56 protein-coding genes (2 of these 56 running past the window's edge) are annotated in these 56,115 nt (G+C 59.3%); 20 read left to right on the forward strand and 36 right to left on the reverse strand.

The genetic code is table 11. The features are described 5' to 3' along the window. From ACPYOJ_RS03990 to ACPYOJ_RS04005, 4 genes are all read right to left on the reverse strand, one after another. Positions 1–489, reverse strand: the 5' portion of a protein-coding gene (locus tag ACPYOJ_RS03990; protein WP_481415093.1) for a flagellin N-terminal helical domain-containing protein. 465 nt of this gene lie to the left of the window's left edge; 489 of the gene's 954 nt are visible here — the first part of the coding sequence; the start codon lies at positions 487–489; its stop codon lies off the left edge, out of view. A 317-nt stretch (positions 490–806) separates the two neighbouring features. Beyond that, a complete protein-coding gene (locus ACPYOJ_RS03995; protein WP_481415094.1) occupies positions 807–2,063 on the reverse strand; it encodes a flagellin N-terminal helical domain-containing protein in 1,257 nt (418 codons plus the stop codon). Positions 2,064–2,300: 237 nt separating this feature from the next. Next, positions 2,301–3,560: a flagellin N-terminal helical domain-containing protein gene (locus ACPYOJ_RS04000; protein ID WP_481415095.1), complete on the reverse strand. Its 1,260-nt coding sequence runs from the start codon at positions 3,558–3,560 to the stop codon at positions 2,301–2,303. 273 nt (positions 3,561–3,833) lie between these two features. After that, positions 3,834–5,093: a flagellin N-terminal helical domain-containing protein gene (locus ACPYOJ_RS04005; RefSeq protein WP_481415096.1), complete on the reverse strand. Its 1,260-nt coding sequence runs from the start codon at positions 5,091–5,093 to the stop codon at positions 3,834–3,836. Between the two features lie 358 nt (positions 5,094–5,451). Here ACPYOJ_RS04005 and ACPYOJ_RS04010 point away from each other — a divergent pair, with 358 nt between their 5' ends. After that, on the forward strand, positions 5,452–7,374 hold the full coding sequence (locus ACPYOJ_RS04010) for an O-linked N-acetylglucosamine transferase, SPINDLY family protein (protein ID WP_481415097.1): 1,923 nt from the start codon (positions 5,452–5,454) through the stop codon (positions 7,372–7,374). 84 nt (positions 7,375–7,458) lie between these two features. Here the strand turns inward: ACPYOJ_RS04010 and fliP are convergent, their stop codons facing one another. From fliP to flgF, 13 genes are all read right to left on the reverse strand, one after another. Continuing rightward, entirely contained in the window at positions 7,459–8,196 is a 738-nt protein-coding gene (gene fliP, locus ACPYOJ_RS04015) for a flagellar type III secretion system pore protein FliP (RefSeq protein WP_481415098.1), read from the reverse strand. Beyond that, positions 8,193–8,711, reverse strand: coding sequence for a flagellar basal body-associated FliL family protein (locus ACPYOJ_RS04020; RefSeq protein ID WP_481415099.1), 519 nt, complete (start codon positions 8,709–8,711; stop codon positions 8,193–8,195). The genes fliP and ACPYOJ_RS04020 overlap by 4 nt, the downstream gene beginning before the upstream one ends. Before the next feature lie 12 nt (positions 8,712–8,723). Beyond that, positions 8,724–9,440 carry a flagellar basal body L-ring protein FlgH gene (gene flgH, locus ACPYOJ_RS04025; protein ID WP_481415100.1) on the reverse strand — a complete coding sequence of 239 codons (717 nt, stop codon included), beginning with the start codon at positions 9,438–9,440 and terminating at the stop codon, positions 8,724–8,726. Next, positions 9,437–9,979, reverse strand: coding sequence for a MotE family protein (locus ACPYOJ_RS04030; RefSeq protein ID WP_481415101.1), 543 nt, complete (start codon positions 9,977–9,979; stop codon positions 9,437–9,439). The genes flgH and ACPYOJ_RS04030 overlap by 4 nt, the downstream gene beginning before the upstream one ends. After that, on the reverse strand, positions 9,976–11,097 hold the full coding sequence (locus ACPYOJ_RS04035) for a flagellar basal body P-ring protein FlgI (protein ID WP_481415102.1): 1,122 nt from the start codon (positions 11,095–11,097) through the stop codon (positions 9,976–9,978). Before ACPYOJ_RS04035 ends, ACPYOJ_RS04030 begins: the two co-directional genes overlap by 4 nt. Continuing rightward, a complete protein-coding gene (gene flgA, locus ACPYOJ_RS04040; RefSeq protein WP_481415103.1) occupies positions 11,094–11,579 on the reverse strand; it encodes a flagellar basal body P-ring formation chaperone FlgA in 486 nt (161 codons plus the stop codon). The genes ACPYOJ_RS04035 and flgA overlap by 4 nt, the downstream gene beginning before the upstream one ends. A 16-nt stretch (positions 11,580–11,595) precedes the next feature. Beyond that, positions 11,596–12,384: a flagellar basal-body rod protein FlgG gene (gene flgG, locus ACPYOJ_RS04045; RefSeq protein ID WP_481415104.1), complete on the reverse strand. Its 789-nt coding sequence runs from the start codon at positions 12,382–12,384 to the stop codon at positions 11,596–11,598. Positions 12,385–12,404: 20 nt separating this feature from the next. After that, on the reverse strand, positions 12,405–12,734 hold the full coding sequence (gene fliE / locus ACPYOJ_RS04050; protein WP_168828396.1) for a flagellar hook-basal body complex protein FliE: 330 nt from the start codon (positions 12,732–12,734) through the stop codon (positions 12,405–12,407). Beyond that, complete coding sequence (gene flgC / locus ACPYOJ_RS04055; RefSeq protein WP_481415105.1) at positions 12,734–13,150, reverse strand: flagellar basal body rod protein FlgC; 417 nt, start codon at positions 13,148–13,150, stop codon at positions 12,734–12,736. Before flgC ends, fliE begins: the two co-directional genes overlap by 1 nt. A 3-nt stretch (positions 13,151–13,153) precedes the next feature. Beyond that, positions 13,154–13,546, reverse strand: a complete 393-nt coding sequence (gene flgB / locus ACPYOJ_RS04060) for a flagellar basal body rod protein FlgB (protein ID WP_168828394.1) — start codon at positions 13,544–13,546, stop codon at positions 13,154–13,156. 163 nt (positions 13,547–13,709) lie between these two features. Next, entirely contained in the window at positions 13,710–14,267 is a 558-nt protein-coding gene (locus ACPYOJ_RS04065) for a flagellar protein (RefSeq protein WP_481415106.1), read from the reverse strand. Between the two features lies 1 nt (position 14,268). Continuing rightward, entirely contained in the window at positions 14,269–15,675 is a 1,407-nt protein-coding gene (fliI, locus tag ACPYOJ_RS04070; RefSeq protein WP_481415107.1) for a flagellar protein export ATPase FliI, read from the reverse strand. A gap of 15 nt (positions 15,676–15,690) precedes the next feature. Continuing rightward, on the reverse strand, positions 15,691–16,425 hold the full coding sequence (flgF, locus tag ACPYOJ_RS04075; protein WP_168828391.1) for a flagellar basal-body rod protein FlgF: 735 nt from the start codon (positions 16,423–16,425) through the stop codon (positions 15,691–15,693). A gap of 250 nt (positions 16,426–16,675) precedes the next feature. Here flgF and motA point away from each other — a divergent pair, with 250 nt between their 5' ends. From motA to ACPYOJ_RS04105, 6 genes are all read left to right on the forward strand, one after another. Then, positions 16,676–17,548 carry a flagellar motor stator protein MotA gene (motA, locus tag ACPYOJ_RS04080; RefSeq protein ID WP_168828390.1) on the forward strand — a complete coding sequence of 291 codons (873 nt, stop codon included), beginning with the start codon at positions 16,676–16,678 and terminating at the stop codon, positions 17,546–17,548. A 6-nt stretch (positions 17,549–17,554) separates the two neighbouring features. After that, positions 17,555–18,496, forward strand: a complete 942-nt coding sequence (locus tag ACPYOJ_RS04085) for a FliM/FliN family flagellar motor switch protein (RefSeq protein ID WP_481415108.1) — start codon at positions 17,555–17,557, stop codon at positions 18,494–18,496. Between the two features lie 64 nt (positions 18,497–18,560). Continuing rightward, positions 18,561–19,115 carry a flagellar motor switch protein FliN gene (fliN, locus tag ACPYOJ_RS04090; protein ID WP_481415109.1) on the forward strand — a complete coding sequence of 185 codons (555 nt, stop codon included), beginning with the start codon at positions 18,561–18,563 and terminating at the stop codon, positions 19,113–19,115. 28 nt (positions 19,116–19,143) lie between these two features. Further along, positions 19,144–20,184: a flagellar motor switch protein FliG gene (fliG, locus tag ACPYOJ_RS04095; protein ID WP_481415110.1), complete on the forward strand. Its 1,041-nt coding sequence runs from the start codon at positions 19,144–19,146 to the stop codon at positions 20,182–20,184. Positions 20,185–20,327: 143 nt separating this feature from the next. Continuing rightward, positions 20,328–21,407 carry a flagellar biosynthesis protein FlhB gene (gene flhB, locus ACPYOJ_RS04100; RefSeq protein ID WP_168828387.1) on the forward strand — a complete coding sequence of 360 codons (1,080 nt, stop codon included), beginning with the start codon at positions 20,328–20,330 and terminating at the stop codon, positions 21,405–21,407. Positions 21,408–21,412: 5 nt separating this feature from the next. Beyond that, entirely contained in the window at positions 21,413–21,853 is a 441-nt protein-coding gene (locus ACPYOJ_RS04105; protein WP_168828386.1) for a hypothetical protein, read from the forward strand. A 64-nt stretch (positions 21,854–21,917) separates the two neighbouring features. Here the strand turns inward: ACPYOJ_RS04105 and visR are convergent, their stop codons facing one another. The 13 genes from visR to ACPYOJ_RS04170 form a co-directional block, all read right to left on the reverse strand. After that, positions 21,918–22,667 (reverse strand): transcriptional regulator VisR, encoded by a 750-nt coding sequence (visR, locus tag ACPYOJ_RS04110; RefSeq protein ID WP_168828385.1) that lies wholly within the window; start codon positions 22,665–22,667, stop codon positions 21,918–21,920. A gap of 9 nt (positions 22,668–22,676) precedes the next feature. Beyond that, positions 22,677–23,423, reverse strand: a complete 747-nt coding sequence (gene visN / locus ACPYOJ_RS04115) for a transcriptional regulator VisN (protein WP_481415111.1) — start codon at positions 23,421–23,423, stop codon at positions 22,677–22,679. Between the two features lie 330 nt (positions 23,424–23,753). Further along, complete coding sequence (fliF, locus tag ACPYOJ_RS04120; RefSeq protein WP_481415112.1) at positions 23,754–25,445, reverse strand: flagellar basal-body MS-ring/collar protein FliF; 1,692 nt, start codon at positions 25,443–25,445, stop codon at positions 23,754–23,756. A gap of 109 nt (positions 25,446–25,554) precedes the next feature. Next, positions 25,555–25,944 (reverse strand): chemotaxis protein CheT, encoded by a 390-nt coding sequence (gene cheT / locus ACPYOJ_RS04125; protein ID WP_168828382.1) that lies wholly within the window; start codon positions 25,942–25,944, stop codon positions 25,555–25,557. Between the two features lie 10 nt (positions 25,945–25,954). Next, positions 25,955–26,509 carry a chemoreceptor glutamine deamidase CheD gene (gene cheD, locus ACPYOJ_RS04130; RefSeq protein ID WP_168828381.1) on the reverse strand — a complete coding sequence of 185 codons (555 nt, stop codon included), beginning with the start codon at positions 26,507–26,509 and terminating at the stop codon, positions 25,955–25,957. Further along, complete coding sequence (locus ACPYOJ_RS04135) at positions 26,506–26,895, reverse strand: response regulator (RefSeq protein ID WP_168828380.1); 390 nt, start codon at positions 26,893–26,895, stop codon at positions 26,506–26,508. The genes cheD and ACPYOJ_RS04135 overlap by 4 nt, the downstream gene beginning before the upstream one ends. After that, positions 26,895–27,938, reverse strand: a complete 1,044-nt coding sequence (gene cheB / locus ACPYOJ_RS04140) for a protein-glutamate O-methylesterase CheB (protein ID WP_481415113.1) — start codon at positions 27,936–27,938, stop codon at positions 26,895–26,897. Before cheB ends, ACPYOJ_RS04135 begins: the two co-directional genes overlap by 1 nt. Beyond that, positions 27,935–28,846, reverse strand: coding sequence for a protein-glutamate O-methyltransferase CheR (gene cheR, locus ACPYOJ_RS04145; protein WP_481415114.1), 912 nt, complete (start codon positions 28,844–28,846; stop codon positions 27,935–27,937). Before cheR ends, cheB begins: the two co-directional genes overlap by 4 nt. Continuing rightward, positions 28,843–29,310, reverse strand: a complete 468-nt coding sequence (locus ACPYOJ_RS04150; protein ID WP_481415115.1) for a chemotaxis protein CheW — start codon at positions 29,308–29,310, stop codon at positions 28,843–28,845. The genes cheR and ACPYOJ_RS04150 overlap by 4 nt, the downstream gene beginning before the upstream one ends. 4 nt (positions 29,311–29,314) lie before the next feature. Further along, the gene (locus ACPYOJ_RS04155) at positions 29,315–31,600 is read right to left on the reverse strand and encodes a chemotaxis protein CheA (RefSeq protein ID WP_481415116.1); all 2,286 of its coding nucleotides are present in this window, start codon (positions 31,598–31,600) and stop codon (positions 29,315–29,317) included. A gap of 17 nt (positions 31,601–31,617) precedes the next feature. Continuing rightward, positions 31,618–31,983: a chemotaxis response regulator CheY1 gene (cheY1, locus tag ACPYOJ_RS04160; protein WP_003570362.1), complete on the reverse strand. Its 366-nt coding sequence runs from the start codon at positions 31,981–31,983 to the stop codon at positions 31,618–31,620. Then, positions 31,980–32,276, reverse strand: coding sequence for an STAS domain-containing protein (locus ACPYOJ_RS04165; RefSeq protein WP_481415117.1), 297 nt, complete (start codon positions 32,274–32,276; stop codon positions 31,980–31,982). Before ACPYOJ_RS04165 ends, cheY1 begins: the two co-directional genes overlap by 4 nt. A gap of 63 nt (positions 32,277–32,339) precedes the next feature. Then, positions 32,340–33,971, reverse strand: a complete 1,632-nt coding sequence (locus ACPYOJ_RS04170; protein ID WP_481415118.1) for a methyl-accepting chemotaxis protein — start codon at positions 33,969–33,971, stop codon at positions 32,340–32,342. A gap of 646 nt (positions 33,972–34,617) precedes the next feature. Here ACPYOJ_RS04170 and ACPYOJ_RS04175 point away from each other — a divergent pair. Beyond that, positions 34,618–36,045, forward strand: a complete 1,428-nt coding sequence (locus ACPYOJ_RS04175) for an ArnT family glycosyltransferase (protein ID WP_481415119.1) — start codon at positions 34,618–34,620, stop codon at positions 36,043–36,045. Positions 36,046–36,051: 6 nt separating this feature from the next. Here ACPYOJ_RS04175 and ACPYOJ_RS04180 read toward each other — a convergent pair whose 3' ends face one another. Next, on the reverse strand, positions 36,052–36,345 hold the full coding sequence (locus ACPYOJ_RS04180; protein WP_481415120.1) for a helix-turn-helix domain-containing protein: 294 nt from the start codon (positions 36,343–36,345) through the stop codon (positions 36,052–36,054). 34 nt (positions 36,346–36,379) lie between these two features. Here ACPYOJ_RS04180 and ybaL point away from each other — a divergent pair, with 34 nt between their 5' ends. The 4 genes from ybaL (at position 36,380) to ACPYOJ_RS04200 (ending at position 42,082) form a co-directional block, all read left to right on the forward strand. Further along, on the forward strand, positions 36,380–38,194 hold the full coding sequence (gene ybaL, locus ACPYOJ_RS04185) for a YbaL family putative K(+) efflux transporter (protein ID WP_481415121.1): 1,815 nt from the start codon (positions 36,380–36,382) through the stop codon (positions 38,192–38,194). A 51-nt stretch (positions 38,195–38,245) separates the two neighbouring features. Further along, positions 38,246–38,629, forward strand: a complete 384-nt coding sequence (locus ACPYOJ_RS04190) for a hypothetical protein (protein ID WP_481415122.1) — start codon at positions 38,246–38,248, stop codon at positions 38,627–38,629. An 88-nt stretch (positions 38,630–38,717) separates the two neighbouring features. After that, positions 38,718–41,276 (forward strand): protein translocase subunit SecD, encoded by a 2,559-nt coding sequence (secD, locus tag ACPYOJ_RS04195; protein WP_481415123.1) that lies wholly within the window; start codon positions 38,718–38,720, stop codon positions 41,274–41,276. A 149-nt stretch (positions 41,277–41,425) separates the two neighbouring features. After that, the gene (locus ACPYOJ_RS04200; RefSeq protein ID WP_481415124.1) at positions 41,426–42,082 is read left to right on the forward strand and encodes a sensor histidine kinase; all 657 of its coding nucleotides are present in this window, start codon (positions 41,426–41,428) and stop codon (positions 42,080–42,082) included. Between the two features lie 5 nt (positions 42,083–42,087). On the opposite strand, the gene ACPYOJ_RS04205 is transcribed toward ACPYOJ_RS04200, so the two are convergent. From ACPYOJ_RS04205 to ACPYOJ_RS04215, 3 genes are all read right to left on the reverse strand, one after another. Then, positions 42,088–42,525 (reverse strand): response regulator, encoded by a 438-nt coding sequence (locus ACPYOJ_RS04205; RefSeq protein ID WP_481415125.1) that lies wholly within the window; start codon positions 42,523–42,525, stop codon positions 42,088–42,090. Between the two features lie 15 nt (positions 42,526–42,540). Beyond that, entirely contained in the window at positions 42,541–43,245 is a 705-nt protein-coding gene (locus ACPYOJ_RS04210) for a helix-turn-helix transcriptional regulator (RefSeq protein ID WP_168828366.1), read from the reverse strand. 408 nt (positions 43,246–43,653) lie between these two features. After that, positions 43,654–44,085: a response regulator gene (locus tag ACPYOJ_RS04215; RefSeq protein ID WP_481415126.1), complete on the reverse strand. Its 432-nt coding sequence runs from the start codon at positions 44,083–44,085 to the stop codon at positions 43,654–43,656. Between the two features lie 186 nt (positions 44,086–44,271). On the opposite strand from ACPYOJ_RS04215, the gene ACPYOJ_RS04220 reads away from it, so the two are divergent. The 7 genes from ACPYOJ_RS04220 to ACPYOJ_RS04250 all read left to right on the forward strand — a co-directional run bounded on the left by ACPYOJ_RS04220 (position 44,272) and on the right by ACPYOJ_RS04250 (position 54,107). Beyond that, on the forward strand, positions 44,272–46,422 hold the full coding sequence (locus tag ACPYOJ_RS04220; RefSeq protein ID WP_481415127.1) for a sensor histidine kinase: 2,151 nt from the start codon (positions 44,272–44,274) through the stop codon (positions 46,420–46,422). After that, positions 46,409–46,834: a response regulator gene (locus ACPYOJ_RS04225; RefSeq protein WP_481415128.1), complete on the forward strand. Its 426-nt coding sequence runs from the start codon at positions 46,409–46,411 to the stop codon at positions 46,832–46,834. The genes ACPYOJ_RS04220 and ACPYOJ_RS04225 overlap by 14 nt, the downstream gene beginning before the upstream one ends. Positions 46,835–46,837: 3 nt before the next feature. Continuing rightward, positions 46,838–48,451, forward strand: a complete 1,614-nt coding sequence (locus tag ACPYOJ_RS04230) for a response regulator (RefSeq protein ID WP_481415129.1) — start codon at positions 46,838–46,840, stop codon at positions 48,449–48,451. 62 nt (positions 48,452–48,513) lie between these two features. Then, positions 48,514–50,073, forward strand: coding sequence for a VOC family protein (locus tag ACPYOJ_RS04235; RefSeq protein WP_481415130.1), 1,560 nt, complete (start codon positions 48,514–48,516; stop codon positions 50,071–50,073). A gap of 496 nt (positions 50,074–50,569) precedes the next feature. Continuing rightward, the gene (locus ACPYOJ_RS04240; RefSeq protein ID WP_481415131.1) at positions 50,570–51,508 is read left to right on the forward strand and encodes a glycosyltransferase family 2 protein; all 939 of its coding nucleotides are present in this window, start codon (positions 50,570–50,572) and stop codon (positions 51,506–51,508) included. 53 nt (positions 51,509–51,561) lie between these two features. Continuing rightward, positions 51,562–53,052 carry a lipopolysaccharide biosynthesis protein gene (locus ACPYOJ_RS04245; RefSeq protein ID WP_168828360.1) on the forward strand — a complete coding sequence of 497 codons (1,491 nt, stop codon included), beginning with the start codon at positions 51,562–51,564 and terminating at the stop codon, positions 53,050–53,052. 32 nt (positions 53,053–53,084) lie between these two features. Then, positions 53,085–54,107 carry a polysaccharide pyruvyl transferase family protein gene (locus ACPYOJ_RS04250; protein WP_481415132.1) on the forward strand — a complete coding sequence of 341 codons (1,023 nt, stop codon included), beginning with the start codon at positions 53,085–53,087 and terminating at the stop codon, positions 54,105–54,107. Between the two features lie 4 nt (positions 54,108–54,111). Here the strand turns inward: ACPYOJ_RS04250 and ACPYOJ_RS04255 are convergent, their stop codons facing one another. Both ACPYOJ_RS04255 and ACPYOJ_RS04260 read right to left on the reverse strand, forming a co-directional pair. Continuing rightward, positions 54,112–55,008 (reverse strand): DMT family transporter, encoded by an 897-nt coding sequence (locus tag ACPYOJ_RS04255; protein ID WP_481415133.1) that lies wholly within the window; start codon positions 55,006–55,008, stop codon positions 54,112–54,114. Between the two features lie 126 nt (positions 55,009–55,134). After that, complete coding sequence (locus ACPYOJ_RS04260; RefSeq protein ID WP_481415134.1) at positions 55,135–55,560, reverse strand: OsmC family protein; 426 nt, start codon at positions 55,558–55,560, stop codon at positions 55,135–55,137. A 115-nt stretch (positions 55,561–55,675) separates the two neighbouring features. Here ACPYOJ_RS04260 and ACPYOJ_RS04265 point away from each other — a divergent pair, with 115 nt between their 5' ends. Further along, positions 55,676–56,115, forward strand: partial view of a TIGR03862 family flavoprotein gene (locus ACPYOJ_RS04265; protein ID WP_481415135.1) — the 5' end (the start) only. Its footprint extends 772 nt past the window's final position; the window shows 440 of its 1,212 coding nt (coding positions 1–440); it begins with the start codon at positions 55,676–55,678; the stop codon falls past the right edge of the window.

A 56,115-nucleotide genomic window follows, 5' to 3' on the forward strand; every position in this document is an offset into this window, starting at 1 on the left:
GTTCTGCGGGTAGAATTCACCATTCGGGCCGCGCACGAATCCGCCGGTAACGGACCGCTGCGTCGGCGCGGTCGCGTCGCGGTTCAGCAGCCAGTTCTCGCCGTTGAAATTCACGGAATTTACGACGGTATTCAGCTGCGCTTTGTACTGATCCAGGGTGATGTTGAGCTTACCCCGGTCGTTGGCCGGGTCGGTCGCCGAAACAATCGTAGAGCGCATCTTCGAAACCACATCGATGAGAGAGGTCAGCGCGGTATACGTCGTGTCGACCTTGGCGCCGCCGACACCGAGGGCGTCGTCGATCGTCTTCATCGCGTTGTCGTCGGATCGCAGAGTCGTCGCAGCCGCCCAGGAGGTCGCATTATCCGCGGCCGTCTCAACACGCATCATCGACGATATCTGCCGCTGAATGGAGTCAGCCTCCTTGTTAACGCCGCGAAGAACGGTGAGCACGTTCAACGCGCCTACGTCTGTTATGGTGTAGGCCATCGATAAATCCTCGAAATGAAGGAAAAGGGACAGGCCGGTTTCCCGGCAGCGACCTAGCTGGCTTCATGCCTCCGGCTGGTCCCTCCAACCGGTGCGTCGCAATCAAATCAACTCTTCGCTGAAATTAACCTGACATTTACCTCGGCGGCAAGTGCCCGCGAACCGTCGACGCAAGCTTTAGGCAAGCTCTTGATTTCGCGAAAGAGAAGTCGCCGTGAGCGGGCAATTCCTGGTCGTAAATACGCAAGAGCCGCGCCCGGGAGGCGCGGCTCTGATTCTCCGTTCGCAGAGCCGGTGCGCTGCCGGCGTTGCTGTTTTTATTTGAAGAGCGACAGGATGTTCTGCGACGAGGAGTTGGCGATCGACAGCGACTGAACAGCGAGCTGCTGCTGCGTCTGCAGTGCCGTCAGCTTGCTGGATTCCGCTTCCATGTCGGCGTCTACGAGCTTGCCGACACCCTTGTCGATCGAGTCCATCAGCTTCGACACGAAATCGGTCTGCATGTCGATGCGCGAGTTCATCGAGCCGAGCGACGCTGCCGCGCTGGTCATCTGCTTGAGGGTGGTGTCGACGAACTGGATCATGAAGTCTAGGGCATCTTTCTCGTCGAAGCCTCCGCCCATATTGCCAGACACCGTCGTGAGGTCGGTGATATCGAGATCGGCCACCGAGAAGCCGGCATTGCTCGTTCCGCCGGTCGCCGCATTGCCGGTATCGACATAGTAGGGTGTGCCGGCACCGTCGTCATAGGAAACTTCCTGCCCTGCCGTCGGTTGAGTCGCTGTGAGCAATACCCACTTGTCCTGGCCGTTAAGCTGCAGGTACTGGGGCACACCGCCGGCATCGAGGGCAACCGTCTGACCGCTGGCGTTCGTCGAGAACGTCAGGGCGGGGCTAGCGTTTAGCAGAGTATTGGTCGAATAGGCCTTGACGATTTGAGTCGTTGCCACGCCGTTGACGTTGACGTTCACTGATACGCCATCAGTACCGCTGAACACGGCCTCGGTGTCGAGAATGCCCTTGCCGTAGCTGCCCACTGCTCCCGTGTCGAACAGGACCGTGGTGCTGTCGAGGATATAGTTGACCTTCGTAACTGCGACGTTGCCGGAGGCATCGCGCACGAAGGAGGCGACGACGTTCTTGGTCACTGAGCCGCCGCTGATGTCGGCCTGGAGCCAGTTTTCGCCGGAGAACGAGGCAGCGTCACTGATGCTCTTCAGCTGATCCTGAAGCTGCTTGATTTCGGTCTGGATCTTTCCCTTGTCAACGCCGTCTTCGGTGGCGGCGACCAGCTTGTTCTTGATCTCGGTGACCACGTCGATAGCGGCGTTCATGCCGGAATAGGCGGTATCAACTTTGGCGGAACCGAGGCCGAGAGCGTCGGAAACCGCGGAAAGCGCGCCATTGTCGGAGCGCATGGTCGTTGCGATCGACCAGTAGGCGGCATTGTCGGCAGCGTCGCTGACGCGCAGACCGGAGGAAACACGGTTCTGCGTATCCTCCAGGCTGGCGTTAACGCCGCGCAGCGTCTGGAGTGCGGCCATTGCGGACGTATTCGTCAAAATGCTCGTCATGGAAAGGGTGCCCCTGTTGGCTGCTTAAAAAAGGGACATTCCGGATTTCACCGGCAACGGTGCCAGCTTCATGCCTGTTAACCCGCGCTTAAAGTCGGTTAACTCACCGTTTCTATGCAGCCAAGAAACAGCAATATGGTTAACGCAGGGTTAACGCCGAATAGCGAAAATGACGCCGGCCGGAGAAAAGCCGGCCAGCGCCTGTTTTCGTCAGCCAATCCGACGAGCCTGACGCTCTTAACGGAAGAGCGACAGGATGTTCTGCGACGAGGAGTTGGCGATCGACAGCGACTGGACAGCCAGCTGCTGCTGCGTCTGCAGCGCCGACAGCTTGCTGGATTCCTCTTCCATGTCGGCGTCTACGAGCTTGCCGACGCCGGAGTCGATGGAGTCCATGAGCTTCGAGACGAAGTCGGTCTGCATGTCGATGCGCGAGTTCATCGAGCCGAGCGACGCGGCCGCACTGGTCATCTGCTTGAGCATGGAGTCGACGTGCTGGATCATGAAGTCCAGGGCATCCGAGTTGCTGAAGCTGCCGCCCATATTGCCTTGTACCGTGGCGAGGTCGGTGATGTCGAGATCGTATACCGAGAAGCCGGCCTGTGCGGCCGTTACGCCGGTCGCCACTTTGCTGGTATCGACATAGTAGGAGGTACCGGCACCGTCGTCATAAGCAACGTCCTGCCCTGCCGTCGGCTGAGTCGCGGTCAGCTCTACCCACTTGTCCTGGCCGTTAAGCTGCAGATACTGAGGCACACCGCCGGCATCGAGGGCAACCGTCTGACCGCTTGCGTTCGTTTGGAACGTCAGGGCGGGGGTCGCGCTCAGCAGAGTGTCGGTCGAATAGGCCTTGATCGCTTGAGTCGTTGCCACGCCATTGATGTTGACGGTTACGGATACACCATCCGTACCGGTGAACAGGGCCTCGTTGTCGAGAATGCCCTTGCCATAGCCGCCTGTCGCGCCGGTGTCGAACAGGATCGTGGTGCTGTCGAGGGTATAGTCGACCTTCTTGACCGAGACGTTGCCGGAGGCATCGCGTACGAAGGAAGCGACGACGTTCTTCGTCACCGCGCCGCCGCTGATATCGGCTTCGAGCCAGTTTTCGCCGGAGAACGAGGCAGCATCGCCGATGCTCTTCAACTGATCCTGCAGCTGCTTGATTTCGCCCTGGACCTTCGCCTTGTCGACGCCGTCTTCGGTGGCGGCGACCAGCTTCTGCTTGATCTGGGTGACGACGTCGATGGCGGCGTTCATGCCGGAATAAGCGGTATCGACCTTGGCGGAACCGAGGCCGAGAGCGTCAGAAACGGCGGAAAGCGCGCTGTTGTCGGAGCGCATGGTCGTTGCGATCGACCAGTAGGCGGCGTTGTCGGCAGCGGAACCGACGCGCAGACCGGACGAAACGTGAGCCTGCGTATTCGAAAGGCTCTTATTGATGCCCTGCAACGTCTGCAGAGCGGCCATGGCCGCGCCATTGGTGAGAATGCTCGTCATGATACTAGTGTCCCTTATTGAAAACGAATGGGAGGGGACATTCCGGACCTTTACCGGGAACGGCTATCAGCATCATGCCTGCTAACCGGTTAGTTAGGTTAACCGCCGTTTCGATGGTCCTAGAAGACACCAATATGGTTAAGGAACACTGAACGCTGGATTGAAAAAGTGTAAACAAAACCGTAACTTACACGGCCAACATTAACCTACTCTTAAACAATTCGCGGCCGGGAACGACCCGGCCGCGAGTTCATTCGAAATCCTGCGTCGCTCTTAGCGGAAGAGCGACAGGATGTTCTGCGACGAGGAGTTGGCGATCGACAGCGACTGGATGGCGAGCTGCTGCTGCGTCTGTAGGGCTGTCAGCTTGCTGGATTCCTCTTCCATGTTGGCGTCTACGAGCTTGCCAACGCCGGAGTCGATCGAGTCCATGAGCTTCGAGACGAAGTCGGTCTGCGTGTCGATGCGCGAGTTCAGCGAACCGAGCGACGCTGCCGCACTGGTCATCTGCTTGAGAGCCGAGTCGACAGACTGGATCATAAAGTCCAGAGCATCCGACGCGGTAAAGCTGCCGCCCATATTGGTTGCCACAGTCTGGAGATCGGTGATGTCAAGATTTGACACCGAGAAGCCGGCCGCCTGGTTCGTTACTGCGGTCGCCGCATTGCCGGTATCGATATAGTAGGACGTGCCGGCACCGTCGTCATAGGCCACTTCCTGCCCTGCCGTCGGCTGAGCCGCAGTCAGCTGTACCCACTTGTCCTGACCGCTGAGCTGCAGATACTGAGGCGTACCGCCCGCATCGAGGGCCACCGTCTGACCGCTGGCGTTCGTCGAGAACGTCAGACTGGGGGTCGCATTCAGCAGATTGTCGGTCGAGTAGCCCTTGACCGTCTGGGTCGACGCAACACCATTGATGTTGACGGAGACCGTTACACCGTCGGTGCCGGTGAACCGGACGTTATTGTCGAGAAGGCCGTTGCCGTAGCCGCCGGTTGCGCCGGTGTCGAACAGAACCGAGGTGCTGTCGAGGGCATAGTCGACCTTCTTGACCGAGACGTTGCCCGAGCCATCGCGCACGAAGGAGGCGACGACGTTCTTCGTCACTGAGCCGCCGCTGATGTCGGCCTGGAGCCAGTTTTCGCCGGAGAACGAGGCAGCATCGCCGATGCTCTTCAGCTGGTCCTGCAACTGCTTGATTTCGCCCTGGACCTTCGCCTTATCGACGCCGTCTTCGGTAGCGGCGACCAGCTTCTGCTTGATCTGGGTGACGACGTCGATGGCGGCGTTCATGCCGGAATAGGCGGTATCAACCTTGGCGGAACCCAGGCCGAGCGCGTCGGAAACGGCGGAAAGCGCGCTGTTGTCGGAGCGCATGGTCGTTGCGATCGACCAGTAGGCGGCGTTGTCGGAAGCGGAACCGACGCGCAGACCGGACGAAACGTGAGCCTGCGTATTCGAAAGGCTCTTGTTGATTCCCTGCAACGTCTGCAGAGCGGCCATTGCGGACGTGTTCGTTACAATACTTGTCATAGTTGTCCCCTGAAACTCGGTACAAAAAAGGAGGACATACCGGACTTTTAATACCGGTAATGACGGACCAGCCTCATGCCACTCGGTTCATCAATCTTAAAACCAAACCCGTCATGTCAGGCCAATCTCGTCGCTATTGCTTGCTAATTCCTTAAGCCCAGAAAAGGCTGAACCGCCCCGCCATTATATGGTTAAGCCGAAGTTAGGTCGTGCGCAAAAAGTGTGCCACGGGAGTGACAGTTCGCCTGGCCGCATCCACCTGTTTCGAGCAAGATTCAACTGTTACTGCGGCAAACTGCCAGCCAGCACAGGGTCGAACGACCGACATGGCTTCCGAGCTTTGAGGGAGTAGCAAGAATTGAAAGCAGCCGTAACCTTCTCAGCCGCGTCGCAGGCGCTTCAAAAGGGACAGTACACGAAGTCCCTCGAGATGCTTAACCAACTCATCGACGTCCAGAAAGATGCGAAAACATACGCGCTTCTTGCCAAAACGCTCGAGACGCTCGGAATGAAGGCTGACGCCGCCAGGGCATACATACTCGCGTCGGAACAACCTACTCAAAACGTGTCAGAATATCAGAAGCAGGCACTGCGGATCTACTTCGAACTGCAGGATGACGAGCAGGTGCTTCTCATCGGCATGAAGCTTTTCATTAAGCATCCCAACGAAGCCGAAATTGCATACGCCCTGGCTTCGATTTTTCTGAAACAGGGCAAGGACGACCTGCTTCCCCCCTTCCGCAAGCCGCTGACCGACAGCTCGGATCCAAAGCATCTGCATCTGGCCACGCGGCTATTGACCAACGATCTGGGGGACGAGGCGAACCTGCATCTTGCTCGCAAGATCCTCAGCAAATACGCGAGCGATGCGACATTCCGCTTCATCTATCTCATCTTCTGCCGTGAATTTTGCGAATACGATGCGGTCGAGAAGCATCAACGCGATCTGGATGCGATCATTGCTTCGGGCAATCACGAGATCTTCCGCAAGGACAATGCGTTCTATAACTTCACCTGGTGCGGGGATGAAAGCATCAATCGCTTGGCGGAAGCCACCACCCCCACGATGCCGGCGAACATCACGCAAGAGCGGCGTCAGGTGCCCCATGTCTGGGGTGAAAAAATCCGGATCGGTTATCTTTCCGCGGATTTTTTCGCCGACCATGCGACCATGAAGCTGCTGCGGCGCGTCCTCGAGGTCCATGACAGGGATCGTTTTGACGTAACGCTGTTCTGCCATACGCCGCTGCAGTTCATTACGGAAGACGACACTCTGCGCTCCCAGTGGGGGAAAGTCGTACGTATTCACGATCTCAGCGACCAGGCTGCCGCTCAACTGATTCGTGAGCATAACATTGACGTTCTCGTCGATCTGAAAGGCCACACGCACTTCACCAGGGCTGCTATCCTCAATCATAGGACGGCCCCGGTACATGTATCCTGGCTTGGCTATCCCGGCAGCACCATCCACGTCGACCTCGACTATGTCATCGGCGACCCCTATGTCCTGCCAGAGGTATGCAAGCCCCACTATGACCAGAAGCTAGCCCGGCTTCCGGAGAGCTACCAGCCCAACGACGCTGTGCATCGGCCGCTTCCCGAACCTGTCACGCGTGCTGAACTGGGGCTTCCGGACGATGCCTTCGTCTTTGCTTCCTTCAACGCCAACCGCAAGATATCGCTGAAGACGATCGAGCTGTGGACCCGGATCCTGAAGCGGACGAAAAACAGCGTGATTTGGATCATGACGCAACATCCGCGCACAGAAGCCAATATCATCAAAAAATTTCAGCAGGGCGGCATCTCCCCGAAGCGAATCTTCTTTGCTCCGAAGCTGAAGTTCGAGCTCCACCTCAATCGCCTGCCGGCGGCCGACCTTGCGCTCGATACCTTTCCCTGCAACGGCCACACCACGACCTCGGAGCAGCTCTGGAGCGGATTGCCGGTGCTGACGGTCAAGGGAACGCATTTTGCCTCCCGCGTGAGCGAGAGCTTGCTGAATGCAATCGGGCTGCCGGAGCTGGTGGCGCAGGACGTCGACGAGTACGAGGAAATGGCGGTGGCGCTGGCGGAAGATCACGGACGCGTCGCGGCATACAAAGAACGGCTGATCGCCAACCGGTTTGTCAAGCCATTGTTTGACGCAGAACGTCTCTGCCGTCATCTGGAAAAGGCCTATGAAATGATGGTTGAGCGCGCCAGGGCAGGATTGGAGCCGGATCACATCGACGTGCCGGCGCTGCCCGCGCGCGCAGCCCCCTTCTTGGATAGGGCCGAGTAACAGGCCGCACGAGGTGAACGAAACCGCCGGTCACGCGCCCGGCGGTTTTCATTTGCGGTCACTCTGGTCGATCGGGTGTGCGAATTAGTGGAAGGACCGCACGAGGCTGCCGACCAGCAGATTCCAGCCGTCAATCAGCACGAAGAACAGAATCTTGAAGGGAAGCGAGATCGACGTCGGTGGCAGCATCATCATACCCATCGCCATGGTGATCGTCGCAACGATCAGGTCGATGACGAGGAACGGCAGAACGATCAGGAAGCCGATCTCAAACCCACGCCGGATTTCCGAAATCATGAATGCCGGAATGAGAACGCGGTAGTCGATCTGGGCACCCGTTTGGACCGTCTGGCCACGCTCACGGGCGAGGTCGACGAAGAGCGCCAGATCCTTGTCGCGCGTGTTGGCGGCCATGAACGTTCGGAAAGGCTCGGCGATGCGCTGCACCGCCTCCTGCTCGTTGATCTGACTGGCCAGCAGCGGCTGCACGCCGTTCTGCCAGGCTTGATCGAAAGTCGGCGACATGACGTAGAAGGTCATGAAGAGCGCCAGCGAGAGCAGGATCATGTTGGAAGGCGTTGAAGAAAGCCCCATGCCGCTGCGCAGGATGGAAAAGGCGATGACGAAGCGCGGAAAGCTCGTCACCATGATCAGGATGCCGGGAGCAATCGAAAGGACGGTCAAAAGACCGAAGGTACGGATAATCCAGGCCGCGACGGAGCCATCGACCGGGATATTCAAAAGATTGCCTGGTAGCTGCTGGGCAAACGCCAGTTCCGGCACCGCCATCATGGCGGCAAATAAAGCTATGAATCGAATCATTCGATGACAAAGGTCCTGAACATGACCTTCGATACGCGCCCTTTGGAGCGCAGGTCAACACGTTCCTGGATGTCATCCCTGAGATATTGAAAGCCGCGCGGCCCTTCGATCTGCTGAAGGGAAACGGTCCGGATGTAGGCCATGATATCCTGGTGGATATCCTCGGCCATCTTCACGTCCGGAGGGCCATCGAAAAGTAGCGCCACCTCGAGCCGTACCCAATTTTCCGAGGGATAGGCAAGGTTAGAGGTGATCGGCTCAAGCTGAACGATGTTGTTTGCTTCGGTGGAGATGTGAGGAAGCCCGGCTTCTGCTTCCTTGCCTTCCCCGGCGCCAGCCGGGACCGTTTCGGTCGCGGCCGCTTGCTCGGCGCTCTTGACGTTCGGGGCGATCATCGTGCCAAGGAACCAGCCCCCGCCGCCGCCGAGCACGGTCAGCGCGAGCAGGCCGATCGCCATGATCAGCATCGCAGGCCTCTTTTTGGGACTGCCTTCGTTTTCCACTGCGTCTGCCATAGCTGTGAGGCCCTAGAGCGGCGAGAAAAGATCGACGGCCTGCTGGCCGCTTGGTGGCTGCTGCACTTCCATCAGACGGCCACGGCCGCCGTAGGAGATGCGCGCTTCGGCGATCTTGTCGTAGGAGATCTGGTTGTCGGAGTTGACATCCTGCGGGCGCACGATACCGGCGACGTTGAGGATGCGCAGTTCCTGGTTCAGACGAACCTCCTGCGAGCCGCTGATCACGAGGTTGCCGTTTTCCAGAATGCCGGTGACGACGGCGGCGACGAGAAGCGTTAGCTTGTCCGTGCGTTCGATCTTGCCCTTGCCATCCGTGCTGGTGTCGGACCCATAGGTGACATCGGTCTTCGATTGCGGCGTCCAGCCGAAGATCTGCGCGTTGACGTCCCAGTTCAGCCCGCTCGAATTCTGCCGGCTACGACTGGTTTCGTTGTCGAACGATGCCTTGTCGTTGATCTGGATATCGACCGTCAGGATATCGCCGACGTTAAGCGCGCGCGCGTCCTTGAAAAGGGCTGACTGCGAGTCGTTCCACAGGGAATACCCCTGCGCCACCTGGTGCGGATTCTTCGGATAAAGCGACATCTGCGGTGTCTGGCCATAGGCCAGGCCGCTGCCGATCGGGCTCATGGCAGGCGCCCGGCCGATCTCCCTCACAGCCTGCGGCGATTGGCAGCCTGCGAGAAGAGCAACAGCGGCAATGGCAGCCGGGAAACGTTTGTTCATGAGGGATCCTTCGACGTATTGGGATCGGACGCACTTGCGATGATATTGGCGAGGACCGCCGCCTTTTGCGGATCCATCTCGTTCAGGATCAGGCTCGACTGACGTGAACTGAGCCGCATGATCACCGCGGCCGCGACCTCGGTCTTCACTTCCTGGAGCTGCAGCGCCGCGGCATCCGGCTTCATGTTCTTATAGATGTCGGTAAGGCCTGCCTGAGCCTGCTTGAGAAAGTCATTGCGACGCTTCAGCCAATCCTGATATTCGGCCGTGCGCTTGCCCATCTCTGCCATGCGGGAGTCGATATCCGCCTGCAGCTTTTCGAGTTCCTGTTTCTGCAGCAAATAGCGTTGGTCACGTGCCGGATCGGCAATATTGGTGCAGAACTGTTTGATTTCCTCTTCCGACGTGAGGTTGCCGGTGGGGCTTGCCGCCTCCTGGGCAAAAGCGCCCGGGATGGACAGAAGGACAACTGCGGCAGCCGGCAGCGCGAGGCTCCGCAACAGCCCAGAGATATTCAGGCCGAATTTCGAAACGATCATTGCAGTACGAGCTCCGCCTGCAGCGCACCTGCAGATTTGATACCCTGCAGGATTGCGATGATACCATCCGGTTTGACGCCAATGTTATTGAGACCTGCGACAAGGGTTCGAAGGTCTGGTCCGTTGATGACTGCGAGGGCCCCGCCGGTTTTCTGCGTAGAGATATAGGTCTGCGGCTGAACGGCGGTGACCCCGCGTGAGAACGGTTCAGGCTGGATAACCTGCGGCGTCTCAGTGACCTGCACAGTCAGCGTTCCGTAGCTGACTGCAACCGGCGAGACGCGCACGTCCGCTCCGATCACGATCGTGCCGGTGCGTTCATTGATCACCACCTTCGCCGGCGTATCGGTGTCGACGGCGAGATTTTCGATATCCGCCATCAATCGTGTAAGGTCCGCCTCACGCGGCTTCTGCACAACCACCTCCTGTGCGTCCTTGGGCTCCGCGACCGGACCGCCGAAGCGAGCGGACGCATACCGGTTCACGACGTCGCTAATGCGCACGGCCGTCGAGAAATCCGGATTGCGGAGCTGCAGCACGAGATTGACAGAATCCTTGAAGTGCGAGGGGAGTTCGCGCTCGATAATTGCGCCGCCCGGAACGCGACCGGCGGTCGTGACGCCTTCGGTCACGGTCGCCGCCTGGCCCTGTGCCTGAAAGCCCGACACGACAACAGAACCTTGCGCTACGGCATAGATCTGGCCATCCGCACCTGAGAGGGACGTCATGATGAGCGTACCGCCGCGCAGCGAGGTCGCATCGCCGAGCGAACTGACGGTAACGTCAATGCGGCTGCCGGGACTCGCGAAGGGCGGAAGGTTGGCCGTGACCATGACGGCGGCCGTATTCTTGGCGTTGGATTGTCCGCCTTGAGTCGAGATGCCGAGGTTCTGGAGCATGGCGCGCATCGACTGCTCGGTGAACGGCGAAGCGCGGAAGCCGTCGCCCGTCCCCTGGAGGCCGACGATGAGACCGTAGCCGATCAGCTGATTGTCACGCCCGGCTTGCAGCGAAGCGATGTCTTTGATCCGCGAGGTCACCGCAAATGCCGGCGTCACATGCGCCATGCACATCGAAAGGGCCGCGAACGCGGCGAAAATGCGAGAGACAATCTTCATTTTGCCGCCACGTGTATGGTGCCGTCAGCAAGAACGGTGCCGCTTACGATGACCCCCGAGTCCATGTTGCGAGCGCGGATGACCTGGCCGGTAAAGCCGTCCTCGAGCGGCGAGCCCGCCGCGGAGATCGTCATCGTTCCCATGCTGAAGACGAGACGAATCTGCGAGCCGCGCGTGACCGTATAAGGCTCGCGCAACGCCCCGACCGGAATCGTCCGTCCGGGCAGTAGCGTACGCTTCGAGATCATGCCGCTAACTTCTTCGATGGATTTGGCGTAACCGGCTGCGAGGTTCGGATTCGTAACCTCGACCTCTTGAAGCTGGCCGCCGTCGATCGTTTCCCCGGGGTAGATAATCGCTGTCGGAACGACAGCGTAGCCCATGTCGGCGCCGGCAGCTGCGGCAGGCATGAAACTGCCGTAGACCGCAACCGTTGCCAATGCCGTCAAAGCGACGATATTTCTCGCCCGGCGAAACATCATGTTCTGCCCCTTCTTGTTACTTCAGGTTCTTGCTGACGATGGTGGCCATTTCGTCGGCAGTGGTGATGACCTTGGAGTTCATTTCATAAGCGCGCTGGGCCGATATGAGCTCGGTGATTTCCTTGACCGGATCGACGTTCGACGATTCCAGGTATCCCTGCTTCATGTATGCGTAGCCCTCCTCGTCCGGCGTTCCGACGACCGGGGCGCCGGAAGCAGGCGTCTCCTGGAAGAGGTTGTCGCCGAGCGGCTGGAGGCCGGCTTCGTTGACGAAGCTTGCAAGCGTCAGTTGCCCAAGCGTCGTCGGAGTGGTCTGGCCCGGCAGAAGTGCGGTGACTTCGCCGGAGCGGCTGATCGTGAGCTGCGTGGAGCCCGTCGGAATGGTGATGCCAGGGACGACCTCATAGCCGTCGACCGTGACCAGCTGACCGGTCTCGCTCTTGTTGAAGGCGCCGGCGCGCGAGTAGAGCGTCGTGCCGTCTGGAGCCAGAACCTGGAAGAAGCCCTTTCCGATCAGCGCGACGTCGAGATCGTTGCCGGTTTGGCTGAGTTCGCCCTGGATGTGCAGGTTGCGGACGGCCGACGTCTGGACGCCCAAGCCGATATTGGCGCCTTCCGGCACGATCGCCTGGTTGGCGCGGTTTGCCACGCCCTTCGCGCGTTCGGTTTGGTAGAGAAGATCGGTGAATTCGGCGCGTGCGCGCTTGAAGCCCGTGGTATTGATGTTCGCGATATTGTTCGCGATCACTTCGAGATTCGTCTGTTGGGCGTCCATGCCCGTAGCCGCAATGGCGAGCGCTCTCATCGGTGCGTCCTTAAATCGAGTTACATCTGCATCTTAGTGACATCGAGGAAGGCCGAGACGACCCTGTCACGGACTGCGATTGCGGTTTGAAGCGTCTGTTGGGCCTGCAGCATGGAGTCGACCACCTCGCGGGTGTTCGCCGTGCCCTTGATGCCTGCGAAGGACATGCTTTCCGCACCCTTCAAAGTATCGACCGCCTGGGTCGCCATGTTGCCGAGAACGGAGGCAAAGCTCTGGTCGTTCTTGGCGCTCCCGGCGGCTGACGAGGCGGTAGAGGAATTGTCGGTCGCGATGCTGCCGAGGCCACGCGTTACGGAAAGAGAGCTGACGTTCTGTACATTGCTGATCATTATTGGCTCTTCAGAAGGTCGATCGTGGAGGAAATCAGGTCGCGTGTCTGCTTGATCGTCTGCAGGTTCGCGTCATAGGAACGGTTGGCTTCGCGCATGTCCGCCATTTCAACGAGCATGTTGACGTTCGGCATCTTGACTACGCCACGCGCGTCGGCAGCCGGGTTGCTCGGATCGAATTCCGTGGTGAAATCGGATTCGTCGACACCGAGCTTCTTGATGCCGACGGTCGTCACTCCAGCCGCACGATCGACTTCTTCGCCGAAGGTGATCATCTTGCGGCGATAAGGATCGGCTCCGGGGGTATCACCGGTAGAACGGGCGTTTGCAATGTTTTCCGAGACGATGCGCAGACGTGTCGACTGCGCCTCAAGCCCGGAACCTGCGATCTTCATTGCTGCTGATAAAGGATCCATGACTTACTTCCCTACAGTCATCATCATCATTCGATGAAAGGAGCCGACGAGCGATGTGTTCAGTTCGTACTGGCGCTTGATCTCGCCGCTCTTGGACATTTCCTCAGACAGGCCGACGGTATTGCCGGATTCCTGCACGCCAATTTCTTGGTCGAGCGGAGCTTCCTTCACGTCGATATCGCCGCTGGTGCTGAAATCATTGCCGCTGAGGTGCGCCGGGTTGGTGCGCGCCATCGTGATATCGGCCTTGTCGAGAACAGCCTGGAAGGGCGTCACGTCCTTGGAACGATATTTCGGCGTGTTCGCATTCGCGATGTTGCCGGCCACAACCTCCTGACGGATCGTCAGCCATTCCGCCTGCCGCGAAGCCAAGTCGAAAAGTTGGATGGGTTGCATGGGAACTCTCCGTTTTTACTGAGAGAACCCTAGGGCAGCAATCTTGCGTCAGACTTACGGGGAACTCAGGCTTTCGCCCTGGGTTGTTTTTATTGGGCAGGCCGCAAAAAGAAGGGCTCCGTCACCGGAGCCCTCGACTTCAGTCTGATCGCAGCTGCCGCGATCAGTTGTTCTGGTAAACCTCGCCCTTCGACGTCACGATCACCCATTTGCCGTCGCGTTCTTCCAGCGCTGCCAGGCGGCTTTCGTCCGGAAGGACCGATCCGACACGCACGACATACATGCCCGAGGAGTCTTCGATCAGCGCACGCCCATTGGCGACATGCAGCAACTTGAAACCGGAAGCGGCAGGGAACGGCTGGTCTTCAGACACCGCGGCTCCCTTGTCATCCTCTTTGCCGAGGTTCGAAACAGTCGCGGTGGTCAGCGGATCGAACGGGAGCTCCGGCCTCTTCTCCGGCTTGTTCTTGTTGACCATGGCAAGCGGCGACACGCGGACGTTGCGCGGCGCCCAGTCCGGCAGTTCGCGGGTCCGATCACCTTCCACGACATTGAGGCTGAATTTGTCCTCGTTGAAGAATACGTACCACGGAAAAATAGCCGCGGCTCCCGCAAGCGTCAGGCCCATCACGGTGAGCAAACGGTCGAACATCACCGCCTTCCGCGTTTCCCGTGATTTCAGCGGAGCGATGGCCTCGTCATCATCTTCGAATCTGCTCAAACTAACCTCTGGGTCTTGTCGGGGCCGTCGCCGGCGGGTTCGGAATCCCGGCGGCAGACTTTAGAGCAGCCGCGAGATCGGAGAATGCGTCGGCCGACGCAGTTTCTCCGGGCGACTGTTTCAAAACATCGTAAATAATTGGTACCTGCTTGACCGCCATATCCAAATCCGGATCGGCTCCCGGCCGGTAACCGCCGATCAGGCGCAGATCTCGCGTTTCTTCGAAACGATGGATGAGGGATTTCAAGCGGGAGACCAGTTTCTCCTGGTCCGGCGTCCACGCCTTGCGGGCAAGACGCGAAATGGACGCCAGCGGATCGATCGGCGGATAGCGGCCTTCTTCGGCGAGGCTCCGTTTCAGAACGAGATGGCCATCGAGAATGCCGCGCGTCGAGTCGGCGATCGGGTCGTTGTGATTGTCGCCATCGACGAGAATCGAAATAATCGCGGTAATGGTGCCCGTTCCCTCCGGGCCCGGGCCTGCACGCTCGAGCAGCCGCGGCAGCTCGGTGAAAACGGATGCCGGATAGCCTCGGGCGATCGGCGGCTCACCGGATGCCGTCGCCACCTCGCGGATCGCGTGGGCAAATCGCGTGACGCTGTCGACGATCAGCAGGACGTTCTCGCCTTGATCCCGGAAATGCTCGGCGATCGTGATCGCCGTCAGCGGCGCCATCTTGCGAAGCATCGGGCTCTCGTCGCTGGTCGCAACGACGACGATCGACTTCTCCATGTTCTCGGCGAGCGTATCCTCGATGAATTCGCGCACCTCACGGCCGCGTTCGCCAACAAGTGCGATGACGACTTTGTCGAACGCGTCGGCCATTGCGAGCATCGACAGCAGCGTCGATTTACCGACACCGGAGCCTGCGAAGACGCCCAAGCGTTGGCCAAGGCAGAGCGGCGAAAAAATATCGATGGCGCGAACGCCGGTCCTGAAGCCCTCTTCGACACGTTTCCGGGTCATCGAAGGTGGAGCGGTGTTGGAAATCGAACGGCGATCGAGACCTTCGACGATCGGGCCGCGGCCATCGATCGGCTCGCAGAGCGAATTGATCGTGCGGCCACACCAGCTTTGGGCCGGCGATATTCGAAAGGCTCCCTTGCGGATGACCGTATCATGGATGCCGATCGGCTCCCCCGGCTCGATCGGGCAGACATAGGCCAGTTCCGGCTCGACGCGCACGACCTCGCCGAGATGAATCCCGGTCGCCGACTTATGCGCGACGAACTCCCCGAGACGAACGTGCCGCGAAAGACCGCTTACTGTATAATGGCCCGCGGCGATCGTCTGGACATGACCGCCATGGGCGACTGCGAACTCAGGCTTGGCATAGCGGCCAACGAGGGCTGCGAGATGCCCCAACTTTGGTGAAAGCGCTTCTTCGGTCAGCTGCGCGTCGGTCATCGTCAAACCTTCCGCTTAGCGGCTGCCGCCCAAGGTCTGGATCGCCTGGTTGAAGGAATTTTCGCTGTCGCTCGTCAGCGAAGCAATACTCTCGAAGGCACGGTTGACTTCGATCAGCTGCGTGATTTCACGCATTGCATTGACGTTGGAATTTTCAAGATAACCCTGCTCGACGCCGACATTGAAGCGGTCCGTCACAGCCCGCGGGGCATCGGTCGTCATGATGCCGCTGTTTTCGTAGCGGAGATAGCCCTTGCCGATGTCCGCCTCGTACAGGCCGAGCGACGCAACCTGCCGACCATTCTGATAAATGATCCCGTCATTGCCAACCTTGGGCTCGCCACCCGCAGAATTCAGCTGGATCGGCGCGCCGCCGGCGTCCAGAACCGGGTACCCGCGTATAGAGACAAGTTCGCCTGTGTCCTTCATGGTGAAGCGACCGTCTTTGGTCAGAACCTGACCCGCCGGCGTATCCAGCGCAAACCAGGCATCGCCCTTGACGGCAAAATCCAGCATATTGCCGGTGTGCTGCAGCTCGCCGGCATCGCCGGAGAGATAGTCGTTACCCTGCGAGACGAAGGCAACCTTTGCGTTCAGCTTGTTCTTGGTGTCGCTCAACATCTCATCGAACTTGACTTCCGTCGCGCGAAAGCCGGTCGTGTTCACGTTGGCCATATTGTCCGCGATCGTGGTCAGTCGCTTTTCAAGTGCCATCTGGGAGGACAGGGAAACATAAAGGCCGGATTGCATCTTGGTAAGCTCCTGGCATTGGGATCAACGGTACGAAAACCGGGTTCGCGCTGCTTGTTCGACCACGGTTTCCGCTGAGGCGGCATCTCAGAAACGGGCGAGTCGGCCCATTCGTCATCCTCAATCTGACGGCAAATCCTTGCGCGAAGCTGGCATACAAATCGCAGCCAAAAGTGGCCAATCATCAGCCTCACGCAAGCCAGCAACCCTATCCCTTGGGTTGAAAACAACGTTCAGGTTTGGACTGACGATGAATATCATTATCGGATTAGTGATCACGGTCGGCTGTATTATCGGCAGCTTCATGGCGATGGGCGGGGAGATCGGAGCGCTGTTTCAGCCCTTCGAGTTCGTCATCATCGCCGGCGCCGGTCTCGGCGGCTTCATCATGGCGAACCCTATGAAGGTCGTGAAAGATTCGGGCAAGGCGCTCGGCGAGGCGTTCAAGCATGCGGTTCCGAAGGAACGCAACTACCTCGACACGCTCGGCGTTCTCTATTCGCTGATGCGCGACCTGCGCACGAAGTCGCGCAACGAGATCGAAGCGCATATCGACAATCCTGCCGAATCCTCGATCTTCCTGACAGCTCCGACGATCCTGAAAAACAAGGAACTGACATCGTTCATCTGTGACTACGTCCGCCTGATCATCATCGGCAATGCCCGCTCGCATGAGATAGAGGCGCTCATGGACGAAGAGATCAATACGATCCTGCACGACAAGATGAAGCCCTACCACGCCATCTCGATCATGGGCGACTCCTTTCCGGCAATCGGCATCGTCGCGGCCGTTCTCGGCGTCATCAAGGCGATGGCGCACATCAACGATTCGCCGGAAGTGCTCGGTCACCTGATCGGCTCGGCCCTCGTCGGAACCTTCCTCGGCATTCTTCTGTCCTATTCGGTTTGTGCGCCGCTGGTCTCGCAGATCAAAGTGGTGCGCACGAAGCAACACCGCCTCTACGTTATCGTGAAGCAAACCTTGCTTGCCTACATGAACGGCTCCGTCCCGCAGGTTGCTCTGGAATACGGCCGCAAGACGATCTCGGCCTACGAGCGTCCGTCGATCGACGCGGTCGAACAGGAAATGATGAACCCGGGTGGCGAGAACAAGGCGGCCTAATCAACCATGAGAAACGTTCTCTCTCAAAGACCGGCGATGGATCCGGTCCTCCTTGCGAAGTTGACGGGGCGCCTAGGCGATGCGGCGACGGTAGAAAAGCTCTGCACTTCGCTGTCGGAGGTCTATAGCGAGTTCCTGCCCGACATCTTCAAGAGCGAAACCGGTCTGGATATCGCTGTAGCCTATCTCGGTTGCCGTTCCGGCTACAAGAACGATCTGATTGCCGACCTCGATACCAACGTCACCGTCGTGGACGCGACGCTGCGCAACTGGTCGCAGAACATCGCCTTCGCCTGCGACAACAGTTTCGTGATCGCGCTGATGGAAAATCTGCTTGGCGCTGCGCCCGATACGATCGAGCAGCCGGCCGAGAGATTGCTCTCGGTTATCGAGCTCGATCTTGCCGTCATGGTTTTCGAAAAGATCGCCAATGTCTTCCGTTCCGCCGTCAATGCTCCTGGCGGCTTCGAGCCGAGCATCGAGCCGCCGCACGCATTGGAATCCCGCGCGAAGCCTTCCGAGGAAAACCCGGACGAATTCGCAGCGGCCATCAATATGTCGATCACGCTTTCCGGCATCACCTCGGAATTCTCGCTGATCGTGCCCCAGGCACCGCTCCTGAAGACGCAGATTTCAGCGCCGAAGGCGAAGAGCCAGTCCGCCAAGTCCACGGAATGGACTGAACAGCTCACCGAGCAAGTTCATCGTTCGCATGTGACGCTCGACGCGAAAATCCGCCTCCAGGATCTGACGCTGCGAACGATCTCGAAGCTCGCCGCAGGCGATGTCATACCCTTCCACGACACCGGCGATGTCAGGGTCGAGGTCAGTGCCAACAACAAGGAATTGTATGTGTGCGAGTTCGGGCGTTCCGGCGATAATTACACGGTCCGGGTCAAGGATACGATAGGCTCCGATGATGAGCTCATACGCCACTTAATGAATTAGTCGGTTCCCCGTCCCTCATCCGGGACGGCAGTTTGAGGCAAGTTTCAACTGGAATAGTGATTTCATGGCTACGAAGAAAACACAAAAGAACGACGACCTGTCTTTGGAGGCTCCGGGCAACGAAGCTGAGCTCGATCAGGCGATCGATGATCTCCGCGGGGTCTTAAAGCAGGATGCGGAGGGTGAGCTTCCGGAAACCGATGCTTTCGGCGGCACTGGGACCGATCTGTCGACTTTCGGCGATTTCGGAGACGAGGATGCAGCCGAGACATCTTTCGGCGGCGGTGACTTCGGTTCTTCGGATTTCGGCGATACCAGCTTCTCCGCGGTGAGCGCCGAACCGGCGCCACTCGGGAGCGCGCTCTCCTCGAACTTCGAACTGATCATGGACATCCCCATCGACGTCCAGATCATGCTCGGCAGCAGCCGCATGCAGGTTTCCGGTCTGATGAATCTGAATGAGGGCGCAACCATCGCCCTCGACAAGAAGATTGGCGAGCCCGTCGAAATCATGGTGAACGGCCGCAAGATTGCACGCGGCGAAATCACCGTCCTGGAGAATGACGACACCCGCTTCGGGGTTAAGCTTTTAGAAGTTTTGAGCACCAAAAAAGCCTGATCCCGGTTAGGGACGGAGAGGTAAGACCATGATGGACTTTGACGATTTCGGCGGCGCACTTGCCGCGAAACCGTTGACCCAGGCTGAAAAGGCAGCGGCTGTACTCCTTGCTATGGGAAAAGGGGTTGCAGGCCGGTTGTTGAAATATTTCACCCAGGCTGAGTTGCAGACGATCATTGCTTCCGCGCAGGCTCTCCGTGCCATTCCGCCGGATGAGCTTCTCAGCCTGGTCGGCGAGTTCGAAGACCTCTTCACCGAAGGCGCTGGCCTCATGGATAACGCCAAGGCCATCGAGAGCATCCTCGAGGAAGGCCTGACGCCGGACGAAGTGGACAGTCTTCTCGGCCGCCGCACGGCGTTCCAGGCATACGAAACGTCCATATGGGATCGCCTCGGCGAAGGCGATCCTGTCTTCATCGGCAAGTTCCTGCTGCGCGAACATCCGCAGACCATCGCCTACATTCTTTCGATGATGCCTTCCTCCTTCGGGGCCAAGGTGCTGATGCAGCTTCCCGACAGCCGGCGCGCGGACATCATGAACCGTACGGTCAACCTGAAGAGCGTCAGTCCCAAGGCCGCGCAGATCATCGAAAAGCAAGTGATGGCGCTGCTTGCCGAGATCGAAGCCGAGAAGAACTCCATTGGTTCGAGCAAGGTTGCGGAGCTGATGAACGAGATGGACAAGCCTCAGGTCGACACCCTGCTTACCTCTCTGGAATCGATCAGCCGCGAAGCCGTCAACAAGGTTCGCCCGAAGATCTTCCTCTTCGAAGACCTTCTCCAGATGCCGCAGCGCAGCCGCGTCATGCTTCTCAACGACATCTCCGCCGACATTCTTACGATGGCGTTGCGTGGCGCACCGATCGAAATCCGCGAATCGGTCCTCTCCTCGATCAGCCCGCGCCAGCGCCGCATGATCGAATCGGACCTGCAGACCGGCACGGTCGGCATCAATCCGCGCGAAATCGCAATTGCCCGCCGCGCTGTCGCGCAGGAAGCGATTCGGCTGGCGAATTCCGGCCAGATCCAGTTGAAGGAAACAGAAGGCGAAGCAACGGCAGCGGCTTAGAGCCTTTCAAGGCTCTAACCACGCTTCTGTTGACAAACCGGCCAGAGGCCCCTGCGCGCCATTGATCGCCATGCGCCACAGGACTACGCTTTTCGGAGAGGGCCGCCTTGCTGCGGCCCTTTCCATTGATGGAGACCGCGAACTTGGCTGATGAAGACAAGGACAGCAAAACAGAAGACCCGACAGCGAAAAAGCAGTCTGACGCAGCAGAAAAAGGCAATACGCCTTTCTCACGCGAATTACCGCTCTTTGCTACGGTCCTTGCGACCTTCGTCTATCTGACCTTCTATCTTCCCGACGGCATCAGCAGCGTCAGCGCACAGCTTCGGGATATCTTCGAGCAGCCGGACCAGTGGAAGATCGAGACGGGGCCGGATGTTATGTCACTCTTCGTGCATCTCGGCTGGGTAAGTGCCGTGCTCCTCGTCCCGGCAATGCTGCTGTTCATGAGCTTTGGAGTCGTTGCGTCCATAGCGCAGAACCTTCCTACTCCGGTTCTCGAACGTATCCGCCCGCAGATGTCGCGTCTTTCTCCGGCCAAGGGCTTCTCCCGCATATTCAGCCTGCCTGGCCTGATCGAATTCAGCAAATCGCTCTTCAAGGTAGTGGTCGTCGGCGTGATCATGTTCTTCGTGCTGCGAAACGAATACTTCAACGCGATCGACGCGATGTTCTCTGATCCGCAGACCTTGTTCGAGCGGACGCTTACGATCATGCGGAAGATCGTGCTGGTCGTGCTTTTTTCGACGGCAATCGTTGCCATCGCGGACTTCTTCTGGACCCGGCATCACTGGTTCTCGGAACTCAAGATGACGCGGCACGAAGTGAAGGAAGAAAACAAGCAGTCGCAGGGCGACCCCTTCGTCAAGGGCCGCCAGCGTTCGTTGATGCGAGACCGTGCCCGCCGCCGTATGATCGTCAATGTCGAGCGCGCCACGCTCGTCATCGCCAACCCGACACACTTTGCCGTGGCGCTGCGCTACGTGCGCGAGGAAAACGATGCGCCGGTCGTTCTCGCCAAGGGCCAGGACCTTATTGCTTTGAAAATCAGAGAGATCGCCGAAAAGCAGGGAATTCCCGTTTTCGAAGATCCGCCTCTTGCCCGCTCCATGTTTGCGCAAGTCTCGATCGATAGTGTCATCCCGTCAGTATTCTACAAGGCAGTGGCAGAGCTCATTCATCGGGTTTACGCCGCTGAGGCCAAGAACAAACGGGTAAGATAAGCCGTATGAAGAAATGCCCCTACTCTTCTCAGCGTGAAAGAATTCTTGCGGAAGCCATCAGTCCGGTTGCGACCGAGCTTCGGCTCCTCGACGCTGCGGATCTTATTTCGCTGCTGCGCTTCGAGTATTACGGCAGCATCGCAGACTTGGTCACGTCGGCCGCGGAGCTATTCTTTCATCCGGGCACGGTCAATTTTGGGCTTGGGGGCAACTACACGCTGGAATGGGGCGGCAAGCCAGAGGTTGTACTCGATCTCGAAATCAAGCCGCGCGGCGTGACCGTCTATGCGCAATTGACCCTTGCGGAACACCACGCCGGCATCGACATCAGTCATATCGCCTTTCAGGAGCCATCGGCTGATCCTGACGAAAATACGGCCTTCCTCGAACGCAGCCTGCGCGAAAGCCGCTATAATACACGGCCGCTTCAGGCGCTTGCCGGCTGACCATCCTTCAATTTGAAGCACAGAGAACCCGCCAGTTTTTCTTGCCAGGTTCGTTATCGGCTCGTCAGCTGATGTAGCCAAGGCGGATCGCCTTGGCGATCGCCTGGATGCGATTGACCGAGTCGAGCTTGATTGTGGCCGAGCCGAGATAGGCGTTCACCGTATGAACGGAGAGCCCAAGCTTGTCGGCAATCTCTTCGCTGATGCGACCGTCGCCGGCAAGTTGCAGGCAGGCTATCTCGCGCTCGCTGAGTGCCGCCGCAGCCGCAGCCCGCCGCTCATCCAGCGAGAGCAGATCGATCATGATGTGGCAGCTGCGGCCATGAAGCTCGAGGAGTATGTCGCAGCCGGGATCGAGATCATCGCCCGTGAATACGACGTAGCCGTTTCCGGTGGCGCCGAGCCGCACGGGAAAAGCAATGCCAGAAAAGGGCAAGATGCCGTCCTTAAGGCGGATTAAAAAGGACCCAAAATCCGCTGACCCCGGAGTGGCCTTATCGTGGCCGCCTGCCCATGACAGGGGCAGAACGGATTTCTCTATGTGATCGAGCAGCACGTCTCCATAGGCGTCGATGAAGGCCTTGCTGGAGGCCGGTGCTGCCGAGGAGCCCCAATTCTCCAATTCGCAGACGAGGCGCTGCTTCGTCGGAATGCCCGAACCGCTTACCCGATAGACAGCGAAATTCTTGGCATCGGCGAGCTTCTGCATCGCGACCAGCCGCGGGAACAGGTCGGAGCGGCTGCTTACTCTGTTCACGCGAACGCTGCGTATGTGCTCGGTGCTAGCCGCCGCCCTGTTTGATAGTTGCACCATGGAGTCCTCTCAAACGAGATTATTTCTTACGGCGAAGGCTATCGCTTCCGAACGCGTTTTGGTCGCGGTCTTTCGCATGACGCTCGTAATGTAGTTATTGATCGTGTTGCGGGAGATGCCCAGGATCATGGCGATCTCATCGCTGGTCTTGCCCTCTGCAATCCAGAACAGGCACTCGATTTCCCGCTCCGTCAGTTCAAAATCGCGTTCCGTCCGGCTGCCTCCGCACTGAAGAGAGCTCGCGAGGTAACCTGCAACGAGGCCTCCGTCCCTGAGGCGTTCCGGCGACAGGATAAACCCGTCATCAAAAAGGAACATCAGCGATATTCGCGAACGGCCGACATTAAACATCAAAGAGCAATACTGCCGGCTGGCGCCGTCCGGTACGGCGGCGTGGTCAGGCAGGAAAGCAAAGTTGGGCTGGAAGAGCTGCATGCATTTTTCCAACTCCGTCGTGCGCCCGTAGCTGTTTGTCAGGCTCGCCGCCAGATCCTTCGCAAGATCGAACGGCCAGTCCGAAGACACTATGAAGTCGAGCCCGGCCTCCTGGACAAGATCGGAACGCGCCAGCAGATAGTGCGAGGCTCCAACATAGTCCGTCAGCATCCGCAGCGCCGCCTGCAGCCTGCCGCTCTCGACGATTTCCCTGAGCTGACCAATGAGCTCCTCACGGGAGCAAGGATTTATAGCCTGGACGCCGACATAGTTTGCTGCCTGATTTTCGCTTTTTAGCGACTCCAGTATGTGCATATCCATGGGCAACGTCCCGCGACTTAAAAGAGCTATCTCTGCAAAGGCTTGTCTGCGCAGAATCTGAGCGGCCTGCGCCTATGGTTAAACGAATCACCCAAGAGTAAGTCAGTCCGCGCAATTCGCCATATCCGAGTATCTGGGGATTTACTCTTGCTGCTATCCATGCGCCTGATTCGCGAGCCAATTTCGCTTGCTTGGATCTAGCCTAATTTATGGCGATTCTGTGCAGCCGTCGACAACTTATGCGCCGCATTGAGCAGGTCCAAACAACATTTCGCGGCGCCGGCCCACGGTTCAAAGACAATAAAAGAGGCCGGTTGCCCGGCCTTTTCTTTAAGCGGCGGCGCTGTCGACCGCCCATTTCCTGAGAATTTTCGCGGCGCGCTCCTCGTTGATTTCCACCATGCGCGCGAGTTTCCGTTCCGGACCTTCCTTGACGCGCCGGTTGAAGTTGCCGTCGTCGTCGCCCAGGCTGAGCAGATCCTCCGTGCTGTCGAAGCCGAAGTCCGAGCCGAAGCCCTCCATAAGAGCGCCACCTTCGGCTCCGGCTCCCGGCGCAAAATCCGGCAGTTCCAGGCCAACGCTCTCGGCCGACGTGTCGCCTATGACACCGGCACCGGCGCCATTGATGCTGCGTACGAGCGGGCGTACACCCATCCAGACCACGACGAAGGCGACTCCAAGGAAGGCCAGCGAATTGATGATTCCGGCAAGGTTGCGGCTCAGCATATCCATGACCTGAACGCCGGTGCCGGTATCTTCCAGAAGCTGGTTATCGAGGAAGTCCATTGCCGTCACGGTAACGACATCTCCCCGATCGGCGCTGAGGCCTGCAGCCGATGACACGATCTTCTGCATCTCGGCGAGATAGGCGTCAATCTTCGCCTGATCGGCAGGTTGACCGACCATCTGGCCGATACGTCCCTTGTTAACGACAACAGCGATCGACAGCTTCTCGACCCTGTAGCTGCTACGGGTGGTCGCCGTGGTCTTGCTGTTGATTTCGTAGTTCGTCTGTTCTTCCCGCTTATCCGACTTGTCCTGCGATTGCGGACTGTTGTCGCCACCTTGCGCGGGGGCTGCCTGCGGAACGTTCTGCTGCACGGTCGTCGCGTTGTCGGCCTGCGTCTGCTGCGACTGCGAGGCCTCCTTGGTCGATCGCACCGAACGTTCAACCTTTGAGTTCGGATCGTAGACGGTTTCCTGGATCTGTTGTGCGTCCGTGTTGAGCTGGGCGGTCACGCTTGAACGGAAGTTGTCCATGCCAAGGAAAGGAGCCAGCGCCTTGTCGATATTCGATTCGACTTCCTGCTGGACATTCTGGACGATGCCCAGTGAACGGTTCAGTGAACTGTTGCTCGCGTCGTCGCCGGACGCGAGCAACTGGCCGGTGGAATCGAGAATGGTCACGTCATCAACCTCAAGCCCCGGCACGGCCGAGGCTACCAGGTGGCGGATCGCACTAGCGGCACTTCGCCCCGCCGTAGCGCTCGCCCGGATCATGACGGAGGCTGTAGGCTTCTGTTCTGCCTTACGGAAGTTACCGACCTCGGGCATGACGATATGAACGCGAGCGGCTGTGATGCCCGAGATGGACTGAATCGTGCGCCCGATTTCACCTTCGAGCGCGCGGACGCGCGTTACTTCCTGCATGAAAGAGGTGAGGCCGAGCGAGCCGACATGATCGAAAAGTTCATAGCCTGCATTCGCGCTGTTCGGCAGACCGCGCTCGGCAAGCAACAGGCGGGCCTTGCCCGTCATGCCCGCCGGCACCGTGATGCTTGAACCGTCAGTGCCGACCTGGAAGGCGATATTGGCTTCCGCAAGAGCCATGCTGATCTGGTTCAAGTCGGACGTCTCAAGGCCGACGTAGAGCGTCTCCTGCGCCGGTTTGTTGACGAAAAGGGCCGCGGCCAAAATAATTGCTATTGAAAGAACGCCGACGCCAGCAAGCGCCAATAGGCGGGTCCGCCCCAGCGAACCTAAGTTCTTAAAGATCTGAACTAATTGATTTAACAGATTCATTCTGTTCTCGCACGATCCGTCGGACACAAAGCAGGCTTATTGCCTCATTCCTTGATAGACGGCGAAACTTGTGCGAGCGTTTCGTCAGGGCTGCTCGGGAGCCCTAAAGTCAGAAAAGGTCAAAATCGCCGGCCGCCTTGCTGAGCGGCTGGGAATGGCCGTGACGTGTGGTGCCGCCAAGTGCTTTCTGCATCTCGGCCAGCTTGACCAGGCTGAGTGCGGTTGCAACGTCAACCGCCCAGTTTTGGGGAATTTCGCCGGTGATCGTGTCGAGGAATTCCGCCAAGCCGCGGGTTTTTTGCACGGCGAGATCGATGCCCTGCATGACCTTCATGCTAGAAGGAGCGTTCAGGATGTCGGCACCGCCGATTTCGAGGAGCTGCGGCTCGATGCGTTCGATGAGATAAGCAACGTCATGCAGTTCGGAAACGATACGCATCAGAATATCTGGAAGCGCTTCGACGGGCGAAAGCGGCTCTGCTGTTCCATTAAAAGTCATAAAAAACCCTCTAAAAAAACTCGATGCTCGTTTCGATTGGTTTCTGCGGCGCGACATTGCGCTGTTCGAGAGCGACCGTCTTTTGCGTTTCGGCGCCGGTCAGCGGGTACTGACGCGCCCGGCCCGAAACCGGCCAGTATTCGAGCTTGCGGCCATGTTCGCCGCCGGTACTCGAGCTGACGACGGGAATTCCTTCATCTCTCAGGAACTGCATGGCGAAGGCGGCGTTCTGTTCACCGACGTTGGAGAATGTCGAGATCGTCTTCGCCCCGCCGAAAATCTTGGCCTCCAGGCGGTCGCGGCGCGCGCCCTGCTTCAGAAGGCCGTTGATCAGCAATTCCATCAGATGAATACCGTAGCGTGTGTCGCCTCCGCCATTCATTGGCGTGTTGCCCGTACCTGGAAGCAAAAAGTGGTTCATGCCGCCCACTCCAGCCACCGGGTCACGCAGACATGCAGCCACACACGAGCCAAGTATGGTCGTCAAAACCGCGTTCGGATCATTCAGGACCTTCCATTCGCCTTGAATGATATGAACGCGGCGGGCTGCTGCCTCGACACTCATTTCAGCGCTCCAAAAACAGCCTCGATAGCCGCTTTCATCTTCTCGATGGTGAAGGGCTTCGCAAGCACGTTGTTGGCGCCGAGCTGGGCTGCCTTGGTGACCAGCGCACGATCGCCCTGGGCCGTCAGGATAATGAAGGCCGCCTTCTTCGTTGCCGGGTTGGCACGAACCGCCTGGAGGAAGCCAAGGCCGTCCATCTTCGGCATGTTGAAGTCCGAGATCACGAGGTGATGCGGCTGCTGAGCCATGATCTTCATGCCCTGCTCGCCGTCACCGGCAGCCGTGATCTGCTTGAAGCCGAGCTGGGTCAGCGCATCGCTGAGCAGCAATCGGCTCGTGACCTGATCGTCGACGATCAGAACTTTTATCTTCTCGGCTATCGACATTATTCGGTTCCTTCTTTTCGGGCGGCTGTCATTTTCAGTATTTCTTCGCCGATCGCATTCAGTGGCAGCTGCTGCTCAACGGCGCCGAGTTCGTGGGCCACTCGCGGCATTCCATAGACCACGCAGGTCTTTTCGTTCTGTCCGAGAGTGCGCGCGCCGGCATGGCGCATTTTCAAGAGGCCAGCCGCGCCATCGCGGCCCATGCCTGTCAGGATCACACCGACCGCGTTGCGTCCGGCAAGTTCGGCAACGGAATCGAAGAGAACGTCGACCGAGGGGCGGTGTCCGTTCACAGGATCGCGTTCGACAAGACGGCAAACGGGAGCCGACACATTCGCGACCTGCAAATGACGTTCTCCGCCTGGTGCCAGATAAATCTTACCAATCTCTAAACGTGCGCCATCCGTCGCTTCTGCCACCACCGGGGCACAGAGGCGGTTGAGGCGGTCCGCAAAGCTCTTGGTGAAGGTCGGCGGCATATGCTGGGTAATGACCGTCGGCGGACAATTCGCCGGAAACTTCTGGAGCACCGCTATCAAGGCCTCGACGCCGCCGGTTGAAGAACCGATGGCGACGATCTTGCGTCCAACCCGGAAATCAGCGACCGATGGCGGCGGAACGGGAGCAGCAGCGGGTTGCACGAACCGGCGCTGCGAACGCGCAGCCGCCTTCACCTTCTCGGCCAGGTCGCCGAACGGACGCGGTTCGCCGGGCACGGGCTTTCCGATACAATCGAAGGCGCCGATTTCAAGGGCGGCCAGGGATGCTTCCGCACCGCGGTGCGTCAAGGTGGAAACCATGATGACCGGCATGGGCCGGAGCTGCATGATCTTCTCAAGGAAATCAAGTCCGTTCATGTTCGGCATCTCGATGTCCAGCGTGACGACATCGGGATTGAGCTTCTTGATAGCCTCGCGCGCTTCCAGCGCGTCACCCGCCTCGCCGATGACACTGACGTCCGGATCGGATCTCAGGACGGCCGTGATCAGCCCACGCATGGTTGGGGAGTCGTCGACGACGAGAACTCGTGCCGGTGCGCTCATACCTTTCTCCCCAGTCCTCTTGCGGTGTAGCGATATGTGGTGACGCCTATGTTGTCGAAGACGTTCTTGGCTTCGCCTGAGACACGCTCGGAATGACCGATGTAAAGGTGGCCTCCTTCCGGCAGCAGTTCGGCAAAGCGCGACCAAATCTTCATTTGTGTCGGTTCGTCGAAATAGATCACGACATTGCGGCAGAAGATCACGTCGAACTTGCCCTTGAAGGGCCACTGCGCCATCAGGTTCAACTCGTTGTAGGTGATCAGCCGCTTGACGCGATCGTCGATCTGGAATTTGCGGCGCCCCTGCACGTCGACGTCCGTGAACCACTGCTTGCGCATGGCCGGCGATACGGTTTCGAGAGCGGTCTCGTCATATGCGCCCTGCCGGGCTATCGCCAGGATCTTCGGGTCGATATCGGTCGCCAGGATCTTGAAGTCGTAATCGGCAACGTTCGGCATCTGGGAGAGGACCGTCAGTGCGATCGAATAGGGCTCCTGGCCATCGGAAGACGCGGCCGACCAGATACGCACACGTCCGCCCGTCTTGGCGCGGTGCAAAAGCTCCGGCAGCACATGGTCGCGCAGATGCTCGAAATGATGGTTCTCGCGGAAGAAACGCGTAAAGTTGGTCGTTAGATGGGAGAGCATCTCGCGACGCGCTGCCGCCCCAGCCGGACTGGAGACCAGGGAGCAGTATTCGCGGAAACCCGAAAGCCCGAGACTGCGGATGTGCTTCGACAAACGCGAATAGACCAGCGAAGCCTTCGTCTCGTTCAGGTAGATCCCTGCATCCGAATAGATCATCGCAGCGATTTCCATGAGATCGCGGCGCGTCAGCGGGTATTCGCCGCTCGCCAGAACCTCATCGGGGCTACCCTGTCTGATGTCTTTTGCACTCAACGCATTCATGCAGCTTCGCTTTCCGTCTCGGGGAAGATCGCATCGAGTTCGAGCAGGCAGATCATCCGTTTTTCAATCGCAAGAATTCCGCGAGCGAACTGGCGCTCCGCCTCGGAAGAGACTTCCGGCGTGGGCTGAATGTTGTCATCGGTAACGGTCAGAATATCGGAGACGGCGTCGACGAGCAGGCCGACAACTTTCCGATGAACCTGGGCGACAATGATGACATGGCGCTGCGACGGTTCAGCGGCTTTCATGCCGAGACGCGCCGAAAGATCGATGATCGGCAGCACCGCGCCACGCAGGTTGATGACGCCTTTCATGTACGCTGGCGAATGCGGCATAGCCGTTGCCGGCGTCCAGCCGCGGATTTCGCGAACCGACATGATGTTTACGCAAAATTCCTGGTCGCCAATGCGGAACGCGATCAGTTCGCGATCCCCGTGGCTCAGACTTTTCACGCCGTACGACATCGTCTTATCCCACCGCTGCCAAAGACATTTCCGGCTTCAGGGCCTGGCCGCGCGATGCGCCGACCACGGCATCGACGTCGAGGATGAGCGCCACGCGCCCGTCGCCGAGGATCGTTGCAGCCGCAATGCCCGGAACGTGGGTGTAGTTTGCTTCCAGGCTCTTGATGACGACCTGGCGCTGACCCTGGATGGCGTCGACCATCAGAGCGCGCTGACCGCCGCCTTCGGATTCCACGAGCAGCGCGACACCCTCCACCGGGTTCGCCTGCGTTGCGCGGTAGTTCAGGATGCGCCCGACATCGACCAGCGGGCAGAACGAATTGCGGATCGAGATCAAGCGGTGGTTCGCACCGAATGAATGGATTGCGGAGGCTTCCGGCTGCAGCGTTTCGACGATGGCCGTCAGCGGTACCACAAGCGTCTGGCCTGCGACCGTTACCACCATGCCGTCGAGCACGGCGAGCGTCAGCGGCAGGCTCATCGTGAAGACGGAACCCTGCCCCGGCCTCGAGGTGATGCTGATACGACCGCCGAGCGCCTGGATCGAGCGCTTGACGACGTCCATACCGACACCGCGACCGGAGATATCCGAGATCTTGTCGGCCGTGGAGAAGCCCGGCAGGAAGATCAGGTTGTCGATTTCCTCGTCCGAGAGGTTCGAATCGGCCGGGATCAGCTCGTTGGCAATTGCCTTCTGCTTGACCTTTTCGCGGTTAATACCGGCGCCGTCGTCGGCGAGTTCGATCAGGATACGTCCCGACCGGTGCTTTGCCGTAAGGCGGACGGTGCCTTCAGCGTTCTTTCCGCTGGCAGCGCGCTTTTCCGGTGATTCGATGCCGTGATCGACGGCATTGCGGATCATGTGCGTCAGCGGTTCGGCGATCTTGTCGATGACCGTCTTGTCGACCTCGGTGTTTTCACCTTCGGTGATCAGGCGGATCGTCTTGCCCGTCATGTCGGCGATTTCACGAACGATACGCGACATGCGCTGGAACACCGGCTTCACCGGCTGCGCGCGGATCGCCATCACCGAATCCTGGATCTCGCGGGTAAGCTGCTGCAGCTCTTCGAGGCCCATGTTGATCGAAGACGTGCCCGTTGTATCGTTCTCGATGACGCTCTGTGAGAGCATCGCCTGGTTGATGACGAGCTCGCCGACGAGGTTGATCAGGCGGTCGACGCGGTCGAGATCGACGCGGATCGTCTGGCCCGCGCTTGCGGCGGCGGCATTGTTTTGTGCAGCAGCGGCCGCACTGGCAGCGGCAGCCGCTGTCGATTCCTTCTTTTCGACGCGGGCCGCCGCGGCAGCCATCTGCGTAACGTTCGAGGCAGTTTCAGCGGCCGCGACGGCTGCAGCGACCTCCGGCGTCACCTCCCGGGCCTCGATAGCACCGCCGTCATCGAGGATCGACAAATCGAAGGGAACGGGGATCATCGGCAGTTCGTCGTTGGAAGCCGTTGCGGCATCGGCTTCGACCGCCTTGATCGTCAGATCGCAATCCCATTCGGCGAACTCGAACACGGCGCGGATGGCGTCCTCGCCCTTATCCGTCTTCAGCGTGATGTTCCAGTAGAAGTAAGCTGCTTCTGCATCCAATTCTTCGAGGCCTGGCAGCGCATCCATGTTGCAATAGCAGCTCATCTCTCCCAAGCGGGAGAGATCGCGCAGCAGCAGGGTCGCGTCGTTACCCTTCGAATAGAGATCGGAGCGTGGCTTGAAGGTGATTTCATAAGCCGGAAGATCGGAACCGGCTTCTTCTTCACCGCCGAAATCGCCGAAGGAGAAGGGAATAGGCTGGAAACCGCTTTCGTCGGTCGGCGACGGAGCGGCGGCAACAGGTGCCGGAGCAGGTTTTGCAGCGGCCTTCGGCGCGGGAGTCTCGGCGGCGCTCGACGGCGACGGCATTTCGCCGTGTGCAAGCGCTTCGAGCTCTTTCACCAGGCCGCGGCTGCGGCTTTCGTCGACGCTGCCGCCGTCCCGGGCGGCATTGGTGAGGTCTGCCAGCACATCGGCCGATTTCAGCATGACCTTCAGGACATCCTGTGTCGGCTCAAGCTTATTGGAGCGAACGCAATCAAGTGTGGTCTCGAACACATGGGCGAAGGCGACGAGAGCGTCCAGACCGAAGGCACCGGCGCCGCCCTTGATCGAATGGACGGCACGGAACACCGCATTGACGGTTTCCGGATCGCGATCGCCATCATTCATTTTCAGAAGACCGGATTCCAGTTCGGCGAGCTGCTCCTCGCATTCCTGGAAAAAGATCTCTTTGATTTCGTTCATATCCATAGGAGAAAATCCTGGGTTTAAGCGGTTACGCGCTCAATGGCATCGATCAGCTTGGCAGGGTCGAACGGCTTGACGATCCAGCCGGTGGCTCCGGCCTGACGCGCACGGTTCTTCTTTTCCGCATCGCTTTCCGTCGTCAGGACCAGGATCGGGATCGCCCGGTACTTCTCGTTGCGGCGGACACCTTCGATGAAGCCGAAGCCATCAAGGCGCGGCATGTTGATGTCGGTGACGATGACGTCCGGGTTGGATTCCTCGAGAACTTCGAGGCCCTCGACGCCGTCTTCAGCCTGGATCGTCTCGAAGCCCGCATTGTTCAGCGTCACGAGAAGCATGTTTCGAATCGTCCGTGAATCATCCACGGTCAGCACTTTTTTCTTCATTGCCGGATCTCCTTGGCAAGCAGGTGGTCGATGTCGACGCCAACCAGCTGCATGGTTTTCTGAAACGCATCGGACACTTTCACGAAGGTGAACGAATGCTTGTCCCGGTCCCAGGTCTTCACGGCCGCCATCAGAACCTGAACACTAAGACCGCCCAGCCGCTCGACGGCGGATGCATCGATCGAAAGATCGCTGCCGCGCACGGAGAGAAGCTTGTCGCGCAAGGCCGACGCCTCGTTGAGATCGAGCACCGCTCCCAAACTCAAGGTCTTCCCACTCTTTTTTGCTGCCATCAGCTTTTCCTTGTCCCCTGCTCCCCTGCCCGCAAGAATGAGGCGAGGGCATCTTCCGATAGGTTAGTAAACATTCCGGCCACCTCCGAAGCTGGCGGCAGGAAGCGAGAGCCCGAAATCTTCTGCGTCGTATTGCTCGTCCAGGGTGATGGGCCGCGCTGGGATCTCGACGCGGCGATGATGAAACGAGCGACCCGCCGTAGCCTCGACGCGCCCGTTTTCGCGGGCGATGCGGAATTCACGGATGGTCTGACCGAGTTCGAGGATTACCGTATGCAACTCGTCGGCATCGGCGGCCGAACGCTGGGCGGACGCGGCGTTGTCGGCAACCTGCCCGCCGAGCGCCTTGACGTCGCCCACCACCGTGTCGAGGCTCGCGGCGTGCTCGCCCGTATGGCTTGCAATGGTGGCGATCGCAGCGTTGATGTCTGTCACCTGCCGTACGATACTGCCGATCGAATCCTGGGTTCGACCCACCATCTGCACGCCGGCGTCCACCTGGGACTTGGTCGTCGTGACGAGGGTCTTGATTTCGCGGGCGGCTTCGGCGGAGCGCTGCGCGAGCGCCCGCACTTCCTGCGCCACGACCGCAAAGCCGCGGCCGGACTCGCCAGCACGCGCCGCCTCGATGCCCGCATTCAGAGCAAGCAGGTTGGTCTGGAACGCGATCTCGTCGATCGCTCCGATGATCTGACCGATCTTTTCCGCGGACTGTTCGATATCCGCCATGGCACTGATGGCGCGGCCAACAACCTGGCCGCTCTCTTCAGCCGCGGCGCGGGTCGAGGCCGCGGCCTTTTCGGCGGCGCGGCTTTCCAATGCCCCGTTGCGCACGCTTCCGGCAATGGCTTCAAGGGCGACTGCCGATGTCATGAGTTGCTGTGAATGGTCAGCGGCATGACCGGAGAAGCTTTGGGAGGCGGTCGCAAGCGAATGGGTCGAGAGTTCGGCTTTCGCGGTGCGTTCGCCGAGAGCTGCAAATTCCCCCTGGATGGCGTCGAGGGCCGCATTGAGGGCGCCGGCGATATCCGCATAGGCGCTGTCTCCATCAGTAGCTGCGCGCGCGGTCAGATCGCGGGCTGCGAGGCCATTGACCACCTCGCCAAATATTCGCGTGACTTCCGCCTTGTCCTGTTCACGCTGTTCGGCAAGCGACTGCTGCTGCGAAGCACGCAGGGCATTGAAACGAAGCGACACGGCGATTTCGACATCCACCATGACCAGCCGGATGATGGCCATCATCATCTCGCTGATTTCTTTTGCGCGGCGTCTGGCGCCCGGAAGCAACGGCTTGCCTGCGAGCTCACCCGCCAGACCGGAAATGATGTGCTCTAGCATCACGCCGTGGCCAGCGACGTGCCAGCGCGGATCGAGGCCCATTCTACTCTCGGTATCGGACAGCACCTTGACGCGCTCGGCATAGAGGCTGTCGAAGCGGGCATCCGTCAGCACGTCCCAGTGGGAGGATTGGAGATCGTGCAGGCGATCGACCTGGCGGTCGTTCTCGAAATTGCGCGCGGCGTCGGGGAAGGTCTGATAGCGCTGGAACAGATCGCGAAGGCCGCTCTTCAGCCGGGCTTCAAGCATCGGCCGGTGGCGGCGCACCATCTCGCATTGCCCGGCATCGAGGCCGGCAAAGCGAAGGCGATCACGGAGGCTACCTGCCTGCGCGCCTTTGGCCTGATCTGATGGCATATCCTGCCCCAATGCCTATCCCCAATCACCTTCCGGACAGGGTCCGATGAAAAATTTGTGCTCCATCCGAGCGCAATGCGGGGGAAACGACCCATGCCACCGGCCACAAACCGGCGGGCGAATGTCTCCCGATCAGCAATTTCTATTTCGGAAAAGAGATCGATACCGGATCGAGCCGGTACGGCGGGACGGCGTCATGCCTGCTGGGAACGAGTAAACATCTTCCCATTCCGACGTGTACTGCAATGTTTATGGTTAATTCCTTGCTTGAAGGTTAATAGGCATTTGAAGGACCTTGGCATCCAAGCATTTCGACCGCCCGGCATGAATTTGTTCCTGGGAGTTGCAAACGCGCTACAAGTCCCGCACAAGGTCTATGTTATATCCCGCCTGTAAGACATGACATGATGTCGTTAAGGATAGAGCAATGATTGTTCTCGGATTGGGTTCGTGCGTCATCGCAATTGCCACGCTGGCCGCCGTCGCCCTGCTTGACCGGATTGAAGCCAGCCGCGGCGTGATCAGCCTCCGCGTGCTCTGAATGCAATTGCCCACTGCGGCATAGTGCGGCTTTCTGCGCCACCCCTGTTGGCAGCCACCTTCCTCTGATGTATCGCAGGCGCCTCAAGCTCAGCGGAAGTTGTTCATGACTGCCAGAACCGGCCTTTTCATCATTCTCGCCGTCACTCTGTGGCGTATCATAACGCTGCATTTCGACACGACGGATTTCTTCGTCGACGAGGCGCAGTACTGGTTCTGGTCCCAGAATCTCGATTTTGGTTACTATTCGAAGCCGCCGATGATCGCCTGGTTCATCCGCGCGATGACGGAACTTTCGGGCTCCAGCGATATCTTCTGGGTGCGCCTTTGCGGCCCCGTCGTCCACATGGGTACAGCATTCCTGCTGATGAAATTCGCGGCACGCGTAGCAGGTCCCAAGGCCGAGGGCTGGGCCGGCGCTATCTATATAACGATGCCTGCCGTTGCGCTATCATCGGTTTTCTTCTCGACCGATGTCGTTCTTCTATTCTTCATGACAATCGGCCTCTGGGCCTATTTCGGCCTGACAGAGAAGCGCTCGATTGCACTTGCTCTCATCATGGGCGTTGCTTTCGGTTTCTCCTTCCTGTCGAAATACGCGATCCTTTTTATCGTGCCCGGCGGACTGTTCGCACTGCTGCTGGTTCCGGCTGCGCGCATCGCCTGGCGTGACTTCTTCATATCGGTCGTCGCCGCGCTCATCGTCGCAGCCCCGAATCTCTGGTGGAACTTTACCCACGACGCAACGACCGTCCGCCACACGGAGGATATCGCGCAGTGGAATGAGCTTCGGCTGAATTTCGCCGGTGCCCTCGAATTTTTCGCAGCCCAGTTCGGCGTCGTCGGACCGATTGTTTTCTTCGCGATGCTTTGGGCAACGTGGCGCATGATCAAGGGAAAGAGCAGCGAGAAGGAAAAGCTTCTCATCTGGCTCTCCATACCGGTCGTTTTCCTGATTACCCTGCAGGCACTGGTCGCCAAGGCCGAAGCGAATTGGGGCGTGTCGGCCTATGTCGCCGGGACGGTGCTCGCCGTTTGGGTGCTGGTCCAGCTATGGCCGAAAGGCCTCACCATCTCGTTGATCATTGGCGGCGTTGCGAGCTTCCTTTTCCCGCTTGCGACGATCTTTGCCCATCAGCTTGTGCTTCCGGGCGGCAATGAGGTTATGAAGCGCTATCTGGGTCGTAGCGAAATCAGCCGTGAAGCGGGCGCCCTTGCCAAGCAGGCAGGCGTGAGCACCATTGTCACGGACAATCGCGGTTTTGTCGCCGACATGTTCCACACGCTGAGAAACGAGCCGATCAGGATCTACTCGCGTCCGCCCGCTGGCTTCCCCGCAAATTACTACGAACAGGAATTTGCGCTTCCGGCCGATGTCCAGGATCAGGTTCTGTTCGTCACACGCGGCGAACTGAGCTGCGCAGCCGCGGCACCCGAACTGGTCAAAAGCTGGCAACCTGCCGACGGTTACTATCGGGGCAAGACGGTCAATGCCTATAAGGTGCCCGCCGCCTGCCTGAGACCACGGAGCTAGTACGCCTCAGGGCAGGTAAAGGCCTGTTCCCGCTCCTTCGATCTCAACGAAACGCACACCGCCATCCTCGAAGGCGAGGCGCAGCTGCGCCTCGGTGGCGCGGTGGATTTCGTGGTGCTGTCCCTCATAATCACGTATCGTGCTGCGCGAGACCGCTGCCTTTTCGGCGAGTTCCGCTTGCGTCCAATCGAGCAAACCTCGTGCGGCGCGGCATAAAGCAGGCGTTAGAATTGTTTCTTTCGCGCCTTGACCCATGATTTCAAACCACCCATATTGGTCAATATAAGCCATATATGTCATAATGTGAACGGGAATTCCAGATCGGGGAGAACGGATGCCTCACGACACGCCTTTGATTTCGACAATCGTCGGAGGTCTCGTGCTGGCGTTCATTCTCGGCGCGCTTGCCAACAGGCTTCGACTGCCGCCATTGGTCGGATATCTTGTGGCCGGCGTTCTCGCCGGCCCGCACACGCCGGGCTTCGTTGCAGACCAGAACCTTGCGCCCGAACTTGCTGAAATCGGCGTCATCCTCCTGATGTTCGGCGTCGGCCTCCACTTCTCGCTGAAAGATCTGCTTTCGGTGCGCGGCATTGCCGTACCGGGCGCCGTGGTTCAAATCGGCTTTGCGACTTTGCTCGGCTGGGGGCTCGGTGCGCTCATGGGCTGGCCGCTCGGGGGCAGCCTCGTATTCGGTCTCGCACTGTCCGTTGCCTCCACCGTCGTGCTCCTGAAAGCCCTGCAGGAGCGCCGGCTCGTGGAGACCGAGCGCGGCAAGATCGCTGTCGGCTGGCTGATTGTCGAAGATCTCGCGATGGTCCTGGCGCTTGTGTTGATACCCGCAGCCGCCAGCATCGGCGATAGTGCCCATGCCACCGCCGAGCCATTTTCGGCGAGCCTCAGCCGCCTGCTCGGCCTTGATCTCGGGATCACAGGCATCATCGGCGTGACGCTGGTGAAAGTCGCGCTATTCGTTGCGCTAATGCTGGTCTTCGGCCGCAAGCTCATTCCCTGGACGATGCACCGGATCGCCCATACCGGGTCGCGCGAACTTTTTCGCCTCGGCGTGCTCGCCATCGCGCTCGGCGTTGCCTTTGGCGCATCGAAGCTCTTCGGCGTGTCTCTTGCCCTCGGCGCATTCTTTGCGGGCATGGTGCTCTCGGAAAGCGAGCTCAGCCACCGCGCCGCTCAGGAAAGCCTACCGCTTCGCGACGCGTTTGCTGTTCTCTTCTTCGTTTCCGTCGGCATGCTCTTCGATCCGAACATCCTGATCGACAAGCCGCTGCCGGTCCTGGCGACTGTCTTCATCATCGTCATCGGCAAGTCCGTCGCCGCCTTTCTCATCGTCCTGCTCTTCCGAAGGCCGGTGGGAACGGCGCTGACAATCTCGGCCAGCTTGGGACAGATCGGCGAATTCTCCTTCATCCTGGCCGCCCTCGGCGTCGATCTCGGCCTGCTCCCGGAAGAAGGCCGTGATCTCATCCTGGCCGGCGCGCTCATTTCGATCATTCTCAATCCGCTGCTTTTCATCGCTTGCGACCATATGCGGCCATTTCTCAAACGTTCGAAGCGCGAAGAGGCCCCCGCCGAAACGGCCGCTACAGCGGAGACGACTGTCGTGTCAGCCGAACCGGAAGACGAGATCCTGCCGACATCGCTTTCCCGACATGCCATCCTGATTGGCTATGGCAGGGTCGGCAGCATTGTCGGCCAGAACCTCAAGTCTTCGGGCACCCCGTTCCTTGTTATCGAGGATTCCGAAAAACGCATCGAGGAGCTTGCCGCACAGGGCGTCGAGACGATCCCCGGCAACGCCGCCGCTCGCGAGGTTCTCGATCTCGCCAATGTTGCAGGCGCGCGCAGCCTGGTCATTGCAATCCCCAATGCCTTCGAGGCCTGCCGCATCGCCGAGCACGGTCGCGGCCTCAATCCGTCGATCCTCATCGTCGCCCGGGCCCACTCGGACGCGGAAGTCGACGAGTTGAAGCGGTACGGCGCCGATACCGTCATCATGGGCGAGCGAGAAATCGCCATGGGGATGGTTGACCGGCTCGCGCAAGTACATCATGACAGTCCGGCCTATGAAGATGGGAACGGCACTGATACAATTCCGGTTGCGGAGAACGTTCCGCCACCCGAAAAAGAATGAGAGATTGGCGCGCTTTTGAGCCGATACGGGAGTGAAATTACCGAGGCAGAGATGACGGAGCTCGATGAGTGCCGCCTGACCACTCGTCTCGCCGCTTCCATGCTCATTGCCGTCTTCGCCTATCTCGGCCTGCTCTTCGGCGGCAATCTCATTCTCTCGCCGTCGGCCGCCGCCAATACGCTGTCATCTCCTTCCAAGGATCCGCAGCCACTGCAGATCACGGCCCGCGATGCCGTGCGCGGCGTGCTTGCCACGGACCGCAAGATCGCGCCTAAGCAGGCAGTCTATGATTCCGGTTCGATCTTCCTTGCCGCCGTTCCCGGCCTTGATTTCATCGGCTGGGCTCCGATCAAGGCTCTCACATCCTTCGACGCTCCGCTGGCGCCAGCCGCCGGCCGAGCCCACCAACCGCGCGCTCCGCCACGTTCGGCCTGAGACTGCGCGCCGCTGGCGCTTCCGATAGATTGAAAGACATGTCGCCAGCGCGGATGCGCCGGCAACCGCATATCAAGGAAAAAGATACATGCGCAATTCACCATGGCTGGTGTTCACCTATACGGTGATCATCGCGCTCGGCCTATTGATCGCCCTGCCAAACGGGCTGCCGCAATCGGTTCTCCAGCGCCTGCCTTCCTGGCTGCCGCACAATCAGGTTTCGCTCGGCCTCGACCTTCGCGGCGGCTCGCATCTCGTGCTCGAAGTCGATGAAGGCGACTTGACCAAGGAGCGCCTGAACTCGATGGTTCAGGATGCCCGCCGCGTCCTGCGCGAAAAGGGTATCCAGCCGAAGTCGGTTACTCGCAGCAACAACCAGATCGTGGTGACGCTTGCAGACGCCTCGCAGAGCGATGCCGCCGTCACCGAACTGCACACGCTCAGCAATCCGATCAGCACGGGCCTTAGCGCCGGCCAGTCGGACCTCGCCGTCACGGCCAATGGCCCGACGATCACCATTGGCTTCTCGCCGGCCGGTATCTCCGCCAATGTCGACAACGCCGTGCAGCAGAGCCTCGAGGTCATCCGCCAGCGCGTCGACCAGGTCGGCGTTGCCGAGCCGACGATCCAGCGCATCGGCGCCAACCGCATCCTCGTTCAGCTCCCCGGCGCTCAGGACCCGTCCCGCCTGCGCGAGCTGCTCGGCTCCACCGCCAAAATGTCCTTCCATATGCTCGCGCCAAATAACCAGCCCGGTCCCGGCGTGACCATGATGAAAGATGAAGAGGGCAATAGCTTTCCGGTCCTCGACCGCGTCGAGATCTCCGGTGATCGCCTTTCGGACGCTCGCGTCAGCTTCGACCCGAACACGCATGAGCCGGTTGTCAGCTTCCGCTTTGACAGCGCAGGCGCCACCCGCTTTGCCGAAATCACCCGCCAGAACGTCGGCAATCCCTTTGCCATCGTCCTCGACGACAAGGTATTGAGCGCGCCTGTCATTCGCGAACCGATCACCGGCGGCTCCGGCCAGATCTCCGGCAACTTCTCGGCAGACAGCGCAACGACGCTCGCCGCCATGCTGCGCGCCGGCGCCCTGCCCGCCAAGCTCACCGTCATCGAAGAACGCACCGTAGGCGCCGACCTTGGTGCAGATGCCATCAAGATGGGCCTTTATTCCGGCATCGTCGGCTTCGTGCTGGTCGCGGCCTTCATTTTCATCCTGTACGGCACCTGGGGTTTTCTCGCGAACTTCGCGCTGCTCATCCACACGATCCTGACCTTCTCGGCCCTGACGCTTGTCGGAGCGACGCTGACCCTGCCGGGTATCGCCGGCGTCGTGCTCGGTATTGGTCTTGCCGTCGACGCGAACGTCCTGATCAACGAGCGCATCCGCGAAGAGACGCGCAAGGGCAAGAGCGCCTTTGCAGCAATCGATACCGGCTTCCGTCGCGCCTATTCGACGATTATCGACGGCAACATGACGGCGCTCATCGCCGCGGCGATCCTGTTCTGGTTCGGCACCGGCCCGGTCCGCGGTTTCGCCGTCACCATGGCGCTCGGTCTCATCATCTCGATGTTTACCTCCGTCGCCTTCGTCCGCGTGACGATGATTGAGATCACTCGCCGCCGTAAGCTCAAGGTCCTGAACATCCGCCCGCTGATACCGGTGATGTTCAATCCTTACGGCCGCCACATCCAGTTCATGAAAGCGCGCTTCTTCGGCGTGACGGTTTCGGCGCTTCTGTCGATCGCCTCGGTCGTCCTCTTCATTCATCCGGGCCTCAACTACGGCGTCGACTTCCGCGGCGGCATCCAGATGTCGGTCAAGACGACGGAAGCCACCGACCTCGGCCGTTTCCGCGAGGGCCTGAACAGCCTCGGCCTCGGCGAGGTAGCGCTGCAATCCTACGGCGACAACAATACCATGGCAGTGCGCGCGCAGCGCCAGGACGGCGGTGAAGAAGCCCAGACGGCCGCCGTCGAGAAGCTGAAGGCGGAGATCATCAAGATCGACCCGTCTGCAACTGTCACCGGTACCGACGTCATCGGTCCGAAGGTCAGCGGTGAGCTCGCGTGGGCCGGCATCCTGTCGGTCGTCATCGCCAGCTTCGCGATGCTGTTCTACATCTGGTACCGCTTCGAGTGGCCATTCGCCGTGGGCGCCATCGTCACGCTCATCCTCGACGTGACCAAGGCGATCGGCTTCTTCGCGCTGACCGGCCTCGACTTCAACCTCACCGCCATCGCCGCCATCCTGACGCTCGTCGGCTATTCGGTGAATGACAAGGTCGTGGTCTACGACCGCATGCGTGAAAATATGCGTCTCTACAAGTCGATGCCGCTGCGCGAACTAATCGACCGGTCGATCAACGAGACGCTGGCGCGAAGCCTCTACACCAACGCGACGGCCTTCCTCGCCCTGTTGCCGATGGCGATCTGGGGCGGCAGCGCGGTGGAAAGCTTCGCTGTTCCGATGGTCTTCGGCATCCTCGTTGCCGGCGCTTCTTCCGTCTTCATCGCAGCACCGATCCTGCTCTTCCTCGGCGACTGGCGCCGCCGCCATGCCAAGGCGGTAGCAGCGTCCTCGAGCGCCGAGCCCGAAATTCTGCCGCCGGAAACCACCGAAGCGCGCAAGTCCATCGGCTAAGATACCTCTGGTAACAGATGGTTGTACGGGCGTCGGTTGCAGAACCGGCGCCCGCTTTTTATTCTGGCTGCAATGAAGTGAAGGGGTGCGTCTGAATGTCATACGATCAAGCGCCAGTTGCTGTTTCGGGCCCGGGCGAGGAGGAGCGTATGAAGCGGTTTCTGGCGACGGCTTCGCACGACCTGCAATCGCCGCTCCGGCACATCGCCATGTATGCGGAAATCCTCCTGGATGAGCTTGGGTCAAAGCTCGATGGCGAACAGCGCGAGAGCCTCACAGCTATCCTTCAGAAAGCCCAGGGGGCCCAACGTCTCACACGAACGCTCATGAGCTTCGCTGCCGGCACGCCACAGCTCTCGCCTGAGCCGCTCGAACTCGGTGGCTTGATCGAAAGCATCTGGACCGACGTGATCAGCGAGACAGCTGCACAGGACGCCACCATGAGCCACGGCACGCTTCCCACGATCCACAGCGATGCAACGATCCTCTCGGCCGTGTTCAATCACATTCTAACCAATGCGCTGATTTATCGGAGTGCCGCAGCACCGCATGTCGAGGTAACAGCGGAAAACAGTGCCGGCGACTGGCTGGTCCACATCTCCGACAATGGGCGGGGCATCGAACCCGCTCATCGGGACCGGATATTCGAGCCTTTCTGGAAGCTGCCACGGGCAGGCGCCGTCCCGGGCGCCGGACTTGGGCTGACAGCGGCGCGCGAACTGCTAATAGCGATGGGCGGTGACGTGACCCTGTGCCGCTCCGACGAAACGGGCAGCTGCTTTACGATCCGCCTGCCGGCCGCATGACCGCATCAGATCGAGTAATCGTCCTTCCAGAAATCGGGGACATCGTACTTTACATATTCACGGATGATATACTGCAGCGTGCGAGCGTCGATCTCATCCTTGCCGATTCGGAAGTCAACGCCGTAGTCCGGAAATTGCTGGAAGTAGCCGCCCGAAATATCCGTTGAAACGACCCCGATCGGTCCAGTGTAGCCTATGCCGCGAAGCTCGGGCACCGTCTCGCGGAAATCGGCATTTGGCAGCAGTCGGTTATCAAGCAGAACAAGGTCGAAGCGGCCGCCCTTGATCTTTTCCAGGGCGTCGCCGATCGATTGCGAGTATTCGATATCGACAGCAGGCTCGGCAAGACTACCGATCTTCTTCTTCAACGACCTGAACTCGACGAATTCGTCATCCACGAACAGGACCTTGACGGCATCTCCAGGGGCCGTTTCGGCTGTCATGCTGCTCCCCCCAAGTTACGTAACCAACCCATTCCTCAGGGCAATGGCCACCATGTGAACGCGGTTGACCGCATCAAGCTTCCTGACCGCCGCGGTAATATGAGAATTGACGGTATGCTCCGACAAGCCAAGGATGATCGCGATCTCTGCCGAGGTCTTACCTTCGCTGGTCCACTTGACGATTTCCGCCTCCCTCTGCGTCAGACGCCCCGACATTTCCTGCGTCAGGATTTCCTCGTAGAGTTTGTCAAAAATGCGCATGACATCGAGCAGAACGTCGGCAGTCTCTCCCTGGTCCGGCTCCGGGCGAATTCCACTGAGGACAAGGCAGTAGCGCCGCCCCTCCGGCGTGAAGAGGGGTATGAGCAGAAAGGTGTTACCGCTGAATTCGTTGAATGCAAGGTCGGCCGAAAGGCCCTCAAGCTGTCCACTCCTGCCGGCGACCGGCGTCGTCAAGAACTGTGCGGTCTTTGCCTTGAGCGCGCCCAGCGCTTCCTTGAGGGTCTGAATGAAAATCGGGACCCGGCGTTCGGCGATATTGGTGATGACGATTTCGCGTCCGCCGAAAGGCGCGTTCACCTCGGAAATGCGCGCAAGCGCAAAATTATCGAAGTGGTAGTGCTGCGCTGCCGCCTTGAAAAGGCGGAAAAAATCGGTGCGATTGATCGCCCGGCTAAGCTCGGGCCCTGAATGAAATGGAACCGCCGAAGCGTTGGTCATTCCAGCAATATCCTACGTCTAACCTCCGTTAGTCATTCTCATCCCAAAATCTTGGGATATACGTTTTGAATGCGAGAAGTTACAGAAGTCTTGAGGCAATTGATGAGGATAGGGGATGGGGACTTCCAGTATCCTGAAGGCGGATAAGCATCAATTCTCTCAACTGCAAGTGATACAGAGGGCGGCAGCGTTACTTGAATTGTAGCTTTTACTAGGTATCGCAATTTCTGTTGTTCACATCCATGAAGAACGGAAGAAGTGCCCGAAGTACGCGCGAGAGAGCCGATAGATCCATTCAGCTAAGGGGTTGGCTGAATTCGTGGCGGCGAATATGGGCCGGTCGGCTCTCTCAGTGCTTCGAGGCTCGTCGTCCTGCTGGCTGCATCTTGGAAGCGCGAGCGAGCCTTGTCAATCGCCGTCTCCTGCCTCGTCGGACACGTCTTTTACCGTACCGGAGCTCCGGCGTTGCCTGGCGCAATGCATGAGGACCGCAAAGTCGAGAGGCTTTGCAAGATAGATATCGGCACCCGCAGCTAGCGCCCGCTGCCGGTCCGCCTCGGCATCCGATCCGCTGCAGACGGCAAGCCGCATAGCCCTGAACCGTGCATCGGTCCGAAGCCGTTTAACGAGTGCCAAGCCGTCATCGAGGGGCATATAAAGATCGGCGACGAGCAAATCCGGAAGCGCTGCGTTTTCGGCAAGCCGCTGTTCCAGTGCGATAAACGCAGCTTCGGCCGTTGTGAAACAGAGAAGGGAGACTGCGGCCCTCTGCTTCTTGCGGATGTACTCCAGGTAGAAAAGGTCATCCCTGCTGTCATCGACGTAAAATATGACGGTCATCGGTGCTCGCTTCCGGTAAATCCGGGACGCTCCTCGATTGTGCAATGTCGAGACACTAGCTGCATTTGCGGACAATCGGTAGCAGCTGAACGCAACCATCCGGTGAAAACCCCGCATAACGCGACGTTCGCTATTGTGTCTTGCGGGATTTCGGAAAGAATTGTTCCGAACTGGGAGACTGACGACGTGTGGGATGCAGCAGTAGCAGGCCGGGAGGGCGCTTCGCAAAAAAAGCGGAAGGGCTATTGTTCCGTCGTTGTCGGCATTGGCTTGCTCCTCAGCCTTCTTGGCCTGACCGCGCTCGCAGGCTGGTTTCTCGAACTCGAGCTCATCATTTCCGTTTTTCCCGCTCTCCCGTCGATGGCGTTCAATACGGCGCTCTGCTTTGTGCTGTCAGGCACAGCCCTTGCCTGTTCCGCCTCCCGTCGACGGCTGGCATCCGTGGTATCATCGCTGCTTTCCTTGCTTGCCATCCTCATCGTGCTTGCCAGGCTGATCGAAATAAGCACATTCGGGCCTGCGATTCACAACATTGACCGGATGTTGACCGACATTCTTGTCCACCGCGATTTCGCCAAACAGATCGGCGGGGGGATGGCACCGAATACTGCGGTGATCTTCCTGATCGGCAATCTCTCGCTCATCATTGGCCAGAATTGGAAGGACGCTCGAGCGCCTCTCGGTCAGGAACTGGTGAGTTATCTGGTCATTACTCTCGGCATGATCGCCCTGACCGGTTATGTCACACACGCGGAGCAGGGCTACCGCTGGGGCCCGTACGCCACTATGGCACTGCCGACGGCGACCGCCATGGTTTTCTTCGGCGCAGGACTGCTTGCAAGCGCTTGGGAACGGCGTCCTGCACGCCGCGGCCGGATACCGCTCTGGATTCCGGCACTCGTGGGCTTCACGGGTCTCCTTGCAGACCTCTACACGCCTCTCGGTGTAGCGAACGGTATTCTCTACGTGCCGCTAGTCCTTACAGCTCTCTGGTTCGAAAACCGGAGGGCTCCGTTCTTCTTCGCCCTGCTTTGTACCATCCTCGTGCTGCTCGGTTTCTTGGCCGTCCAGCATGATACCCTGAGCTTTTGGCATCAAGGCGTGAACCGGGCGATCACCATCACGCTGCTATGGCTAATTGCCTTGCTCGTTTACTCCTATATGCGAAACAGGGTGAGCCTTGAGACCGAGCGCATCCGCTTTAGTGCCCTAGTGCGCAATGCACCTGATGCGGTGCTCACCATCGATGAAAAGGGGACGATTTCAAGTTTCAATCCGGCGGCCGAAAGGATGTTCGGTTACACGCCGCAGGAAGCGATCGGTCAGAACATCAAGATGCTGATGCCGGAGCCCTATCGTTCGAAGCATGATGGCTATCTCGACCATTATGCGGAAACCGGCAAACAGCGGGTCATCGGCACCACTCGCCAGGTTTCGGGGCGGCGCAAGAATGGCGTCGTCTTTCCGCTCGATGTCTCCGTCAGCGAGGTGAAGACCGGCGGGACGAGAACCTTCGTCGGGATCGTGCGCGACATCAGCGAACGTGTGCGCCAAGAGGAGCGGCTGAAAACGACGCTGGCAAAGCTTGGGGACTATACCGCCGATCTGGAGCGCAGCAATCACGACCTCGACGAATTTGCCTATATTGCCTCGCATGACTTGAAAGAGCCGCTACGCGGGATTCATAATCATTCCCGTTTCCTGCTGGAGGATTATGAAGCCCACCTCGATGATGACGGTGTACGGCGCCTGAACCGATTGGTGCGGCTCAGCCAGCGTATGGAAAAGCTGGTCAATGATCTGCTCTATTTCTCACGGATCGGGCGTCAGCAGCTCGCGGTGAAGCGCGCGGACATCAACCTGATCGTGAAGGATGTGGTGGCCACCATGGAGCATCTCCTGGAAGAGCGCCATGCCAAGGTTGTCATAGACGACCGCTTGCCGGAGGTGATCTGCGACGCGCCGCGCCTGACCGAAGTCTTCCGGAACCTGATTACCAATGCGATCAAATACAACGACAAACCCCAGCCGCTTGTGAGTATCGGCTATCTCGAGCACTTCGTTGCAAAGAATGGCGCGACAGCGCGTGGCGTCTTCTTCGTCAGGGATAACGGCAAAGGCATACCCCAGGAATTCCACGAGGACATTTTCCGTATTTTCAAGCGCTTGGAAAAATCGCAGGATTCGGACGATGGCACGGGCGCAGGTCTGACCTTCGTACGTAAGATAGTCGCCCGTCATAGTGGCGAGATATGGCTGGAATCGGAAGTCGGCGTGGGCACGACGTTCTATTTCACTTTGGGCAGGAAGCGCGAGGGGCAGAATGCAGCAGCGTGACACGCAACCAATCCTCATCGTCGAGGATAGCGAGGACGACTTCGAGGCGACGATGCGCGCTTTCAAGCGCACAAACCTCCGTAATCCAATCCGATGGGCGGCGTCCGGTCGGGAGGCTCTCGACACACTGGCAACCATGAATCCGCGGCCGGGCCTGATCCTGCTCGATCTCAACATGCCGGGGCTCGACGGGCGCAAGACGCTGGAGGCGATCAAATCCAACACGCACTGGCACAAGATACCGGTCGTCATCCTGACAACCTCTAACGACGAGCGCGACATCGAAGGCTGCTACGCGCTCGGTGCCAATACCTATGTGCAAAAGCCGGTCGATCTGGATGGCCTTTTTGCAGCCATACAAAGACTGAAGGAATACTGGTTCGAGATTGCCATATTGCCCCTAGAGGAGTGACCATTGCCGGAAGACTGCACGGTACTGATCATCGACGACAATATCGATGACCGCGAGGTGTACCGGCGCATGCTCAGCCGTGTACCCGGTCCGGCCTACATCGTATCGGAGGCCGAAACAGGCGATGATGGTCTCGCGCTCATCGGCCGCAAACGGCCGAATTGCATCCTGCTCGACTATTCTCTGCCCGGCCGCGACGGCCTTGATGTGCTTGCGGAAATCCTAAAGCGCGATTCTTCCGCGAATGTCATCATGCTGACGGGCCAAGGCAATGAGACCGTGGCCGTCGAGGTGATGAAGAGAGGTGCCCGCGACTACGTCACAAAGGACGCGTTGACGCCGGAAGGGCTGCACCGTTGCGTCCAGAATGCCATCATGCACGGCGCGCTGGAGACCAAGCTGGAGCAGAAGCGCCAGTCCCTTGAGATATTCACCCGTGCAATGGCGCACGATCTCAAGGAACCGCTGAGAACCATCAAATCCTTCAGCAGGATCCTGCATGGCTCGCCCTCGCTTCCGGCCGAGGACCGCGAACTTCTCGACTATATTTTGAGCGCTGCCGATCACATGGAGGACCTGATCGTCAAGGTTTCAGGCCTCACCAAGCTGGAGGTCTCCGGCGAGCTCGAACTCAAGCCGGTCTCGCTTGGTATGGTGCTCGATCAGGTGCGGGACAATCTTCATCAGCAAATCGAAAGCCGTCAGGCGGTGATAACTCACGGAGATCTGCCGGAAGTGATGGGCGACGCGACGTTGCTGATCCAGGCTCTGCAGAACCTCATTTCGAACTCCATCCGCTATTGCGAGGACCGCATGCCCGAGATTCGGATCGTTGCGACCGCGGCCGGCGGCCTTTGCAAACTTTCCCTCAGCGACAACGGCCCCGGCATCGATCCCCAACATCGCGAACTGATTTTCCAGCCGTTCAAACGGCTCGTCGGCCCCGGCATCGAAGGAACCGGCCTCGGACTTGCCATCTGTCGTCGTATAGCGCAACTGCACGGCGGCGCCATCTGGTGCGAGGGAAGCTCCGGCGAAGGGGCAACTTTCATCCTCGAGGTACCGCTCGCCCATTCGGCAGGGCCGGCGCCCGAGCGCATCCCTGCGACGCAGATCGTGCGGCCGCACCCAACCGGGGCAGACGGCAGACTTGCCGAGGTGCTGCTCGTCGAGGATAGCCCGGCCGACATTCAACTTTTTAAGTTGAAGCTCATGCAGCGAGAAAAAGTCAGCTTCAACCTCCATGTCGCGACCAACGGCCGTGAGGCGATGCGATTACTCCAACAGCGTGCCAGGCTGTCGGATCAGCCGCTGATGGACCTTATTCTTCTCGACATCAATATGCCGATTATGGACGGTTTCGAAGTCTTGAACGCACTTTCGGCCGACGAGCGCCTCAGTCAGATTCCCGTCTGCATCCTAAGCACCTCAAGCGACCAGAGCGATATTCAAAGGGCGAAGGCCCTTGGCGCAGTCGGCTATATGATCAAGCCGCCGACCCAGCAGCAGTTGGCAAAGGCGCTGGAGGACATTGTTACGCTGGAACTGAAACCCCACGGCGACACGCTCGTTCTCTGTGTAGAACAATCAAGGCAATCTTCCGCGGCACTGGCATGATTCTCGTAACGGCTCTAGTTGTGGCGCTTCTCGCCACCCCTATTCAAGACGGAATGCACTCGATGGTTTCTGGCATACATCACGTGACGGCTATCACCCGCAAGGTGCAGGCGAACGTCGATTTCTATGCCGGGTTCCTCGGCCTGCGACTCGTCAAACAGACCGCCGGCTTCGAAGACGCAACGCAACTGCATCTCTTCTATGGCGACGCCGACGGAACACCCGGGTCGCTCGTCACCTTCCTTGTTTGGGAGGATGGTTCGCCGGGGCGTGCTGGCTTCGGGCAGATCAGCGAAATTGGGCTTGCCATCGATCCGGCGAGCATCGGCTATTGGCTGACGCGGGCAATGAGCTTCGGCGTTCGAATGGAAGGACCGGCCGACGAGTTCGGTGAGCCCGTGCTGCGCTTCAAGGATCCGGACAACATCATCCTGAAGTTTACCGGCAACAAGGACCTGAGGGCCGCCGCCCCTTGGCACGACGGTCCGGTTCCCGTCGAGCACACCGTACAGCGTGTCCGCGGCGCGACCATGCTGACGGAAGTGCCGGACGAGAGCCGGGGCTTCCTCGAAAGCCATTTCGGCTACCGGTTCCAGGCAAACAAGGGCGCAATCGATCGACTCGTCTCGCCATCGGGCGACATTATCGATGTGCGCAATGCCCGCGGCTTCTGGTCCGGCGCGCCGGGCACCGGCGCGATCGATCATGTGGCCTTCCGTGCCGCCGACGATGCGGAGCTGTCTTCGGTTCACGAGGCGCTCGCCAAGACGAATGCCTCGGCGACCAACACGCATGACCGCAAATATTTCCGGTCGCTTTATGCCCGTGAGCCCGGAGGCACTCTCGTCGAGCTTGCGACCGACAAGCCCGGGATGACGACCGACGAGCCACCGTCAACTCTCGGCTCAAAGCTTTTCCTGCCGCCGAAGGACGCGATTACCGATCTCAGTGATTTGAAGGTCGTGCTGCCGCAGTTTTCCATGCCCGGCGAGCCCCGCGTGAACTATCGCGACCTGCCCTTCGTTCACCGCTTCTACACGCCACCGCATCCTGACGGCAGCGTCTTCGTGCTGCTGCACGGATCGGGCGGCAACGAGACGACGCTGATGCCGTTGCTGCACAAGGTAGCACCGCGAGCGACGCTGCTCGGAGTGCGCGGGCGCGCGACGGAAGAGGGCTTTCCTCGTTGGTACAAGCGCCTAACGCCATTCTCGTTCGACCAGGACGATATCAAGAACGAGGCCGAGGCCTTCGCCGCCTTTATCGACAGCGCCGTCAAATCCTACGGCCTGGATCCGGCGAAGATCGTCTACGTCGGCTATTCAAACGGCGCCAATCTGCTGAACTCGCTGCTCTACCTGCATCCAAACCTCGTTCACCGCGCAGTACTGCTGCGTTCGATGCCTGTGCTGAAGAACTATCCGCATGCCGACCTGACCGGTACCGATCTCCTCGTCATCAGCGGCAAGACCGACGCCTATGGCAAATATGCGAACGAACTGGAGGCACGCCTGAAAACATCTGGCGCGACCGTCGATTCGGATATCATTTCCGGCGGCCATGATCTCGGCGATGCCGATGTGCCGATTATCCAGAAATGGCTTCTGCAGAAAAACCCTTAGACTGGCGGCGCGCAGTAATGCACTGGAACGTCACTCAGGTGCATGCTGTCTTTTGATTGCTTAATCTGATGTTAGCTACCATGAATTTTTCAGAACTCGGACTTTTCTGCTGAATTCTGATTTCAATCGATCACTTTGTTTCCTTCTGCATTAGAATACGCGGAAACATCAACGCCATAGAGCCGCGACGTAAATACACTCTGGAGATTTTTTTATTTATACGATACATTTCTTCGACCTATAGGAATTTTTACGTCTCATATGTCGATACAACGTATAATATAAGTCAATAAATACAATAATTATCAATTATTATTACATATTTCTTCATTAGATTTTCTGTCATCATCCCCTACGCGCATCTTCGTCAACAAATTACCTTATTTTTTCGATTTTTTCTGGCCCTGTTCTATTTTGCTGCAGCGCAAAAAAATCTTGCCGAACTTCGATGAGCGACCTATCTTGGCCGCCACATCGATCGCAGAAGGGGAAATGAATGCCTCCTCGGCCTGTTGACGTCAGCCTGATCATCTCGTCGAGAAATCGGGCCTATGGCCTATTGAACTGCCTTGATGCCGTCGCGACTGCCGCGCGCCAGGCGGAGCGTTTGCGCTTGGAACTCGTTTTCGTAGACAATGGATCCACGGACGGTACGGCGGATGTCTTTAGCAAATGGGCGGCCACGGCGCCCATTGAGACGCGCCTCATCCACGAAACGCTGCCCGGCCTCGCCAATGCCCGGAATGCCGGAATAAGGGCTGCCGCTGGCTTTATCCTTGCTTTCACGGATGACGATTGTGAAGTCTTTCCGGATTACTTCACGGCCATCCACGCCGCCTTCGCCAATGATAAGCAGCTCATCATGCGCGGCGGCCGCATCGAGCTCGGCGATGAGCGCGATCTTCCCGTCACCATCAAGACCGAACTCGAACCCGCCGTATTGACCAGCGAACTCCATGCCGGAGGCTTCATCCACGGCGCCAACATGGTCTTCCCAAAAGCGCTTGCCGACACAATCGGTATCTTCGATCCGCGCTTCGGCGCCGGATCGCCGTTCCGCTCGGGCGAGGACACCGATTACACTCACCGTGCCTTCAACGCCGGTATCCGCGTTGAATATTTCCCCGAGATCGTCGTCAAGCACTTCCATGGTCGCCGCAAGGTCGAGGATATTCATCGCCTGCAGGCCGGCTACGCATTCGGCAATGGGGCGCTCTATGCGAAATACATGTTCGACCGGCGCTCCAACATGCGCGGCATGCTGCGCTGGGATATCCGTCAGGCGATCAAGGAAGTCATTAGCGGTCGCAAGATGAGTGAAGAAATGGGGCTCACCTATCGCCGCCAGCTTCGCGATCAAATCACCGGCATGCTCGCCTATTGGCGGAGCGCCAAATCCAAGAGCCCGGCGGCACCATCGGCAATCCATAAGTGATCCGCCACCGCAAGCCACGCGCTCGATCCGTGATAAATTCGATTGGAACCTGAATGGCAGAACATGCAGTTGCGCATGCCGACCTGAAGAAGAAGACGGCGCTGTCCGTCCTCTGGTCGGTGGTCCGCGTCGCGTGGAGTACCGTCGCAACCTTTGTCATCTTCGTCATTCTCGCCCGAATCCTCGGCCCCGCCGATTTCGGAACGTTCGCGCTCGCGAGCCTTTTCGTCGAGATCGGCCGCGTGCTCGCCTATGCCGGCCTCGGCGATGCGATCACGCGCCAGCTCGATCTTGATGAGGAGCTTGCCGACACGTGCTTCTGGGCGACCATCGCCTTCAGCGCCATCGTCGCGTCCCTCGTCTTCGTCTTCGCACCCTACTATGGCCTGCTCGTGCGTGATCCCGCAGTGGCCGGCATCCTGCGATGGCTTGCGCCGCTGCTCATCCTTTCATCGCTTGCGGTCATCCACAATGCCCGCCTCGCCCGCGAATTCGGCCATAAGAGCCTCGCCGGCCAGGCAATCGCCGCGAGCCTGCTGTCCGGGATCACCGCTGTCGTCTGCGCCTTTCTCGGCTGGGGCGTCTGGGCACTCGTTGCGCAGACCGCCGTCAACGCCGCCGTGACCGTGCTCCTCGGCTGGTTCTACTATCCGTGGATGCCGAAGTTTCGCTTCAACGTCGCGATGTTTCGCTCCGTCTTCCTCTTCAGCGTCAGCCTCGTCGTCACGCAGCTCATGTGGATGCTGCTCGCTCGCGTGCAAGATATCTTCATTTCCCGCTGGTACGGCGCCGTCGAGGTTGGCCGCTACCGCATCGCCTGGCGGCTGATCGAACTGATTGGCCAGGCCGTTCTCGCGCCCATCGGTAGCGTCTCGCTTGTCACGCTGTCGCGCCTGCAGAACGATCGTGTGGCCTTCCGCAATGCCTATAACAAGATCGTCGGCGCGGCCGCACTCGGTACGATCCCGCTGCTCTTCGGTTTCGGGGCGCTGTCGAACGACATGATCGCCCTGCTCTTCGGCGACAAGTGGGGCAATGCCGGCGATATCGCCACCGTGCTGGTGTTGATGTCCGTGCCTTTCGTGACGAACTTCTTCGCATCTTCGGCGCTCTCGGCCGTCAATCGTGCGGAATCGATCCTCTCGGTCGCCGCCCTCCAGTTTGCCGCAACACTGGTCCTCACCTGGCTGCTGGTCCCCTACGGCATCCTTGCGGTTGCGGCCGGCTACGTGCTGCGAGCTTGGCTGACGATGCCTTACCAGCAGTATGTCCTAAGCAAGTATGCCGGGATCGACGCCGTAGGCACATTCAAGGCAGTCGCCCTTCCCTTCTGCGGCGGCGCGCTCATGGCTGTCTGCGTCTGGTTCGCCCACCCGTTCATCGCTGACCATCTTCAAAGCCGCTGGGTATCGCTCGGCGTCAGCATCGGCGTCGGCGCTGTTATTTATCTGGCCTTCCTGCCGGTCTTCGGCTGGTCGGCTATCCGTCCCTATATCGCACTTGGCAAATCGCTGCTGCCGTTCGGCAAACGGGCCGAGGCTTAGCCTCGCAGCCAGGCCAGCAAACAGGAGCTTCCATGCAGGAAACCAACATTACAATCATCAATCGGCTTCAGGGCTTGATCGCAAACAACCTCTCCGACGTTGTGGACCCGGCGGAGCGTTTCGCGCTGCTCGATTTCCCGAACCACTACAACATCGGCGACAGTGCCATCTGGCTCGGCGAGCTTGCCTATTTCGACCGCCGCAAGACGCGGCCGTCCTACGTGACCGAGATCCCGACCTATAACGAGGAGCGGATGCTCGCCGCAATCGGCGACGGCCGCATCTTCCTGCACGGCGGCGGCAATTTCGGCGACATATGGGCCGGCTATCGCCAGTTCCGCGAAGGTCTGCTGACGAAATTCAAGGGCCGTCCGATTGTGCAGATGCCGCAGACGATCCATTTCAAGGAGCAGGCCAACATCGACAGCACGGCGCGCGCGATCGAGCAGCACGGCAACTTCACGCTCCTGGTGCGCGACAAGAAGAGCCTTGAATTCGCTCGCCGCTGGTTCCAATGCGAAACCCGCCTCTGCCCGGACATGGCCTTCTGCATCGGCCCGGTCGCCCGCCCGGCACCACAGCACGAGTTGCTGCTCAACCTTCGCGAAGATCAGGAAGTCGGCGCCGCCCAGGACCTCACCGCCGCCACGGGACGACACGGCACAGTCAAATCCGACTGGCCGGACGAGCCTGCCGATTTCCAAAAGCAGACCAAGCATACCGCGATCCTGAAGGGCCTGATGTCCGGAAAGATTGGCGGACGTGCCCGCATGACCGAGCTTGCCTATCGCGAGCGCGCGCAGCAGCGTTTCGACCGCGGCGTGGCATTGCTCAGCTCGGCGCGCCAGGTGATCACCGACCGCATGCATGGTCACATCATGTGCGTGCTTCTCAGTGCCGACCATTGCGTGCTGGACAACAGCTACGGCAAGACAAGCAGCTTCATCGAAGCCTGGGGAACCTGCAACACGGAAAAGGCAGAGCTTGCCGCCACCGTCGACGAGGCTCTTGCGATCCTCGACGCGTGGCGCGTAACGCAGGCCGCCGTCGCCTGACCCATCAGCCTCGCCGGGCGACCATGATCCCGGCGAGCACCACGGCTCCGCCAATCGCCTGCATCGGGCCGATCGCTTCGCTGAGCAAAGCCCAGGCAAGGATTGCCGCGACAACGGGCTGGAGCAGCAGCGTCAGCGAGGAGAAAGCGGCCGGCAGATAGGCGAGCGCATAAGCGATCGCCACCTGGCCGCCCGCATGGCTGATGAAGGCGAGGCCGAAAACCACCCCCCAGCCATAGGCTGTCGCCGGCAGTATCTGATCCTCGAAGAAGAAAGCCAGCGGAAACACGCAAACCGCGGCGGAAGCCGTGCTCCAGAGCATGATGCGGATCGTATCGAAGCGGCTGCGCAGTCTGCCTATGGCAAGGATGTATCCGGCATAGAACATCGCGGCGACGATCGCGACTCCATCACCCCGCAAATCTCCGTTCCCCAAAGCAGCAGGTCCGCCCTTCAGGATGATGACACCGACCAAGGCCAGCGCCAGGCCCAGAACGAAGAGCCGGGTCACCACCGCGCGGAAAAACAGGAAGCCGATCGCCGTGACAAAGACCGGTGCAAGATTCGCGAGCAGTGTCGCGTTGGCAACCGATGTCATGGTGATCGAGAGGTGCCATGCGGCAAGATCCAGGGACAGGATTGCGCCCGGCAGGATCAGCAAGGCGTAATCCGAAAGCTTTTCCGGCTTCGGCCCGGCGTCCTTACCCTTGATCAGCGAGAATATGAAAATCGGTATCAATGCGAGCGCGACGCGCCAGAACGCCGTCGCCATCGGCCCGACCTCGGACAGCCGCACGAAAATCGGCGAGCCGCCGATTGCTGCTCCTCCTAAAATCAGCGCTGTCAGGGCAAAACGGTTGGACGATACTGTTTCGACTGTAGGGGAAGCGGCCTGCGACATGAATCTCGAAGCTTTCTCCGCCGCTGGCTTTGAAAGCGACGATCTGGCAGCGAATTACCAGATGCGAGCAACCGAGGATAGTGTAAGAGCGACAAAGACCGACAAAAGTAGTCGGTGACGTGATCCTTAACCAGAAATCACCGTCGCGAATTCCGGATTGCCGCGGATCGTATTGCTCACCGTGCAGATTTCTTCCGCCGCATGGGCGATCTTCTGCCGCGTCTCGTCGTCGATATCGCCCTTGATGCTGAAGGCGATGTTGAACGTCTGCACGCGCGAAGGCCCCTCCGTCGCCTTCTCTCCGCTCACATCCGCGCTGATTTCGGTGATCCTGTCGAGGATGCCTATCTGGCTTGCGGCAATGCGTGCGCTGAGCACCAGGCAGGCCGAAAGCGAAGAGTAAAGCAGGTCCAGCGGATTGAAACCCGGCTGCGAGGCGCCGGTGACAATGTCGAGCTCGCCCTTGGTCGCCGAGGTGATGTGCGGAAAGCCGGTGCGCCCGAGAACGGCGGTCGCGCCCGTGGGTCTTGGTTTTACCTTGAGGTCGGCCATGCTGCGAAACTCCGTTGTTATCCCGATTCAGATAGTGCCTTTGCCTTCCACCGGCAACGAACCGTTTCCCGCAAATCCGAAGACGCGCGGATATGAATCCTGTATCAGGCAAGCCATGAAGAAAAAACAGATCGCGATCATCGGCGGGGGTCCCGCGGGTCTCATGGCGGCCGAAGTGCTTTCGGCATCCGGGCACGCCGTCACCGTCTACGAGGCCATGCCGACGGTGGCGCGAAAATTCCTGCTTGCCGGCAAATCCGGCCTCAACATCACCCACTCGGAAGGCTACGCGAGTTTCGTCACCCGCTTCGGCAAGGCGGGCGACCGGCTGCGATCCGCCTTGGACGGCTTCACGCCAGCCGATGTCCGCGCCTGGGCGGAAGGCCTCGGCACCGAGACTTTCACCGGCTCCTCCGGCCGGGTCTTCCCAACGGTGATGAAGGCCTCGCCGCTGCTACGTGCCTGGATCGCCCGCCTCGAAGGGCAAGACGTCGAAATCCTGACCCGCCACTGCTGGACCGGCTTCGAGGACGGCGGTTACGCTTTTGAGACACC

Source organism: Rhizobium sp. SVR5-9E (genome assembly GCF_056755095.1).

What these genes read in the sequence shown, in the direction of transcription:
- ACPYOJ_RS04155 (WP_481415116.1), bottom strand. Translation starts at nt 31,600, where the DNA reads ATGGATATGAACGAAATCAAAGAGATCTTTTTCCAGGAATGCGAGGAG.
- cheD (WP_168828381.1), bottom strand. Translation starts at nt 26,509, where the DNA reads ATGAGTGTCGAGGCAGCAGCCCGCCGCGTTCATATCATTCAAGGCGAA.
- visR (WP_168828385.1), bottom strand. Translation starts at nt 22,667, where the DNA reads ATGGTGCAACTATCAAACAGGGCGGCGGCTAGCACCGAGCACATACGC.
- cheT (WP_168828382.1), bottom strand. Translation starts at nt 25,944, where the DNA reads ATGACTTTTAATGGAACAGCAGAGCCGCTTTCGCCCGTCGAAGCGCTT.
- flgH (WP_481415100.1), bottom strand. Translation starts at nt 9,440, where the DNA reads ATGAACAAACGTTTCCCGGCTGCCATTGCCGCTGTTGCTCTTCTCGCA.
- flgG (WP_481415104.1), bottom strand. Translation starts at nt 12,384, where the DNA reads ATGAGAGCGCTCGCCATTGCGGCTACGGGCATGGACGCCCAACAGACG.
- fliE (WP_168828396.1), bottom strand. Translation starts at nt 12,734, where the DNA reads ATGATCAGCAATGTACAGAACGTCAGCTCTCTTTCCGTAACGCGTGGC.
- ACPYOJ_RS04210 (WP_168828366.1), bottom strand. Translation starts at nt 43,245, where the DNA reads ATGACCAACGCTTCGGCGGTTCCATTTCATTCAGGGCCCGAGCTTAGC.
- motA (WP_168828390.1), top strand. Translation starts at nt 16,676, where the DNA reads ATGAATATCATTATCGGATTAGTGATCACGGTCGGCTGTATTATCGGC.
- flgA (WP_481415103.1), bottom strand. Translation starts at nt 11,579, where the DNA reads ATGATGTTTCGCCGGGCGAGAAATATCGTCGCTTTGACGGCATTGGCA.
- ACPYOJ_RS04250 (WP_481415132.1), top strand. Translation starts at nt 53,085, where the DNA reads ATGCAGGAAACCAACATTACAATCATCAATCGGCTTCAGGGCTTGATC.
- ACPYOJ_RS04260 (WP_481415134.1), bottom strand. Translation starts at nt 55,560, where the DNA reads ATGGCCGACCTCAAGGTAAAACCAAGACCCACGGGCGCGACCGCCGTT.
- cheB (WP_481415113.1), bottom strand. Translation starts at nt 27,938, where the DNA reads ATGAGCGCACCGGCACGAGTTCTCGTCGTCGACGACTCCCCAACCATG.
- flgB (WP_168828394.1), bottom strand. Translation starts at nt 13,546, where the DNA reads ATGCAACCCATCCAACTTTTCGACTTGGCTTCGCGGCAGGCGGAATGG.
- ybaL (WP_481415121.1), top strand. Translation starts at nt 36,380, where the DNA reads ATGCCTCACGACACGCCTTTGATTTCGACAATCGTCGGAGGTCTCGTG.
- flgC (WP_481415105.1), bottom strand. Translation starts at nt 13,150, where the DNA reads ATGGATCCTTTATCAGCAGCAATGAAGATCGCAGGTTCCGGGCTTGAG.
- ACPYOJ_RS04020 (WP_481415099.1), bottom strand. Translation starts at nt 8,711, where the DNA reads ATGGCAGACGCAGTGGAAAACGAAGGCAGTCCCAAAAAGAGGCCTGCG.
- ACPYOJ_RS04255 (WP_481415133.1), bottom strand. Translation starts at nt 55,008, where the DNA reads ATGTCGCAGGCCGCTTCCCCTACAGTCGAAACAGTATCGTCCAACCGT.
- ACPYOJ_RS04180 (WP_481415120.1), bottom strand. Translation starts at nt 36,345, where the DNA reads ATGACATATATGGCTTATATTGACCAATATGGGTGGTTTGAAATCATG.
- ACPYOJ_RS04200 (WP_481415124.1), top strand. Translation starts at nt 41,426, where the DNA reads ATGAAGCGGTTTCTGGCGACGGCTTCGCACGACCTGCAATCGCCGCTC.
- ACPYOJ_RS04000 (WP_481415095.1), bottom strand. Translation starts at nt 3,560, where the DNA reads ATGACGAGCATTCTCACCAATGGCGCGGCCATGGCCGCTCTGCAGACG.
- ACPYOJ_RS04225 (WP_481415128.1), top strand. Translation starts at nt 46,409, where the DNA reads ATGCAGCAGCGTGACACGCAACCAATCCTCATCGTCGAGGATAGCGAG.
- fliG (WP_481415110.1), top strand. Translation starts at nt 19,144, where the DNA reads ATGATGGACTTTGACGATTTCGGCGGCGCACTTGCCGCGAAACCGTTG.
- ACPYOJ_RS04105 (WP_168828386.1), top strand. Translation starts at nt 21,413, where the DNA reads ATGAAGAAATGCCCCTACTCTTCTCAGCGTGAAAGAATTCTTGCGGAA.
- ACPYOJ_RS04030 (WP_481415101.1), bottom strand. Translation starts at nt 9,979, where the DNA reads ATGATCGTTTCGAAATTCGGCCTGAATATCTCTGGGCTGTTGCGGAGC.
- fliN (WP_481415109.1), top strand. Translation starts at nt 18,561, where the DNA reads ATGGCTACGAAGAAAACACAAAAGAACGACGACCTGTCTTTGGAGGCT.
- flgF (WP_168828391.1), bottom strand. Translation starts at nt 16,425, where the DNA reads ATGCAATCCGGCCTTTATGTTTCCCTGTCCTCCCAGATGGCACTTGAA.
- ACPYOJ_RS04085 (WP_481415108.1), top strand. Translation starts at nt 17,555, where the DNA reads ATGAGAAACGTTCTCTCTCAAAGACCGGCGATGGATCCGGTCCTCCTT.
- fliF (WP_481415112.1), bottom strand. Translation starts at nt 25,445, where the DNA reads ATGAATCTGTTAAATCAATTAGTTCAGATCTTTAAGAACTTAGGTTCG.
- ACPYOJ_RS04175 (WP_481415119.1), top strand. Translation starts at nt 34,618, where the DNA reads ATGACTGCCAGAACCGGCCTTTTCATCATTCTCGCCGTCACTCTGTGG.
- fliI (WP_481415107.1), bottom strand. Translation starts at nt 15,675, where the DNA reads ATGACCGACGCGCAGCTGACCGAAGAAGCGCTTTCACCAAAGTTGGGG.
- visN (WP_481415111.1), bottom strand. Translation starts at nt 23,423, where the DNA reads ATGGATATGCACATACTGGAGTCGCTAAAAAGCGAAAATCAGGCAGCA.
- ACPYOJ_RS04205 (WP_481415125.1), bottom strand. Translation starts at nt 42,525, where the DNA reads ATGACAGCCGAAACGGCCCCTGGAGATGCCGTCAAGGTCCTGTTCGTG.
- ACPYOJ_RS04170 (WP_481415118.1), bottom strand. Translation starts at nt 33,971, where the DNA reads ATGCCATCAGATCAGGCCAAAGGCGCGCAGGCAGGTAGCCTCCGTGAT.
- ACPYOJ_RS03995 (WP_481415094.1), bottom strand. Translation starts at nt 2,063, where the DNA reads ATGACGAGCATTTTGACGAATACGTCCGCAATGGCCGCACTCCAGACG.
- ACPYOJ_RS04035 (WP_481415102.1), bottom strand. Translation starts at nt 11,097, where the DNA reads ATGAAGATTGTCTCTCGCATTTTCGCCGCGTTCGCGGCCCTTTCGATG.
- ACPYOJ_RS04215 (WP_481415126.1), bottom strand. Translation starts at nt 44,085, where the DNA reads ATGACCGTCATATTTTACGTCGATGACAGCAGGGATGACCTTTTCTAC.
- ACPYOJ_RS04165 (WP_481415117.1), bottom strand. Translation starts at nt 32,276, where the DNA reads ATGGCAGCAAAAAAGAGTGGGAAGACCTTGAGTTTGGGAGCGGTGCTC.
- ACPYOJ_RS04245 (WP_168828360.1), top strand. Translation starts at nt 51,562, where the DNA reads ATGGCAGAACATGCAGTTGCGCATGCCGACCTGAAGAAGAAGACGGCG.
- ACPYOJ_RS04150 (WP_481415115.1), bottom strand. Translation starts at nt 29,310, where the DNA reads ATGTCGTACGGCGTGAAAAGTCTGAGCCACGGGGATCGCGAACTGATC.
- cheY1 (WP_003570362.1), bottom strand. Translation starts at nt 31,983, where the DNA reads ATGAAGAAAAAAGTGCTGACCGTGGATGATTCACGGACGATTCGAAAC.
- ACPYOJ_RS04235 (WP_481415130.1), top strand. Translation starts at nt 48,514, where the DNA reads ATGGTTTCTGGCATACATCACGTGACGGCTATCACCCGCAAGGTGCAG.
- ACPYOJ_RS04240 (WP_481415131.1), top strand. Translation starts at nt 50,570, where the DNA reads ATGCCTCCTCGGCCTGTTGACGTCAGCCTGATCATCTCGTCGAGAAAT.
- secD (WP_481415123.1), top strand. Translation starts at nt 38,718, where the DNA reads ATGCGCAATTCACCATGGCTGGTGTTCACCTATACGGTGATCATCGCG.
- ACPYOJ_RS04005 (WP_481415096.1), bottom strand. Translation starts at nt 5,093, where the DNA reads ATGACAAGTATTGTAACGAACACGTCCGCAATGGCCGCTCTGCAGACG.
- ACPYOJ_RS04135 (WP_168828380.1), bottom strand. Translation starts at nt 26,895, where the DNA reads ATGTCGATAGCCGAGAAGATAAAAGTTCTGATCGTCGACGATCAGGTC.
- fliP (WP_481415098.1), bottom strand. Translation starts at nt 8,196, where the DNA reads ATGATTCGATTCATAGCTTTATTTGCCGCCATGATGGCGGTGCCGGAA.
- cheR (WP_481415114.1), bottom strand. Translation starts at nt 28,846, where the DNA reads ATGAATGCGTTGAGTGCAAAAGACATCAGACAGGGTAGCCCCGATGAG.
- ACPYOJ_RS04190 (WP_481415122.1), top strand. Translation starts at nt 38,246, where the DNA reads ATGACGGAGCTCGATGAGTGCCGCCTGACCACTCGTCTCGCCGCTTCC.